Raw genomic sequence first — 45,936 nt, 5'->3', positions numbered from 1 at the left:
GCGCTTGGATGGCTCCTCAAGATCAACCCCACGAACAATTTGTATTCCCTGAGGAGGTATTACCACGTGGTAACGCTCTCTAATAGACCAAATATTTTAGGCGGTACTGGACGCGACCAAGAATCGACTGGATTTGCTTGGTGGTCTGGTAACGCACGTTTAATCAACCTATCTGGCAAACTACTGGGTGCCCACGTTGCCCACGCTGGTTTGATTGTATTCTGGGCTGGAGCGATGACTTTATTTGAAGTCGCTCACTTCATTCCTGAAAAGCCCATGTATGAGCAGGGCTTAATCCTGTTACCTCACCTCGCCACTCAGGGTTGGGGTGTTGGTGCTGGTGGTGAAGTCATCGACACCTTCCCCTACTTTGTTGTCGGTGTACTCCACCTAATTTCCTCAGCCGTCCTTGGCTTTGGCGGTATCTATCATGCAGTCCGTGGTCCAGAAACCTTAGAAGAATACTCTTCTTTCTTTGGTTACGACTGGAAAGATAAGAACAAGATGACCAATATCATCGGGTTCCACCTGATTATTTTGGGATGCGGTGCGCTGCTGTTAGTACTAAAAGCAATGTTCTTTGGTGGTTTGTATGACACCTGGGCACCAGGCGGTGGTGATGTTCGGATTATTACCAATCCAACATTGAACCCTGCGGTTATCTTCGGTTATGTAATCAAGTCTCCCTTCGGTGGCGAAGGCTGGATTGTCAGCGTCAATAACTTAGAAGATGTGGTCGGTGGTCACATCTGGATTGCCTTTATCTGTATTGCTGGCGGTATTTTCCACATTCTCACCAAGCCTTTTGCTTGGTCACGTCGTGCATCCATCTGGTCTGGTGAGGCTTATCTCTCCTACAGCTTGGGTGCTCTCTCCCTGATGGGCTTCATTGCTTCGCTCTTTGTTTGGTTTAACAACACCGTTTATCCCAGCGAATTTTACGGTCCTACGGGTCCGGAAGCTTCTCAAGCTCAGGCTTTGACCTTCTTGATTCGTGACCAACGCTTGGGTGCTAACGTCGGTTCTGCCCAAGGTCCCACAGGATTGGGTAAATACCTGATGCGCTCTCCCACTGGTGAAATCATCTTCGGTGGTGAAACCATGCGCTTCTGGGATTTCCGCGGACCTTGGTTGGAGCCTCTACGTGGCCCCAATGGTCTTGACCTGGAAAAAATCAAGAATGATATTCAGCCTTGGCAAGCCCGTCGCGCTGCTGAATACATGACCCACGCTCCTCTGGGTTCTTTGAACTCCGTGGGTGGTGTGGCTACCGAGATTAACTCCTTCAACTACGTATCTCCTCGCGCTTGGTTAGCGACTTCTCACTTCGTACTAGGATTTTTCTTCCTAGTTGGTCACTTGTGGCACGCTGGTCGCGCACGGGCAGCTGCTGGTGGTTTTGAGAAAGGAATTAACCGTGATACTGAGCCAGTGATGTTTATGGACAACCTTGACTAGGTTGTAAAGTTTATCTCATCACTGACAATTAAATAATTTAAAGGCTCTTGCATAAAAGCAAGGGCTTTTTTTATAGGAAAATTAGTAATCTACTGATTCAACTGAGCCACTTACCAAGGTAATTAATACTATGAGCGATTCCAATTTTATTGATGCTTTGCAATGGACAGCTGAAGCTAAGGAAAAGTTACAAAATATTCCCTTTTTTGTCCGCACTCAAGCTAAAGCCCGAATTGAACAGCTGGCTCGTGAAGCAGAGCAAGAGGTTGTGACAGCTGATTTAGTAGAACAGGCTAGGCTTGAGTTTGGACAATAAAACATTTACTTGGAAGCGAGAAAGCCGAAACCCCAAGACCGCACTGGCTCCCCTTAATCCCCTCCCCGCTTGCAGGGAGGGGAGACAAAGCGTAGCTTTGGCGGGGTGGGGTTCTTCAGGTTTAATAAGTAATCAAGCGGACATGATATTACAAATTAGTATTAGCTTCTTCCCACATTCATCGCTGCTAAAACAGCCTTCTGGCTCACATCCCTGTAAACTGTTTTCAAATACTTCATGACCACATCACTCGAAGTTGAATTTACTGCATTTTCCTCTTCCTTCGCTAGGGGAATTACTCCTAATACATCTAATATCGTCTCGCTACTGGAAGGTGTAATCACTACTAAGGATGACTCTAGTGGCTCATTGTATTGCCAGAAAGAATCAATTTTTACAGAGTATTTGTTATTAGGAATTGACTGTTGAATATCAAGCGTTTCTGGCGTATTGGGTTCAATCTTGGCACTACGTAAATGACGTAAATCGCTGATAATTTGCTCTTTGGTACGTCCGCGCAATTGAAATAGTATAAAAGGGTCTTCACTGAAGCGATCGCCTAACTGATAGTATACTGCACCAACGTGTTTGCAGGGATTTACTTTATCCGGGCAAGAGCATTTACTCTGGATATCAGCAAGGGTAAATGGAAATATCGAAAGACCATTAGCTGTGAACACTTCTTCTATATTTTGTGGCATTTCTCCTGCCAAAAGTTTGGCGGCAAAAATTGCCCTTTGGGACATAGTTTCAATTACATAACCCCACTGTTCATCGCTAAAAGGTTCCAGAGAAAGCGAAACTTTATAAGGTTCAATTTCGCTACCTTGTACCCTAGCCAATACTTTTGCACCTTTAAATTCAATGCTCAAAACATTTCCTTGACGAGCATAGTTTCTCGCACGTTCTAAACGCTTTTTAAAGCGATAGGAATCTAGCAAATCTAGCCATTGTTGTGACCACCATTCGCGGCTTGCTTGTAATGTGTAATTAGTCATAATGAATAGGGAGTGGGGAGTAGGGAATAAGCCTTTTCGATTGGTACTTAATTTGTTCAAAAATCAAATAGGAGTCCTATATACGCCTACAGATTGGAACTCTGGCACTACACAAGGACTTAAAACCTTGAATTAATTACGAATTATTCCATCCCTGCCTTGTGCCGCAACCGCTCAACTAATCCGCGTGAAAAATTCAAGTTTTGATCACGCAGACGCTCTTGGATTTTCAGGGCAGACTGTGCTAATGGTAGCGCTTCTGCGTAGCGTTCCTCCTTCTCCAGAACTCGCGCCAGCCCCACTTGAGCATCAGCCACCAAGTTTTGCCGTCCCACTTCTTGCGCCAACGCTAACTCACGCTTGTACCAGGGGCGAGCTTCTGAAGGGCGATCGCGGTTAAGGGCTAGATTTCCCAAGCAGCCGCAGTAAGATGCTTGTCGTTCTTTATTTCCCAGTTTTTCTTCTATCGCCAATGTTTGCTTGTAGTACGACTCGGCGCGATCGTAGTCTCCCTGGTTTTGGGCAACTCTTCCCAGATCGTTGAGGGCGATCGCTTCACATTCTTCATCCCCCAACTCTCGGTAAATCGCTAATGCCTCCTGATACAGTCGCTCCGCCTCTGCCCAGTCCTGGCGTTGCTGTGCAATCACTCCTTGCAACCGAATTGCAAAAGCCTTGTCCCGACGATTACCGCCCTGCTCCATTGCCTCCGCCATCTGAGCCGCCCAACTTGCTGCCCGCTCCGTCTCCGCGCGATTGTAGTAAATCCAGGCAACATCATAGGCACCCCAACCAGCATCGCTCCACTGACCGAGCGCCTTTCCCGCCTGATATCGCCACTCACCCAAGTGCACCCTCTCATCCCAGTAGCCGCGAAAGAAGAGGAAGTTAGACAAAGCTTTTTCCAAATCGATGAGCATCTGGGCAGCCTCTCGGTCTTTCAATGCACCGGGGATACCTGCTATCTCCCGCAGGGTTGTCGCCACGCCCTCTAGATTCTGCCACTCGGCTTCCACCTTGTCATGGGTTTTGTAGGCATCTTTGTCATCACCCCCGTACTTCTGGGCAAAGTCCACCCAGTAGCGCAGAGCTTTGCGTAGGGCAGTAGAGTCAAACCGAATTCCACTTAGGGGTGCAGTTCCAACGGTATCCGTTCCGCCTACAGCTGCCCGAATATATGTGCGGGTGAGGGGGTGCAGGCCAAACCGTTCTCCATCCAACTCATTCACCAAAGATAGAGTGACTAACCGCTCTAAAGAAACTTGGATCTCGGTTATGGCTAAATCCGTAGCATCTGCCAATGCTGCGGTTTTTGCTGGTGTCAGAAATACAACTAGGGCAGACAACACTGTGCGATCGTTTTCAGAGAGAGTTTTGGCAGCATCGGCAAACAGAAACCCGTAGAGATCGGGGGATTTGGCGGCATTTCGCAACCGCTCTAGGGCAACACTGATAGAGTAGCCTTTGTGTGCCACCTGTCCTAATGTCCAATCTAGCGCTAGGGGATTGCCACCAGACGCTTCATATAAAGCGGTCAATATCTCTGGCTTAGTTGCGTTTAGTTCCTGGGCTAGGCGGGAGTGTGACCTTCCCTTCTCTCTCATTAATTCCAAAGCTTCTGGCTCTAAGAGACGATCTAAGCGGATGGTGGGGGCGCTTTCCCCAGTGCGGCGGCGGCTGGTGATGATGGCTTTGTTGGGGATGGGCAGTTTCCGCAGAAACTCGGAAATCATATCGCGTTCTTCTGCATTCAGGGTTTCCAAGTTGTCCCAAATCAACAGTGTACGCCGTCCCCGCAGGGCATCAAGAAGGGCACGGCGGCGTTTTGTGGCATCAGTCATTTTCACAATATCTGTCTTTCCTAACCCCTTGGCAAATTCCCGGCAGAAGCTATCGAGAGAAGACAGGGCGAGGGTTTCTTGCCGCACTCCTTCAGTTGAGAGCGAGGTAGTCTTAGCAGAAACAAACAGGTAAGCATCAAACAAGTCTTGCTTACGGGCTAGGTGTGCTACCTCCAGCGCTAAGGCCGTTTTGCCCATACCACCAATACCATCGATCACTACATCCCAACCGCGTTCGTCGGGTGAAAGTGCTTCCATACAACGGGCAATTTCTTGTTTGCGTCCCACAAACACATCGATATACCGGGGTAGGTTATCGGGCAGACTTTCGGGGCGTTGTCCCTGTAACTGGCTTAATCGCGTTTCTAGGCTAGTGACTTCTTTTTGTTTTTCTTCTAGTTCGATTACTAAGTCCGGCGAAATTCTAATTCCAAAACTAGCTTTTTCTTCTTCTAATATCTGGAGGGCGCGACGAGCGCGGTTGAGAGTTCGCTGTAATGCTTCTTGATTATCCATAAGATTATATAAAAGATAAATCTAATATTAATACGCTGCACACTATGGAGATCCCCCTAAATCCCCCTTAAAAAGGGGGACTTTAAGAAACTCTCTTGCCCTGCTTTTTAAGGGGGGTTGGGGCGATCGCAAGCTTGTGGAATAACTCTAGTCTTTCACACTATCCCTCAGAACTCGGCGGTTCATGTTTGGAACTTGGAAGTTCGTGTTCGGAACTCGGAGGTTCATGTTCGGAACTCGGCGGTTCGTGTTTGGAACTCGGCGGTTCGTGTTCGGAACTCGGCGGTTTGTGTTCGGAACTCGGCAGTTCATGTTCGGAACTCGGCGGTTCATGTTCGGAACTCGGCGGTTCGTGTTTAGAACTTGGAAGTTCGTGTTCGGAACTCGGAATGAGAAAAATCATCGTCGCTTATATTTCAATACGGTTCACTTAAGGGACTTCCAAATAAAAAAATACTCAACTATTTCTTGTGGGGTGGGCGTCTCGCCCGCCCGTAGTCCAAGGCGGGCAAGATGCCCACCCCACAAGATTGGATAATTTATTTGTTGGAAGTCCCTAAGGGCAAAACTTTTTGTCAAAGTCAATTTTTTTAACGAACCGCAAAGGACGCAAAGGACGCAAAGGAAGAGAAGGAAGAAATGCTTAACTAAACTGTATTGGGCTATATTTGCTTAATCCAATCCTGTTCTTTGATGCCGGGACTCTAATTCAATGACCTGGCGGCGTTTCTCTTCTAATTCAATCTGCAAATCCACTGGCATACGAATTCCAAAGGAAGCAGCTTGTTCTTCCAAAATTGCTAATGCTCGTTTTGCTCTTGCTAATGCAGGTGTTACCACTTGTTGATCGGTCATAATTGGCAAGTCTGAGACTGGGGTTGAGCTTGGTAGTCCTTTCCCTCCCCGCAGCATGGCAATAGGAAAATCTTCCATCGCTGTATCAAAAAATGGAGTCTGTTCTGCCTGACGTTGGGTTCTGGCGCTCTCTGGAACGGTTTTACCCAAATGATTGATCAGATTTGAAAGCATAACTTTGGAATCGCCTGGTTGATTAGCCGCTCCTCGCAATGCCTCAATTAGATGATAAGTATAGAGACTCATATTTCCATCAGGACGTATCCAAGAAACCTGATTGCCTCTGGAAGACGTAAACACTGCCCTTCCTTGGCCCTGCTTCAAGGCATCGACCACGCCCTTGGGCAATGACGTAGCGATAAAATCAGCAGGTAGTTCACCTTTAGAAGTAGCCATACCCTCTGCGTGGCAACTATCAATTACCACCCACAAGCGCTTTGCTTGAATCTGCCGCAAAGCTTGAGTAAATTCTTGGGCAGATAGGGCGGTGTTAGCAATATCTGTGGAATTGAAGTTATGTTGCAGCAAATAATAACACTGACTTGATAAGTCAAAGCACCCATGACCAGAGTAAAAAACTACAATTGTTGCATCTTTATCAGCAGCAGCCTTTTCCTTTAACCACACCAATCCATCCAAAATTGCGCTGCGCGTCGTCTGTTCATTCTGCAATAAGCGAATATGTTCTGAATCATCCAGATAGGCACACAAGTTTGGATCGGTTAGCACTGTTTTCAGGGCTTGCACATCTTTAACTGTGACAGGCAATGAATATCGAGATTCGGCTGTTCTGCCAACCCCAATTAACAACGCATAACCGTGGGCAAAGTGATTCGACATGATGGCACAGGATAAAGAAGAAGGTGTGATATTTTTCAATATCGCATATTTGTCTATGTGATTAATTTTGCGAGGTTTGTAGTGAGCGCTAAAGCGCTGAAATTAAGGACTAAAGTCCTAACTACAAACTTATTCTGCATCATCGTCAATTATTGCACTCCGGTCAAGTATTAGTAAGTTGCGAAGTTGGTCTGTATCCATTTCAGTTAGCCATTCTTCACCAGCGCCCACAACTTGTTCAGCTAATTGTTTCTTACTTTCAATCATGTCATGAATTTTTTCTTCTAATGTGCCAGTGCAAACAAATTTATGTACTTGCACATTCCGGGTTTGACCAATCCGAAATACTCGATCTGTGGCTTGATTTTCCACGGCTGGATTCCACCATCTATCAAAGTGGAATACATGATTGGCTCGTGTTAAATTCAGTCCTACTCCGCCTGCTTTCAGAGAAAGAATCATAATCGGGGGACCTTGAGGATCGTGTTGGAAACGGTCGATCATTTCCTCACGTTGTTTTTTAGTAGTACTACCATATAAAAAGAATATTTCTCGCCCTAGCTGTTTTTCTAAATAGGGTTTAAGTAACTTACCCCACTCAGCAAATTGTGTAAAGATTAAAGCATGGTCATTTTCAGCTAAAACTTCTTCTAACATTTCTTCTAAGCGCAGAAGTTTGGCTGAATTATGTTGCTCTAATGTCGCCTGTTTCAAGTATTGGGCTGGGTGATTGCAGATTTGTTTGAGCTTGATTAGTAAAGCCAAAATCATCCCCCGGCGTTGCAATCCTTCAGCAGATTCAATCTCTACTAAAGATGTTTCTACTACTTGTTGATAAAGTGCAGCTTGTTCACCAGTTAGACCACAAAATACAGTCATTTCTTGCTTATCTGGCAAGTCTTGAATGATGTCGCGATCGCTTTTCAATCGCCGCAGTATAAATGGTTGAACTAATGAACGTAATTGAGTCAAAGAAGCTGTATCCCCATACTTTTCAATTGGCATCGCAAATCGGCGCTGGAAAAATTGCTTATTGCCTAAATACCCTGGATTCAGAAAATCTAAAATAGACCAGAGTTCTTGCAGTCTGTTTTCTACTGGTGTCCCCGTCAATGCAATGCGAAAGGTAGCTGATAATTGCCGCACTGCTTTTGATTGCTTCGCCTCTGGATTTTTCACATTTTGCGCTTCATCTAAAACAATTATCTGCCAAGATACGCTTTGCAATGACTTGATATCTCGATGAAGAAGTGAGTAGCTGGTAACGATTAAATCATGTTTTTTTACTGCTTCTAAAAATGCTTTTCCTTTTGGACGTTTGTCACCGTGATATTGCAAAATTTTCAGAGTTGGTGCAAATTTATTAACTTCCCTTTCCCAGTTACCTAAAACAGAAGTTGGACAAACCAGTAGAGTTGGATTTTCTAGTGCATCTTGTTCTTTCAAGTGCAGCAGAAAAGCAATGAATTGGATAGTATTATGGCAAATAATATTGTTAGCGACAAAATTGTGATGTTCGCTAACTTCAAAATCATAAACCCATCCTTCATAATCTATCTCTTCTATGGATTTAATCCGGCAATAAAACACCTCTTGGTCGAGCAAATTTTGCAAAGACTGCTTGGTTAAGCTTAACTGTTTTATGTCCAGGTGAGTGTATGCTGTCAGAGTTTGAGTTGTCCACTTGGAAGGTTTTAGTAGCTGATACTGCTGTTGAGCTTCTCCACTAATAATGCGGTTCATCCCAGCCATTACTGGCTGTAAACTATCTTTAGAAAATTGCTGTGAGCCATTAATATAAACAGTGTTGTGCATCCCAAAATGCCGCAACGGTAGCCCTGTTGTTGTGACTGTTTGGGCAACAATATCAGCAGCCGGAACACCCTCAATATTACTGTTGCTTATGTATTGACAAATTTCTTCTAGTTTGCCCTGTTTTTCTGGATTGCTAAAACCAATTGTTTGCAAAAATCGGCGTGCAGAATTTCCACCAATTACACCAATATAGTAGGTGCGTAAAGTCTGGGTTCCATTAGTAGCACACTTTTGCTTGGGGGAAATTCGTAACCAAATGCCGAAGCGCCGCAACAGTGCAGAAAGTTGCTGAATTAGTAAAGCTGAAGCTGTAGAAATCTCAATACTCCGCATACTCAAAACAACAGCAGATTCAGCATCGAAATAGTTTTGTAAAAAGATCCGCACACTATCTAAGTCTGCTTGCATGATCAAGGGCGGAATAGATTTTTCTGCCGATAGTTTGCCCCAAACATAACCTTTAGCTTCTAAGAATCGCCGATAGGCTTGGCTGTTAACTCGAAGACAAGAAACTCTGTTAGGGAAGGTACAGATATTAGGGCTGTTAATTTTGAGGTTATAGCGGTTTTGAATGCGTTGGCAAATTTGGAGTAAATCGTCTAGTACTCTGGTGTCTTTTTGGGATATTGTGACTCTTCCCACATCAGGTAGTTCATGCCCTTCGGCAATCTGCCAAGCGAGAAACTTAACTAAGTCAAGGTCTTGTGGTTGCCCGTTCCAAAGCGTTTTACCTGGGACACAAACATAATCACCTACCTGTAAGTTATTTGTCCAACCTTTACTTGTCAACAGCTTGTGACGATGAGTGATGGTGATACTGCTACCGTCTTCTAGCGTGACTTTTCGTAATTTCTCGCGGACTTGCTGCCGATACAATCGTCTGACATTAGCTTGGACAATTTTGCCAGTTTTTTCATCTATGGAATTAACTAATAATTGATCAGTGGGGTTAGCCCAAAATCCTTCGCCGTCAAACTCTGTTTCTCCAGCGTGAGTTGTCCAAATTGTCTCGGCTGTGCGTAACAGTCCATTTACATTTACTAGAGTATTATTTGCTATGCATTTACCTAATCCCATGTCGTCGGCGAGACACGCACCCAAGCCCCAACGTTCCAAGAATGACAGCCAAGCGGCACCTCGTTCTTGATAAGGTCGCAACTGTCCTTGAAAGCCTGTTGGTGTGGGAAAAGGTGCGATCGCTTGATTATTTGTTAGCGCCCCAATCAACTCTTGCAATGCCCCAGAAGCCTCAAAGCTGACCACTGGTAATTTTTCAATTACCTGGGTATCCCCTGTACTGAAACGCAAGGCATCTTCTAAGGAAAGTGCCATTTGGTCTTTGCGAGTGGTAAAAAAAGTTTGGGCTGTCTTGATATCTTGCGATCGCAATTCTACCCACTCACCGTTAATTTCCACTAGCGGACTATTTAAAGCCACAAGTTTATCAAACTCAGCTTTGGAAATAGTTTGTCCACCAATTGCCAATTGCCATTGGAAATTTAGTAGACTTTGCAACCCTAAACGTCCCTGCTTTGTCTTTGGGGTTTCGGCAGTAATTTTCAAACCCAAACGGTTCGCCCATCCTTCACGATTCGCTAAACTGAGAGGCAAAATTACTCCCAAACCACTGTCTTCCAACCTCCAAGCTACAGCTTTAATAAACTCATAAGCTTGGATGGGGGTGAGATTATAAAATTGGGGATATTCGGTTTCAAAACTGGGTGCGATCGCTGGGTATAATCGGGAAGCTAGCCCTAAACCTCGCAAAAATGTTTCTTGTGGTTGGTCAATTGTCCGATTTTGATAAATTAATTGCTCAACTGGATGATTCCAAATAGTTGCCGCATCTACCAAAAACTTCGGATCGTCAGCCGCTTGCAGGAAATATGCCAATGTCCAATCGGTTTCGCCAGACTCTGGAGAACGCAGTTCAAAACAGGTACGAAATAGACTTTTAAGAGTTAATTGGTATTGTAGCGGCATAGTCCAAGCCTTCAGTGCCGCTTCCAGTCGTTCCACTTCAATTGCATCTGCATTGACTGTACCAGATGCAGTAGTTAAAGCTTGCAACCACTGTCGCACTGCAACTGGTAAAGATGCGATTGCTTTAGCTTCCATTGGAGGTTGAGAACCCGCCATTTCTCGCACTTGGGCATCTATCGTATTGTTAAGAAATCCCAAAAGTAATTCTTGAGGTTCGGCTGGAAAGTCAACATAGATTGGGCATTGGGCATTGGGCATTGGGCATGGGGCATGGTTATTTTCCTTGTCCCTTTGTCCCTTTGTCCCCTTGTCCCCCTTGTCCCCCTTGTCCCCCTTGTCCCCCTCATCTCCCCCCACTCCCTCCTGATAAGTACGACAAACCAACGGCATGTTCGCAGAAAATTTTTCTACGCGGGTTCCATCTACAGCACTGTCTAAAAGTACTTGCCATCTAGTGGCAAATGCAGCATCTAATTGCCGCCCAATTATTGGTAAAAACTTGCACCGTGAGAGTAAATCTAAACTCCACCGGACAACCTGCGACCAAAAACGTAAATCCCCTCCCAAAAAGGCATCTTCCCCGTTAGTAGCATTTAGGGGAACAGCCGTGAGAAATTTTACTGCTTCGCTGGGGTTGAGACAAAAACCCTCAACTCGCCACGGTTGCAAATATTGCGGGGCATCTGTATCTAACCCTAAGCTGGCAGAATGCACAGGGAAAATCGCTGCTGTTCCTTCTCCACTGCCTTCTGGGATATAAGTTGGTAGGGCAATTATTTGCGAATGCGTTGGCAAACTAATCTCAGTAGCAATGGCGGCTTTGCGCGTTCGCCCAGTAGTAGGCAACGCAACTTGAGGTTGTTGGATGAAGTTGGTAATTGCCATGTTCTGGGAACGCAACCACTCACTCAACTCAACTGATGTCATTGCCAATGGATGTAGTGGTATATCTCCAGATCCACTCGGATCGAAATTTACTCGTGGCGATCGCCAAGTTTCTCCCCAAATAAATAAACAACCATTTTGATTTTTTAGTAACCAATTCCCGTGTAAAATCGCCATTTGCTAACTACTCAGATTTTCCCAAACAAAATTAAATAATTCAAATTGCCAATATTCTACTTTTTAGATTTTTTACCGAATATCTTTCCGGCAAATATTGCATATAATAAGTATTTCCGCAATCCATCCGCATCAAGATTATTAATTAATGGATTTTCCCCTTGTTCAAGTTTTAAAAAGCGGGATACTAGTTGAACTAGATTATATGCATCCTCAAGAACAGGAGGTTGTAAGAGCATTACTTAATGTTGTAATTGTTGAAGGTAAAACTTATCCCCAAAAGCAACCTCTATCTCCGGCAGAATTTTCAGCTTACTGGTTGAGTCAGGATGCCTTTGTTATCAGGACATCGGTTGAAGATGCTACACACAAGCCAAAAGAAATATTAGCGGCGTTTTATTTAAAACCAAACTTTCCCGGTCGGTGTAGTCATATTTGCAACGCTGGTTTTATTGTACAACCTGGGTTACGCGGTCAGGGGATAGGGCGGTTCATGGGAAAAGCGATGCTCTTGATAGCAGCTAACCTTGGCTATGAGGCAGTAATGTTCAATTTGGTCTTTGAAACTAATATACCTTCAATTACACTTTGGCAGTCGTTAGGATTTGAGATCATTGGGCGGATTCCGCATGCAGCCAAGCTAGGACAACAAGTGGTAGACGCGCTGATCATGTATCGTGCTTTGGGTTGAACGACTTATCTATCTTTGTATGTACCAGAAGTCAGTCATAGTGCATAAATGTTAGGATTGCCACAGAAAGAGAATAGCGAAAGAGAAGGAAAAAAAACTGAATGGCAGAAGTTGATAAGTCAATATCCTTCGATGGTAGGGATATTCGACTGAAAGTAGGCTTACTAGCTCCCCAGGCTGGTGGGTCGGTGTTGATAGAATCAGGGGACACATCCGTTTTAGTCACGGCTACGCGATCGCAAGCCAGAGAAGGCATTGATTTTCTTCCCCTTACAGTAGATTATGAAGAAAGGCTGTATGCCGCAGGTAGGATTCCCGGCGGGATTATGCGCCGGGAAGGTCGTCCCCCAGAAAAAACAATTCTCACCAGCCGTCTAATAGACCGTCCCATGCGTCCCCTGTTTCCCTCATGGCTACGGGATGACCTGCAAATTATTGCGATCACGATGTCGATGGATGAGTTAGTACCACCCGATGTCCTAGCAGTTACAGGTGCTTCGATCGCTACCCTAATTGCCCAGATTCCTTTTAATGGGCCAATGGCAGCAGTGCGGGTTGGTTTAGTGGGAGATGATTTCATAATTAACCCCACTTATGCAGAAATTGAAGCTGGAGACTTGGATTTGGTAGTAGCCGGTTCACCACATGGGGTGATCATGGTGGAGGCGGGAGCCAATCAGTTGCCAGAGCGAGATATTATCGAGGCAATTGACTTTGGTTATGAAGCAGTGCGGGACTTAATCAAAGCGCAGCAAGATTTAGTCGCAGAACTGGGTCTGGTAATAGTGGAAGCAGCACCACCAGAAGTAGACCAGACGCTAGAAAATTATATCCGCGATCGCGCTAGCAGCCAGATCAAGAAAATCCTCTCTCAATTTCATTTCACCAAACCCGAACGCGATGCAGCTTTAGATGTCGTCAAGGATGAAATTGCCACGACGATCAGCCAATTGTCACATGAAGACCCAATTCGAGTTGCCGCAACTGCAAATAGCAAAGCACTTGGTAACACTTTTAAAGATATTACCAAATACTTCATGCGGCGGCAAATCATCGAAGATAACGTTCGCGTTGATGGTCGCAAACTCGATCAAGTGCGTCCTGTTTCTTGTTTAGTTAATGTCTTACCAAAGCGAGTCCACGGGAGCGGTTTATTTAACCGGGAACTAACTCAGGTATTATCCGCTTGTACTCTAGGTACACCTGGGGATGCCCAAAACCTTAACGATGACATGCAGCTAGATCAACACAAGCGTTATCTGCATCATTACAACTTCCCGCCTTTCTCAGTCGGGGAAACCAAGCCACTGCGTACTCCCGGAAGGCGCGAAATTGGTCACGGCGCATTAGCAGAGCGAGCGATAATACCTGTACTACCGTCAAAAGAAGATTTTCCCTACGTGATTCGGATCGTATCGGAAGTACTTTCCTCCAACGGTTCCACCTCAATGGGTTCAGTGTGCGGTTCCACCCTAGCCCTGATGGATGCTGGTGTGCCAATTCTCAAACCCGTCAGTGGCGCAGCAATGGGTCTGATTAAGGAAGGGGACGAAGTGCGAGTCCTGACCGACATTCAGGGCATTGAAGACTTTTTGGGTGACATGGACTTCAAAGTTGCCGGCACGGATGTCGGGATTACCGCCTTGCAAATGGATATGAAAATCCCTGGTCTGTCGCTGGACGTTATTTCCCAAGCTGTCCACCAAGCTAAATCAGCCCGGTTGCACATTTTGGAGAAAATGCTCGCCTGCATTGACCAGCCGCGTACCGAAACCTCACCTTATGCCCCACGTCTGTTAACAATCAAGATTGATTCAGACATGATTGGTCTGGTCATCGGTCCTGGAGGCAAGACTATTAAAGGGATCACAGAGGAAACTGGTGCTAAAATTGACATCGAAGATGATGGCACGGTGACAATTTCGGCTGTGGATGAGAACAAGGCCAAGAGAGCCAGAAACATCATCCAAGGTATGACCCGCAAGCTGAACGAAGGCGATGTCTATGCCGGACGTATCACTCGGATTATACCCATAGGTGCATTTGTGGAATTTTTGCCTGGAAAAGAAGGTATGATCCATATTTCACAACTTGCTGATTACCGCGTTGGCAAAGTTGAGGATGAAGTCGCAGTGGGCGATGAAGTGATTATCAAAGTGCGCGAAATTGATAACAAAGGTCGGATTAATCTCACACGCTTGGGTATTCACCCAGATCAAGCAGCAGCAGCACGGGAAGCTGCGGCGGTGAATCGGTAACTCGATTTGGGATTTTAGATTAGATTAAATCTAAAATCCGCGATGCCTACTGTGAAGGCATCGCCGTATGCTTCTCTAATTAGTTGCGCGACATTTATAACAGACATTAATCAGAATTGAATCAATAAAACTTAGTCCTGATAATCCTTGTTTTGAGCGATTCCTCGCTGACTACGAACTAGAATTTTATTTTATCTAATTATGCCTAAATAGGGACAATACCCTGCGGTCAGCTAAAACTACATGAATTGCCCATACTTGAACTATTTAATAAATATTGAATTACTAAAGTACAGTAAAATAATCATATTTTAGTATAATAATATCTATTAATTCCTGAGAAATAAGCCTTACTATTAAATATTAAATTTGTCATATTTAAGAATCCAATTGAAAACTAAAAAGATTAACATTATGACATCTCTAAAAATTCTGAATGAGCATTAAATATTTATCTTGTACATTGTTGTAAATATCAATCTAAGTGACACCATGAACAATTTTAACTCTACTTATCCGCCAAAACTAGATACTTGTAATTGCCAAGTTATCCTCGATTACTTTAAGAATGCTTGGCAGCTGGAAGATATGCTGATGAAAAGTTTAGTCGGGGAAGATACATTTTATCTCAATCCCGATCCTCTGAGAAATCATCTGATTTTTTATTTGGGACATGCGGCTGTTTTCTACATCAATAAATTAATTAGTGTGGGATTATTAGAAAAACGCCTCAATCCCGACTATGAAATCCTCTTTGAAATTGGAGTTGATCCAGAAATACCAGAGGAATTAAATCAAGCGATCGCTCATCTGGAATGGCCGCAAGTTGCACAAATTTGGGAGTATCGAGAACAAGCATATACCGTAATTTCCGAACTAATTAAAACCATTCCAATTACTCTGCCAATTCATCCCACTCATCCCCTTTGGGCTTTAATGATGGGGATTGAACACCAGCGTATTCACATTGAAACCTCTTCGATGTTAATTCGCCAACTACCAGTTGAGAGAGTGAAACGTCCCCAAAACTGGCAATATGCCCCTTTTAATGGTTACACTGCTCAGAACAATATGATCGAAGTTGCTGGTGGGATAGTAAAACTCGGAAAAGCCTTTGATGATTCGACTTATGGATGGGATATTGATTATGGCGATCGCACTGTTGAAGTTGCACCCTTTTTCGCCAGTAAATATCTGATTACCAATGCCGAATTTATCTATTTTGTCAAGGCTGGTGGTTACGAAAATCAAGAATATTGGGATGAAGAATCTGGGAATTGGAAAACTCAATACAATATTCAATGTCCAAAATTTTGGTTACATGAAAATGGCAGCTACAAATATCGAGCCATGTTTGATGAAATCGACTTACCCCTAGATTGGCCTGTGGAAGTCAATCATTATGAAGCAATGGCTTATTGTCGTTGGCAAGGTAAAAATACTCGTTTAATGAGTGAAGCCGAGTACCATTTAGCAACTTATGGTAACGGTTTGATCGAAAATATAGACAATTTCAATCTCAATTTCAAATTTGGCTCACCTAGCCCCGTCGGAATGTTAGAAAGTGCAAAAAGTCACTCTGGATTGTACGATTTACGGGGTAATGTTTGGGAATGGTTGAGTGATAATTTAAACCCGCTTGCCGGATATGAACCTCATTTTCTTTATAAAGACAATTCTGCAATCTTTTTCGATACTAAGCATCAGATGATGTTAGGGGGATGTTGGATAACTAATGGTACAGAAGCTTTAAAATATTACCGTAATTGGTTTCGTCCCAATTTTTATCAGCACTCTGGTTTTCGGATTGTTCAAGATTTGCAAGCGTAGAAAGGCACAAAAAAACTCAGTGAATCAACCGAAATAGGGTGAACTCCAAAAATCATATGCAGCATAAGTTGCTGCTCTCCTAAAAACCAAGCAGTTAATCGGATTAAGTCATTGAGTTATGTTAAGTAAATAGCATCAGAATAAGATTTGTTGTTAGTTGAAATCGTTGTCTGCAACTGTGTAAAAAATTGCCATAATCACCACTGATGATTAGCCACGATTAAAGCCTCTGCTGCCGAACTGTTCAAGGGCTTCGAGAAAAAGTTTCCCTGGCCATATTCACATTTCATTGCTCTCAGGAGTGCTAATTGTTCTGCCGTTTCCAAGCCTTCTGCTGTGACAGTTACACCTATTTTTTTAGACAGGGTGACAATTGTCTCAACAATATCTAAATTTCCTTCATCAACACTGCTTCCACTAACGAAGGAGCGGTCAATCTTCAACTCATGAATCGGAAAGTGGTGAAGGCGACCTAATGAAGAATAGCCTGTACCAAAGTCATCAATTGCCAACTTAATTCCTAAATTTCTGAGTAGATTTAACGTGGTGGTGACATTCTCGCCGTTTTCCATAATTACGCTTTCTGTGATCTCCAATTTCAAACTCTGTATATCTAAACTAGTCTCCTGTAAGACTTGATTGATGTGCAGCAGTGGCTTTTGTTGACTGAACCAAGAACTACAAAGATTGACGCTAATCGTCAAGGCTTGCTCACCCAACTTCCCTGATTTTGGAGGGAATCGCTCTTGCCACTGCTGTGTCTGGCGGCATGCTTCACGCATTACCCACTCATCAATTAAAATACTCAGCCCAGTTTCTTGAGCAGTTGGCAGGAAATCTTCTGGTAAAATAATACCCCGTTGTGGATGCTGCCACCGCACCAGTGCTTCAAAACCAGTTATCTTCCCGGTAGTGAGTGACACAATTGGTTGATAATGAATCCGAAACTCCTGACGTTCAATAGCTCGTCGCAGAGCGGTCTCCAACTGCAAGTGTGCCATTGCCTGAATATGCATATCAGTATTAAACATCTCGTAGCGCACCTTGTCTTGTGCCTTAGCTCGGTACATTGCAATGTCGGCGTTACGCAGAAGGTCTTCTGGTTGGTTATAATCTGTGATGCTCAAGGCAATACCAATACTGACTGTGGTAAACACTTCTTGCCCATCTAAAATTATGGGAAGTGCCAGTTTTTCTTGTATCTGTTCAGTCATGCGTACTACGTGGTTGACATCTTGAATTCCTCCCAATAGGATTGTGAACTCGTCTCCTCCCACCCTTGCAGCTACATCTATAGAGCGCAGGCATTCCTTTAGCCTTTGAGCAATAGTGAGCAGTACTTGGTCACCAAATATGTGTCCCAAGCTGTCGTTGATGAATTTGAAGCGATCTAAGTCTAGAAACAGCACGGCAAATAAATAATCTGAATGCTGCTTTGAATAATCGATCGCATTTCTGAGGCTATTCATAAATAAAGTGCGGTTTGGCAACCCCGTTAATGCATCGTGAGATGCCAAATGTAGCAGTTGTGATTCTGCTCGCTTACGCTCTATAACTTCAATTAGCAATTCCTGATTTTTTTTCGCTAGTTCTGCTGTTCGTTCTCTCACACGACTTTCTAGCTGATCATGAGCTATTCGTAACGCCTCTTCTGCTTGCTCTAGTTTCTGATTCTTTTGTGAAAGTTTTTGAATGTAAATTGCGATCGTTTGGATGAGGTTATTGAAGGATATTGACAATAAACCGATTTCATCTGATGTAGTGACAGGAACTCGCAAAGTAAAATCTGATGAAGAACTAACAAGTTGAGCAACCTGAGTCACAGCTTCAATCGGCCGGGCGATCGCTCGACTGGTAGAGAAGGCTAAGACAGCAGCGAACAAGACTGAGAGTACCATACTGATAGGAATAATCTGGTTTCGCAGGTCTTCTGCTTTTGTCAAGGCGTACTTTGCTTCTTTCTCTTGCTCTCCAGCACTTTTAATAAAAGTTGTGAGCTCGTAAGCAGAGCTAACAACTGCACCAAATTCGGGGCTACCTGTAAAGTCTGTAATTAGTTTCTTAGTTGCACCACTTGATTGTGGTTGTAACATCTGCGGCTTTATCTGGTTGAGCAAGACTTCAAGCTGTTGGTAGAATTTTTCCGCCGCCTGATAATCTTTGGACAACAAACGATCCAAGTCTTTTGTAGCTGTGGTTTGTGGCGATCGCTGAAGTTCGTTGATCAGCTGCTTAATTTTTTCTGCTCGCTCAGGCAATTCCGACTTGTGTTGCTCAAACTCTTTCGGCTTTTTGAGTAAAGGTACAAACTCTCTGGTAGGTAGAGTCCGAAGCATGGCTACTTGCAAGTCACTCAACAGCTGACCTTGTTGATTAGCACTGTCTTGACTGGTACTCGCTTGTTGCTGGTAGTAATTGCCAAGGGTCAATCCAGCGATCGTTCCTCCTACAGCAATGCTCAGAGCTACAGCATAGCCGCCAATAATTTTGTTTCTCAAACTCAAACGATGCAGGATGTCTGATATCCTGTTTGAACGAGTTTGTAATGGGATAAATCGACAAATGAGATTGGGTTGACTCTTCACAAGATTCTGGCTTTTAGAGTAAAGAATTCTGCTACAGTTATATAAAGTAGCCTTCATTCTTGTACTCTAACCAGTACAGCAGGGCGCAAATAAACCAACCATTTAAAATAAGTCAAAACCTTATTTGGTAAGCTTTCTTAATTTTGAATTCTACGTAACGGTACTACGGCTAGGTGTTCTATCAAACCCTTCGGAAGAGTCTAAAACTTTGTTGCAGCAAAGGTTTTAGATTAGCTGGCATTTTATAGGAGCTACTCTAAATATTACTCCCACTACAGTGATGAAACAGAGCTAATTAACTCTCAACAGTGTTGATAATAGAAGGCAGTAGAAGTTCTGGTGAACTCATCCACCAGCGAATAATTCTTTCTTCTTTAACGCTGCACTGTACGGCACCCCCCACTGCTGTTAGATATGTAATAACCTCTGGCAAAAGCTGACGAATTATTTTGCGTGTTCCTTGGGCAGTAAAAATTTCTACTTCCCCAAATGATTTTTCCATATAGACTGAGTAGAATCCCATATCTCGCAAGGAATTAATTAATCTTGGGTCTGACTGCTCCCGCGATAAAGTAATGTGCAGCTCCTCTTGACGAAATGTTCCAGGTGCTAAAGATGCCAAGTTAAGCTTAAAAGGAATTTCGATTTCTGGATTGAAAGATTTTTCCTTAATTTCTACGTCAACGGGAATATATTCCGCCTCAATGTACCCTTCTATAGCTTCAGAATTCTCCTCTAAGTAGCGGAGAATACTAGCAAAGTTTTCTCGAAGCTGTGAGGCATATTTAGTTTTTATTGTCAAATGCTTTTTTGGAGGACGATGAGCAAGTCCTTCGGGATGACCTGAGAAGTCGGAATTCCAAAAGTTATGAGTCTCGATCAGAAATTTTTCAAAAGGAGTTGAAAGCGTCTGAGCATCTATATGAATGTGAAACTCACCTACTAATGCTGGACGAGTAGATTTACGCACAATTGTGTTTGTGGGGGCTTTGCTGTTATTCGTCATATTCACGCAAGCTTTTTAAATAGTTCAATTAACCATAGCCCTGAGAAAGTTAAGCCACTACCGTAATATTACTGAAACTTTATCTGGGCTTTTTATAAGAAACTTTCTGGATGCGTGACAAATTAAAAATTTTTCGGTTTGTCAAAAGTCAAATCAAGGAAAGCAAGAAGTATTGTGTTGTCAAATTTGGTAGTGGTCTGAGAAAAATATCCTTTGTATCAACTAGCGATCGCGAGAACAACCCCAGTCAAAGCGACTAGGAATTAGATTAATAGTTGCTAGCTGAGTGTATTAAAGTTGACCATTATCAAATGTATCGTTGTCAAAGCTACTTAAGAGTTATAAGTTATAAGTTATGATTTATGAGTTTTATTACTAACTCCTAATTTCTAACTTTTTACCTGTACTGATCGTGAATCTACGCCGCCTGATTCCAATTTTTGATATTTCCGTCTCCAACTGGGCATTAGAAGCGCGGTTGTTGCGGTGGTTAACGTTGATTTGGCTGTTCGCTGGCTTAATCATGCTATTTTCCGCATCCTATCCCGTTGCTGATGTCCGTCAAAATGATGGGTTGTACTACTTTAAGCGTCAACTGCTTTGGGTGTTAGTTTCCTTAATCGGATTCAATATTATTGTGAATTTGCCGTTGCAGAAAATTTTGGGACTATCCCATTGGTTTTTGTTGCTGTTTTTGGCGTTAATTTTTGTCACACTGATCCCAGGATTGGGAAGAAAGGCTTTTGACGCAGCGCGTTGGATTGCGATCGGGCCAATTCCGATTCAACCGTCAGAATTAATTAAACCCTTTTTGGTGCTGCAAAGTGCGCGGCTTTTTGGTCAGTGGGAACGAATCAGTTGGCGGGTTCGCTTGGCTTGGTTGGGTATTTTCGGTCTGGTACTTTTAGGAATTCTTGCCCAGCCTAACTTGAGTACAACAGCACTTTGCGGCATGACTATCTGGCTAATTGCTCTAGCAGCTGGCTTACCTTACAAGTACCTGGGAGGAACAGCAATTGGTGGAGTGCTGTTGGCAATACTGAGTATTAGTATTAAAGAGTATCAGCGTAAGCGGGTGATGTCATTCCTGAATCCGTGGGCAGATGCTACAGGAGATGGCTACCAGTTGGTGCAAAGTCTACTCGCCGTAGGTTCTGGTAAAACTTGGGGTTCTGGATATGGGCTTTCTCAACAAAAGCTGTTTTATTTACCAATTCAGGATACCGATTTTATTTTTGCCGTGTTTGCTGAAGAGTTTGGCTTTGTTGGCAGTATGGTATTGTTAGTACTTTTAGCTACATTTGCCACTCTCGGATTAATTGTGGCGCTGAAGGCTAAAAATATAGTACATCGATTGGTAGCGATCGGCGTGACGATTTTGATGGTAGGACAATCATTGCTCCACATCGGTGTTGCTACAGGTTCTTTACCGACTACTGGCTTACCTTTGCCCATGTTTAGTTATGGTGGTAATTCCATGATTGCCAGTTTAATAGCTGCTGGGTTGCTGATTCGGGTAGCACGCGAGAGTAGTGAAGCTGAGGTAGTACCGTTGCGAAAACCCTTGGTTGAAAATGGGCGCAGACGCCGAGCTTTTCAGAAAAATAAGAATTGAGCTAGTACGCCTTTGCACGATCAAATTGAATAGACTATGGAAGACCTAAAACAAACAATAATCAGTTATTCCAGCAGAAACCTCGAACAGCGCAAAAATTGGTATTCTCCAGCAGCAGAAGCTTACAACAAGGCAAGACCCCGCTATCCGCAGGATTTGATTCGCCAAGTTGTGGAACTTGCTCAACTCTCCACTGACTCAAAAATTCTGGAAGTGGGATGTGGCCCTGGAACTGCAACAGTAGGCATCGCTCAATTGGGTTGCTCTATAATCTCCTTAGAACCCAATCCAGATTTTTTCCAGTTAGCTCAACAGAATTGTCAACCGTATTCTAATGTAGAGATTCAAAATACATCGTTTGAAGAGTGGAAACTTAAGCCACTTGAATTTGATGCTGTTTTAGCGGCGAGTTCTTTTCATTGGATATCACCAGAAGTTGGATATCCAAAAGCAGCAAATGCCCTAAAAGAAAATGGCTACCTGATTTTATTGTGGAATAAGGAACTTCAACCCAGCTACGAAGTGTACCAAAGCTTATCGGAAGTCTATCAAGTACATACTCCATCTCTTGATCGATATGAAGACCAAGAAACTCAAGAATATATCTTGAGACAATTAGGAAATATGTCCATTGATTCGGGGCAATTCAAAGACTTAATATCTGGACAAGTTAGATCAGAAGTAACCTACACTGTTGATGAATATTTAACACTTTTGAACACTTACTCACCATACATAAAATTAGATCCACACAACAAAGAGTCTTTATTTTCAGGATTGAGGCATCGCATAGAAAATGATTTGGGAGGCAGTCTTCAACTTTCATATATCTCTGCTTTTCACATCGCCCAAAAAGTTATCTCTAAGGTAAGGGAGTTTTAAATGGTTCCCGCAAAAACAAAAATGGGCGGGCATCTTGCCCACCCATTTTTGTTACCTTCTGATTAGGGAAAATTTTGGATAAGCGAATTGCTTATGACTGATCTAACCGCCGTTGCCATTCAGCGTCAATTTGTGCAGAACGCTCAACTTCTTGGTCGAGTAAGTCAGTTTCGCTAGAATACACTAAATCTTCGTTGCCAATGACTTTTTCTGTTGCAAATTGTTGAGCATAGTCGATTTTTTGTTGCAAAGGTGCATCAGGACTTGCCAAGAGCCTTGCTCTGGAAATGCGATCGCGGTTGCGATCGCCTATTTTGCGATTACGCCACCGAATCCAGAAATAACGCAATAAGGGTATGCCTAAGAAACCTGCTCCATAAGCCAATAGCAGCCAATAAATTCCTTGCACAAAACCTACAAAAGCCCCCAGATCACCTAATCGGGCGGCAACTGTGCCATCTTTCAACAAACTTCCCAGTACTAAAGCACCAACAAAATTTAGTACACCTAATCCAGCACTCAGCATAATTTGCCCGGAACTTGCGGCACTAAAACGCCAGAGAAATTCCTCCAAGTGATCTGATATTGAATGACGGCGTTTTTTAGTTGCACTCACCTGCAACTCTGGGAAATAATAAACAATTTGCCCTTCTGGACTTACCCCCGGTTGCCCATTAAATCGCGTCAGAACGGGCAGCATATAATCTTCGTACTCTTTTGTATATCCCTCGCCAATCTCATCCAAATATGGAGAAATTTGTTCCGCTACCACTGCGCCACGGTTCATCCGAATCACCGTAGCAATTTCTTGCCAGCGACGTTCTTCTAAGTTGGCGTTAGGATTACCATCGCCAAACAAAAACGAAAAGACAGCTTCAAAGAAATTCAGATTGCTTTCTTCGCGCCTTTCACGTCGCCGTTCCTGGTTTTGGGTGTCATAATTTGGGCTAAGATACCAGAATAAATTTGGAAAATAGAAGAACCCGCCACCGAAATTACTGCCCCGACTGTTGCCGTTACGGTCTGAGTTGGTAGAGGTAATGATAATGTAGATGGTAACAGTTATCAGGATGATAGAAACAGTTAAGAAAATTCCAAAAGAAATGCGAATCAAGTAAAACAGAACACTCCAGACCTTTTTCCACCATTCCTGCAATCGTAATCGGAAGTATTTATTACGCAAAATTGCTCGAAAATTTTCTGGGAAAAGGTAAACTATATCACCTGAATCCGCTACCTGCAAATGTCCCCCAGCATCAGATGCCAGGGCTAACAAGCTTTGATTAGCTTCAGCGACGTTCAATCCTGCCTGAGTTGCCACATCTCCAACGGTGACACGGTAACCCAGCTGTTCCACAGCTTGCATGATGGTGGGACTGGGAGCCATTGCTCTCCTCTCCTGTTGAAACTTATTCCCGTTTTCTTAAGTATAAAGTTTTATTTTGAGCGACTTGGCAGGGGCAACAATAAAGCTTGAAATCATTAAAAATAGAAATCGCATGAATTTGGCAAACCCACACCAAAGTCAATAAACCCAAAAATAACCTTACACGCAATATGTTATAGTTATTTGCTTCAGCTTGGTTAACCAGGAAATTTTCTGCTCAAATATGGTTCAGTACACTCTCGCTCAAAGTCCAGAAATTATCCTTACTGTTTCTGGAAAAGATTCAGCTAAAGCTCGTGACAAAGCAATGGATCAGCTGATGGAACTGATGGATGCAGGTAAGCTACCCACGGAACTGGAAGAAGGATTTGGCCCTCAACAATTAATTGAGGTTAAAGAGTCAACTATTGATCCTGCTAGCGGTGAAGATACGATTACACAAGCTGTCCAGGTTCTGAGTAACCTGGCCACACTCAAGCTAAAAGTTCAGGAGTCACGAGCGGAAGCGTTGCAAATTCGCAAAGCGGTTGATGTTCTGTTCACTGACGAGTCGGTGACAGAAGAGGAAATTACTCGACTTAAGGAAGGTTTTAAAGTTCTGAAAAATTTTGCCCAAGCTAATGTGCGTTACCAGGAAGCGCGATCTAAAGCAGAACAGGCTCGGCAGACTCTGGATCAAGCTCTTAAATCGCCTGACAAGTAACTTTTACAGAATTAGATGCATTGAGACGCATCTGAAAAATGTAATTAAATACTCTAAAAGACAGGCTCTTATGCCTGTCTTTAGATTTACTGGGGCGCTAGGATTCGAACCCAGGAATGGCGAGACCAAAACCCGCTGCCTTACCACTTGGCGACGCCCCAACGACTTTACTCTAGTTAATATAACACTTACTCCTGGGTTAATGTCAAGTAGTTTAATAGTTGATTTGAGATCATCGGTTTTGACAGCCAGACATTGATTGGTGAGAATCCTTGCACTTAGCCTGTTTCATCTGAATCGACGTTTGGCTGTATCGTCGAAGTCACATTAATTTATCCGATAGTGATTATAGAGCGTTAAGGGAGAAAATTGTGCGATCGCAATTCCTTTGCATCTAAAATCTACTTCACTTGATAATCAACGCCTTGGGGGAGACACATATTTATTTTTATTGATGACTTGTTGGTAAATTCTCATCAGCTGCTGATAATTAACGCTAGATTATTTCTTTTCCCGCCAGTCAGTCTCACCTATTTCCTTTTCCTTAATCTCCAGTCTCGTGAAGGAAGACTGCTGCAATCCGACTTGATGATAGTAGTTGCTTAGTAGCCAGCCATATAAATAGTGGAATGGTCTTAGCATAGCGACCGCAAAGGCGGCGCGGTTCTTGAATCCATCGATACAGCCATTCAAGTCCTAAGTCTCGAACTATACGGGGTGCCCGCTTGTGAATTCCTGCATAAACTGGGAAAACTCCACCCAGTCCAATCATTACAGCCTGTATCTTACCCTTATGTTGAGCTATCCAATTTTCTTGCTTAGGACATCCCAGAGATACTAAGACGGTGCTAGCACCACTAGAATTAATCTTTTGAACTAAAGCTTCGTCTTCAGTTTCACTCAGGGGACGAAAGGGTAGAGGTTCCATCGCCGCAATCTTCACCTGCGGAAATTCCTTCTCTAACCTTTTTCGCATCTTAGAAAGAATTTCTGTTTGGGAACCTAGAAAGAAAATACTAAGATTTTCTGTTTGAGTTAGCTGACACAATGCTAGTAAAATATCCATCCCTGCCACACGGTCTTGACAAAGCGCTCCCATTTTTCGCATCATCCATACAAGAGGCATCCCATCAGGAGTAACTATATCTGCATTTCGTAATATGTTGGCAAACTCTGGATTCCAATGAGCTTCAATGAGCATGTGTACATTAGCTACGTATACAGTTTTACTCTCATGCCGAATCGACCACTTAAGTATTGTTTGTACCTGGTCGTCAAACCGTAAAGCAGTAATCGGAAAATCAAGCACTTTTTTAGTAGGTAGAAGCACTCTTGCCACCATCAATAACTCCTGTGTCCAAGAAAAAAACCCATACATTACCTAGACCATTCCGAATATTAAATAATTCAGATCAGATGACTCCTGACTTTTTGTAGGCTTGTGTCATTCTTGGAAGTTAACACATGGAGGTGCAATTGCCTTCTTAGTATACTTTTGGCTTAATCGGTAATACTAAAATTAGAATTATTTGCTGCTGTGTCCTAGCTTACTGTTTTAAGCTAGGCATTTTAGACGTTGCTTGGTAAAATTCATACTTCCTTCATAATTAATTGTTGATTTCTTTCTGCAAGCATTACAATTGGGATAAGTTCCGATGGATATCTATTTTACTGGGTAATATTTACTACAAATATAAATTAAATTGCGAAGTAAAATAGCAGACACTCAGCCTGATGATTTTCATACGTAAGTATGCGCTTAAGAGTTTCAATTGAATTAGTATATGTTAAAGAATGGCTAATAATTTTTTCTGATGAATTTCCAAATTTCTTACAGATTTAATTTAGTCTATGTATTGAAAAATCCCTACAATTTATTTTTTTCTGAAATAAAAGCCCAAAAATAAGGGGAAGATAAGTTTATCTTCCCCTGCTCTATTATTTTTGTGATTGTCTAGTTTGTTACTTTCCTTGAGTCTTTGCAGTAACATTTGCCTTTGCTTTTTGAGTTGCCGCTTCCTTGCAGAACCGCCTCTACCTTTCTCATTCCTGCCTTCTTTGCGGGGAGATTCCCATCTTTTTAGGCGCATAATTTTTCACCTATCTAGTACTTGTTTGGTAGTGGGCAGGAGGAGAATCGAACTCCTATGACCGCAAGGCCGCCACATTTTGAGTGTGGTGCGTCTACCAATTCCGCCACCCGCCCTTATATCCAATCTTAACTAGTATACTCTATTTGAGGGATTTTGTCACAAGTCTGAAAATTAATTTTCAAAGTTTTTCTGGAATAATATTTTTGACCATTCTAAGGCTTAAAGGCGTGGCAGCCTCACTAAACTAGGGTCAATATCCTCTAGTTTTGCACAGCCGCTAAGTGCCATTGCCAGACTTAACTCATCTTGTAGTAGTGAGATGACATGAGATACACCGACTTGTCCTGCTACTGCTAGTCCCCACAAAATGGGTCGTCCGATCAATACCGCTTTTGCTCCTAATGCCAGAGCTTTGAGAATGTCTGTACCCCTACGAATGCCGCCATCTAACACTACTTCTACTTTACCATCCACTGCTGCTACTATTTCAGTTAGGGCATCTAAAGAAGCGATCGCACCATCGAGTTGTCTGCCACCATGATTGGAAACAACTATTGCTTTGGCTCCATATTCTACAGCCCGAACAGCATCATCTCCCCGTAAAATTCCTTTGATGACTAAAGGTAGTGGAGATAAAGACTGTAACCATTCTAAATCGTGCCAAGTTACTGCTGGGTTTAGCTGTTGGGCAAAATAAGTAAATAACCCAGATTCGCCTTTTTCATGGGAAATATCTAGCCCTGAGATGGTGGCGAGATTAGCCAGATGTAAGTCTGGAGGTAAGGCAAACTCGTTACGTCTATCTCTCTCCCTCTGTCCGAGAACAGGTGCATCTACAGTTAGACAAAGTGCTTTGTAGCCTGCTTTATAGGCTTTTTCTACCAAAGCACGAGTTAATCCCCGATCTTTATGGATGTAAAGCTGGAACCATCGTAGAGAATCTGGAAATTTCTCGCATGCAGTCGCTACTTCTTCAATGCTCTTTGTTGCCATTGTACTTAAAACCATGCCCACACCAGCTGATGCCGCAGCTAGAGCCGTAGCAACTTCTCCGTCTGGATGGGCTAGACATTGAAAAGCCATCGGCGCAATTAATAAAGGTAGTTGCAGGGATTGTCCTAAAATGGAGGTAGTTAGATTGCGTAGGTGTAGCCCGTCGTAGACATCGCTGACATCGACTAACATCCGAGGTCGCAGCTTGACTCGCTCAAAGGCAGCACGATTATCTTGCAATGTGATTTCGTCCCAAGCACCACTACTATAGTAATCAAGTGTCGTTTGAGACAGATGGTCTTTTGCTAACTTTTCGTACTCAAAGAGATTTATGGGTTGAAAGCGATCGTTGTTGGATAAGTAGGTAGACATAATTAAATGTAAAAACTTTTGTTCGTAGTGAGCGGTTTATCGGTCTGCATAAGATTTTAAAAGACTAAAGCTACTTACCCTTCGGATGTTCTCTAATCCGATTGAATAAGCTTAAGTAATCATCGATTTATTAGTAAAGATCGAGAACCCAGTATCTCCGATTGAGTTCTTCTAAAGGAACCTATTTAATAATTCTTTCCTAGATAGTTGCAATAATAAAGGAGTAAATTCCTCTGGAGATAATGCCGACAAAGCTTCAATAATTACTCTTAGTTCCGGTTCTAAAGAACCAAAGCGAACTCGCAACACATTGTCTATAACATTACGACGTTCTGCTTGAATTCCTTCTTGAATTCCTTCTTCAATTCCTTCTTGGATTCCTTCTTGTTTAGCTTCTGCTAATTTCTGCTCGTAAATAGGTGATAAGCGCATAATTAAATCTCTATCCTCATCGTCTATATTTTGATTGAATTCTAAGGTAGTCTTTAAACTTAATAATAAATCAATTGCTTTGGAACGTAAGGGATTATTTTGGGGAAGTGCTTCTAGTTCATCTATTGCTTATTGCTGGACTCTTCCCTTACCTAAAATCCTCAACCATAGTGTTTCTTCTATACACGGTAATTGGTGAATTGCCACAATTCCTGTTCTCAAATAATCCCCTAAAAAATGTACTCCTATTCCCCAATTTTCTTCATATAGGTTAGTTCTAAAACCATCCAATATAGATTCAGAAGCTGTAGGTGAGAAAATCCATAAACGTGGTAAATCTGATTCCGCAATCCGGTTTTTATCACCTTTACTCTGACGCTTTACTTCCGCGAAAATATCAAATAACTTATTCATACAACTACGAATTTCCGCAATTGTCGCCGCATTTCTAAATGGTTCAATTAATGCTGGTTTAGCCGCAAATTTTCCTAGCAGTCCTAATTCTATTGTATCGCTTGTGGATTGGAGTGAAGGGACAAAATAAACATCAATCTCTCGGATTTGGGCCGGAACCTTCCGACTTGTTTCCACTTCTCCCAATAGCTGTAACAATTCTTTAAGATAGTCTTTTGCGAACTGGTCGTAGGGAAACCTGGGCATTAGCTGATTTTTTGGCTGGATCAATATTTTACATCAGTGCGGAGAAGCTACGCGGCGCGTCTGGTAGAGAAGCAGCTTTAACTTGTAAACTTTCTTCAGTCGTCATATTTTTTAGTGCTTCCAAGACTTCTGCATTAGTCATAACTAATCATTTTTAGTTTTTGGTCATAGGTAAACCTAGATTAAGCGATCGCATATCTGGGCTTTTGTTTGTAGTATCTAATAAATGATTTAAAATTTTAGCCAGGGTGAAGGTAAAGCGATCGCCTACAGCTTACCTTAAAAACTCCAGGAAGCGCGATCGCATTTCCTAGAGTTCGCTTACTACTTATGGTAAACTCTACGCCTGCTATTCACTAAAAATTATAAAAGTGGTTGTGATTAGTAGTTCTACCAATTGCGCCATCCGCCTTTGGGTGTAACTTCATTAGTAGACTTCAGCCCGTGACTATGTAACAGAGTTTGATATTCTGTGCTGCTTGCCCATCGGTCAATTTCTCGCGCCCGTAGCACTGGTACTGGATGGGTTAATTCGGCTGTGCGGACGGCTTTGACCATTTCGCCTAGTTCAGTCTTGCTAATATCATCGTAAGCGCGGGCTTGGGCAACAAAGGCGTCAAGATTCAGTTGTGGCGCTAAGGTGGGGGAACCACCTGCCAGCTTCATCAACACTGACATGACAACTTTCGGGTCTTGGGTTGCTAGTAATGCGGCGCGATCGCAGGTAAACTCAGCACAGCGTACCCATTCTAAAAGCTGTGCCTGTATCGCTTGAGCAACGAAGGTTCCGACATTGGGCACAATCGCCGCAGCTAATATTAATAAATTTACAGGAGTCAAGTAAACGCTATGGTCACACTTGAGATGCCCCAACTCGTGGGCAATGACTGCCTGTATTTCCTCTGGTGTGAGAATATCAATTAGGGATGTGTGTAGCACAACAAAGGGCTGCTTACCCCGCACAGCAAAAGTATAGGCGTTGGGAGCCGGATGTTGCCGGACGTACAACTGCGGAGGCTCTATATCCAGGATTTTACAAGCGTCTAACAACAGCTTGTATAAATCGGGCAATTGATTTTCACCCACCAGAACGCTGGAGGCAATATTTTCTACATAGAAAACCTGCTCTGCCATTGGCCCGAGCCAATTTCGCACCAACATATCTATGCCTGGTATCTGCTTGAGCGCTGTGGTCGCTTCCAGGTCTAATGGATGACGAAATGAGTCAGCTTTTAAACCAATCAGCGGGGTTTTGATGAAAGACATGGTGCAGCAAGCTATAAAAAAACACAACTATGGAATCTGGCTGATTTTAACAGCCTCCCATAGTTAGTATAACGATTTAAGTATGGGGCAGAGCATCAGGGGAGCAGGGGGAGAAAATTTTACCTTGTCCCCCTTATCCCCCTTGTCCCCCTTGTCCCCCTTGTCCCCCTTGTCTCCCTTGTCAGTCTCAACCGAGCAATTTCAACTTGACAAACTAGTGATGCTGGGAGAGATTTCTGCATCTGCTGATGTTTCGCCCACACGCAGGATTTTAGCTCCCAATTGCTGCAACTTCACATCTAGTCGATCATAGCCGCGATCGAGGTGCTGTAATCCCTGAATTGTGGTTTGTCCTTCTGCCGCCAGTCCTGCTATGACTAGCGCTGCGGATGCTCGTAAGTCTGTGCCTAATACTGGTGCGCCAGACAATTTCGGTACTCCGCGAACGAAAGCAGCGTTGCCTTTGACACGAATATCTGCCCCCAAGCGATTCAACTCTGAGGCATGACGCAAGCGATTTTCAAAGACGGATTCGTTAATCACGCTGTCGCCTTCCGCTAATGTCAGCAAAGCCATGAACGGCGCTTGCATATCTGTGGGAAAACCTGGATGGTATTGAGTTTCAATATCCGTTGCCTTCAGGGTTTGCGCTGGCAGAATACGTAAGTGTTCAGGCTTGTCCTCAATTATTGTCACCCCAATATCCCGCAGTTTGGCAATCACTGGTACAAGATGTTCTGGAGCCACCGGCGAGAGGGTAAGTTCTGAGCGGGTAATTGCTGCTGCTAACAAAAACGTCCCGGCCTCAATGCGATCGGGAATTATACTGTAGTCAACAGAATGCAACTTGGGGACTCCTTCAATAATAATCCTGCTAGTCCCCGCTCCCTTAATCTTGGCTCCCATCGCGTTACAGAAGTTAGCTAAATCAACTACTTCTGGCTCTCTGGCAGCATTTTCGATGATCGTTTCTCCCTCTGCCAGGGTAGCCGCCATCATCAAGTTTTCTGTTGCGCCGACGCTGGCAATGTCTAAGTAAATCTTCGCACCTTTTAATCTCCGGCTGCTGCCAGGGACGTAGGCATTACAAATGCCATGCTCAATCTGCACCTCAGCCCCCATTGCTTGCAGTCCCCGCACATGCAAGTCAACTGGTCTTGCTCCAATAGCACAACCCCCTGGTAAGGGCATCTGTGCTACTCCCAATCTGGCGAGAATGGCTCCAATGGCGAAAAAACTCGCCCTCAACTGGGTAACTAGTTCGTAGGGAGCTTTTGATGTTTTAATTTCACTGGCGTTGATGTCTAAAATATCACCTTGGCGTGTTAAGCGTACACCCAAAGCCAATAACACCTGAGCCATCCGCTCTACGTCCGCTAATAAGGGGACATTGCGGATGCGACAATCACCCGGACACAGCAAGGCTCCAGCCATGATTACCAGTGCGGCATTTTTTGCCCCGCTAATTTTCACATGACCTCGCAAAGGATGCCCACCCCAAATTTGCAAGACTGAGGAGTCTGCTTTTGGAGCAAATTTGGCATCTGGTAAGCTGGTAGAAGGATTAATAAGCCTACCTCCAAAAGTAATACGTATTTTATATGTTTGAAGTTGGTTTTGATTCTACAGTAAAGATTCAATTTGTCCACGTTTTTGGGCAAGATGTTGCATAAAAAAATTGTTTTTTTGATGAATAATTCGGGCTGAAAAGAAGCAATAGTAAGCTTTATGAGCTTTTGAAAAATTTAACAAAAAATCACCAAGAAGTAGTGGTTTTAAGCAAAATTAAATACTCAGTAAAATAACTTAAGTGTTCTCTAAAAATCAATGCTGTAATGGTGAGTTAATATTTTGACTCGACCTATGCCCGGAAAAACTCGTTTCTAGTTTGAGACTTTTAACGAGGCGTGATCTTTTAAATTGACAAAAATAAAAAATTATGCAATAATAGGAAATTGTCAATAAAGATAATTGCGAGCGGAACTGGCGGAATGGCAGACGCGCTAGATTCAGGTTCTAGTGCCGCAAGGCTTCCGGGTTCAAGTCCCGGGTTCCGCATATTTTTAAGTTAGGAGTTAGAAGTGAAGAATTATAAGTTGAAAGAGAACTAAATTAACTCCTAACTTTTTGATGTTGACCAGTTTACAAAATTCCCTAGTCAAGCAAATTCGCAAACTCCACTCCACCAAGGAGCGGCACAAGCAGCAGTTATTTTTGCTGGAAGGGACGCACCTGTTAGAAGAAGCTTGTGCGGTGAATTACCCACTAGAAACAGTATGTTGTACCCCAGATTGGCAAGCAGCCCACCTTTTGCTGTGGGAGGAAGCTTGTAGCCGATGCGATCGCGCCGAAATTGTCAGTCGAGAAATTTTAGATGCGATCGCTACTACAGTCCAACCAGATGGTGTAGTGGCAACGGCAAAACGAAGTGTTGACCAAACTCAAATACCATTTACTGGTTTAGTTCTAGCTTTAGAAACTGTGCAAGATCCGGGAAACCTGGGTACGATGATCCGCACTGCTGCTGCGGCTGGAGCATCGGGTTTGTGGGTAAGTGGAGATAGTGTAGATTTAGACAGTCCCAAAGTTCTCCGTGCTTCAGCAGGACAATGGTTTCGCCTAGCAACAGCCGTAAGCGAAGATTTAAAAGCCACAGTCCAACAAAGTCAGCAGGCAGGAATGCAGGTAGTAGCAACCTTACCCAGTGCGACTTTGACTTATTGGGAAGTGGACTGGCGAAAACCCACTCTGATTTTACTGGGAAATGAAGGTGCTGGATTGTCGGCAGATTTAGCAGCGATCGCAGATCAGCACGTTAGAATTCCTTTGAGTCCTGGGGTAGAATCTTTGAATGTAGCGATCGCAGCCGCTTTAATGTTATACGAAGCTCAACGGCAAATGAGTTAGGAGTTTGGAGAGACGCGATTAATCGCGTCTGTACAGGAGTTAGGAGTTAAAACTCATAAGGAATAAGAAGAATTAAATAACATACAATTTATTCCACGTTCCTAAGTTTTATTTCGTTTTTCTTTTTTCTTCAAGATATTGTTCAATATCAGCAACTGCGTCCTCAAGAGCCGCTAAATCAATATTTGTTAACTCTTGATCGAGTTCGACTTCAGTGGCAGTAATAGTATGCATTTGGGGGATCTTTTCTTCCTCGGTCGAACTTTCTTGTAAGATATCCTCCAACTCTTCGAGGGATTCTTGAAACACTTGATCAGCGACGCGGCGCTGTTGTGGCTGAATTTGCTCCATAATATTGACTTGAAAATCCTGATTTCCTGACTTAATTTTTGATTGCAATTCCTACAGATTTAAATTTTGCACTTATAAGATCATAGTTGTGTGCTGTATCAACTTTAGCAGTGGTTATCAATAAGATCGATACTTGGTGGTAACATTTGTCAAGCTGTCTCCAATTGCTAAAACTTGTATTTTGCAAAGACTAGGAAATATTCCGGAAATATTATCCAGTAAATCTACTGGCAAAAAGTATCAAAGACTCATCCCAATGCCCCCGACTACTGCAATTCAAATCTTGCTTGAAAGAAACGGAGATACTTCGGCTCGTAAATCATTTTCAGTCCGCGTAGGCGATCGCGATTATAATAAACTTCTTCAACTGCTTCAGCAGTCAGATCCATGTGAGCTTGGGTATAAACGCGGCGTGGAATAGTCAGGCGCACTAGTTCTAACTCTGGATAATAATTATCGCCTGTTTCTTTACTGCGCCCTGCGGAAACAATTCCCCGTTCCATTGCCCGAATGCCTTCCTCTAAATACACTTCAGCTGCTAGACGTTGTGCTGGAAATTGGTCTTGGGGGATTTGCGGTAAAAAGCGTTTGGCATCTAAATAAATCGCATGACCACCAATAGGCACAACAATTGGAATACCCCAATCTAAAAGCTTTTGTCCGAGATACTCAACTTGCCCGACACGGGCACGAATATGATCATCTTGAACTGACTCTTCTATACCCCGTGCCATAGCTTCCATATCGCGCCCAGCCATACCACCGTAAGTATGTAGACCTTCATAGATTACTATCAGGTTACGTGCTTCCTCGTAAAGGTTATAGTCATTGAGAGCCAGCCAACCGCCGATGTTAACTAGTGCATCCTTCTTGCCACTCATGGTGCAACCGTCGGTATAGGAGCAAAATTCATGTAAGATTGTTGCGATCGCCTTTTTACGATAATCCTCCTCTCTCTGCTGGATAAAGTAGGCGTTTTCCACGGCACGGGTGGCATCAAGAATAATCCGAATACCGTAAGTTTGGGCTAACTGATGCACCGCCCGCAGGTTAGCCATTGAAATCGGCTGTCCACCAGCCATATTCACGGTTGCGGCGACACTGATATAGGGAATACGTTCTGCCCCAACTCGCTCGATTAGGTATGTAAGCTTTTGCAAGTCTACATTACCCTTGAATGGATGTACTGACTGGGCATCGTGGGCTTCATCAATAATCACATCTACAAAGGTGCCACCAGCCAACTCCTGATGCAGCCTGGTTGTGGTGAAATACATATTGCCAGGTATATAGTCACCTGGTTTAATCAGTATTTGAGAAAGGATGTTTTCCGCACCACGCCCTTGGTGAGTGGGCACAATATGGGTATAGCCGTAATACTTTTGGATAGCTGCTTCTAAATTGTAGAAATTTTTGCTGCCAGCGTAAGCTTCATCACCCAGCATCATCCCCGCCCACTGATAATCACTCATGGCTGAAGTGCCGCTATCAGTCAGCAAATCAATGTAGACATCTTCAGAACGTAAGAGAAAAGTATTGTAACCGGCTTGGGCGATCGCCTGTTCGCGTTCAGCACGAGTAGTGATTTTTAATGGCTCAACCACCTTGATTTTATATGGCTCTGCCCAAGAGCGACGGCGGCGTAAAGATGTGTGTTTGGCGTCAGTCATAGATTGATTGCTCCTTCATCCAGGTTAGCCGAATATTTGCATACTATTTTGGTTGCTAATACTTGCTGTTGCCAAGACCGTCATCAGTAGTTTTAGGGCTGTTTAGGGGCACACCACTGAGCTATTTGTTCAATTCGTGCTTGCTGCATCAATTCCAAAACTTGCGATTGATTACAACCATAGGTAGATGCTAATAATTCCTCGCCTTGTTGTTTTACCTCGTCGGCAGAGATACCAAAGGTGATGATTTCTTCGTCTTGGTTAGCTGTAATTCTCTCAACTGGAATGATACAGATATATTGCGGTTCATTATGTCTTATTTGTTGCACCATTACTTACCTACCAATCTCACTGTTAATTGTGTCTATTTTCAAGTCTAGATAAATTACAAGTGAAAGTGAAACAGAGTCAGTATTTAAGTAGTTTGTGATTTGAAAAACACGAATTTTTATACTTGGTTAAGATAACGTTAAGAATTCTCTCAAAATCGCCAAATTTCGGAGTGCAAACACTTAACGTATGGGAAAATAAAGTTAAGCATAAGTAAATATCTTTTTGTAAATTTTTGTTTTTTAGATCAGTAATGCGTTGAAACAGATGCATTCGCGTAGGCATCGCAGCATGAATTAATTTAAATCTCTGTTGGTTAATCTCTGGGAGTCAGCAAATCAAGCCTGATACGCCCAAAGATGAACTTTTGTTTACTCAATCCAGGTTGAATGGATTGAGTCAGTACAAGTTTCATAAAAATTGGAGGTTATAAAATGGCAATTCGGAATAACTTAGTCGCCAATTTTTGGCAAAAAGTACAAAAAGATTCAGTTAGTTGGGGATCGTTAGCCCTTTGGATTAGTGCATTAGTTGTTTTATTAGTAATGCTTACAATGTTTTCTAACGCTTAATCTTAGCAGGGTTATTCTAGTTCCTGGGTAGCAGCCTGGGAACTAAAAGAGGGTAGAGTTTTATCCCTAAAAAACTCAAATTATGAACTGCAAAATTCTGGTAACAGTTCTATAGCTATTATCAATTGCATGGAATACAGACCACTCGTAGGGGCACAGCAATGCTCATACGTATCAAGTTAACGTGAAAGCCAGTCTATAAGCAGCTTTTAAGATAGTCTCGTTAAGAGTCTCCGAGTCTTAATGCTCGTCCTTGAGACTTCGCCTCAAGACTTGCGGCAGAGCCGCAACGAGCAGTATTTCCAGCCAGAGGCTGGAAACGAGGTTTTAAAAGGGTTTTGGCTTAAGTTGACACCAATGAGCTTTTTCTGTGCCCCTACCATGTGTTGCATCCAAATGAAAAATGATCTGCGTCAGATTCTCCTAGATGCCAAAAATGTGCTATTGGGTATCTAATGGTATTTTCGCCTTTTGAAACACCTGCTCGACAGTAAATTCCAGTCCCTCAAATAAAGAATCTTTGAGTAATTCTTCTCCCATATAAGTTTGTGGTGCTGCATCTGGATAAAAAACAGTAATACTTCTAGCTTTACTATCTAATACCCACACCCGCAGCACCTTAGCATCTAAATAGTCTTTGGCTTTAGCTGCCATTTGTCCAAATGTTTGTCCGGGCGAAATAATTTCAATCACCAAATCGGGAGGAACAGAACATGCTCCTTCTTCATCCCAATCAGGGGGTAAACGTTCATCAGAAATATATAAAATATCCGGTATTGGCATCCAATCTCGCCCTCGACGAGTTAATGCAACAGCTAATTCTGGGCAAACTTCTCCTTTCCCCTCACAGCATTGCTCAATCAAATTGAGAAGGGCGTGGGTAAGTTTAGAGTGAAATTTTTTTGCTTGTATTTTAGGAATTGCTTGACCATCAATAAGCTCATAAGTTATATCTCCCTCACCAGGTGGAAGATTTAGGAACTCTTGCAAGGTTAATTGATTCTTGGCTTGGAGTATCATGACTCAATAATTCGTAATTCGTAATTCGTAATTGAAGGACACAGCAACTAATTTTTATTCTGACGCCTGAATTCTGACTCCTGAATTCTTCTTCAAATTGTTCACATTCCCCGCAAAACTTGCCGAATAATATCAGCTGGCACCTCATCGGTAACTGTCACTACACCAATCTCCGTTGGTAAAACAAACCGCACTTTCCCGGCTTTGACTTTCTTATCTAACTGCAACGTCTGAATAATTTCTTCAATATCCACCCCAGATGGTAACTGAGTCGGTAAACCCGTTTTTTGAATTAAAGCGTTTTGACGTTCTGTATCTTCCTTTTGCCATAGTCCCAAATCCACAGCAATTTGACCGGCTGCTACCATGCCAATGGCCACCGCTTCACCGTGATTTACTAAACGATAACCAGTCAAACTTTCCACTGCATGACCGATAGTATGTCCATAGTTGAGAATCGCCCGTAATCCGCCTTCTTTTTCATCTTTGCTAACAACATCAGCTTTAGCTTGACAAGAGCGCGTTAATATGGTATGTATCAATTCAGGTTTTACATAACGGAGTTGGTCGAGGCGTTTACTTGCTTCCAACTGGGCAAACAATTCGGCATCCCAAATCACACCGTACTTAATAACTTCTGCCATTCCTGCCCGAAACTCGCGCATAGGTAGAGTTTTTAACACATCTGGGTCAATCAAAACCAAGCGCGGCTGATGGAATGCCCCAATCAAGTTTTTGCCGTGGGGATGATTCACGCCAGTTTTGCCACCAATTGCCGAATCCACCATCGCCAAGAGAGTTGTAGGCACTTGGACAACATTAATGCCGCGCAGCCAAGTTGCGGCGGCAAAGCCAGTTATATCGCCAATGACACCTCCGCCCAAAGCCACCATAGTAGAAGAACGTTCTAGGCGGTTTTCCAAGGCGATATCGTAAAGTTTTTGGATGGAGTTGAGGGTTTTGTAGCGTTCCCCAGGTGGTAACGTGCAGCTAGCAACTTCAAATCCAGCCGATGTTAGGGATGCGATCGCTCTTTCCCCAAAATGTTTTAAGATCGTCGGATTAGAAACCAGCAGTACCTTCTTGCCTAAGTTGAGACTGGCCATCTGTTGACCCAGTTGATCTAAACTCGAAGGTGCGTTAGCATCGCTCAACGTTGGCGAAGCCTCTCGTAGAGAAGTTATCGCAATCTCATAAGACTGCTCTGGTAAATTTACATTAATTACAGAAGTCATTGCCCAACCCCAAAGAAGCGCCCGTGGGCTGTATTGTATCGCAATCTGGGAGTGGGGAGTAGGGGATGAGGGAGACAAGGGAGACAAGGGAGACAAGGGGGATGAAGAAAGTGTTTTTCCAATGCCCAATGCCCAATGCCCAATGCCCAATACCCAATGCCCAATACCCAACAACTAATGATTCAATAGATTTAGAAAGTATTGTGGAGAAACATAAATGTTTGCAATTTTAGCTTACATCGGCTTTTTAGCTTTGTTCTTTGGCTTATCTGTCGCTCTGCTGTTCGGTTTGCGGACTGCCAAAATAATTTAATCAAGACTCTGTGGGGTGGGCAGCGTTCGACTGAGCGCTCACGCCGAAGTCTTGCCTGCCCTCAGTTTACTAAGGACGGGTGAGACACCCATCCCACAAAAGATATTTATCCTACAACAGCTGGACTTGCTATCTTCTCCTGTCTTTGAGAAGGTGGACGCATTCCTAAACCAAGTAAATTCAGCATTTCTCGGTCAGTATCGTAATCTGGACAGGGAGTCGTCACCGTCAACATCTTGTTGTCGTCGCTGGAAAAGATAGAATTGGCTCCTGCCATAAAGCAGAAAGCTTGTTCTACTTGAGAAAGTCTAGCTCTACCTGCACTAAGACGCACATCGGAAGCTGGCATTAAAATTCTGGCTGTGGCAATCATCCGCACAATATCCCAAATGGGGACATCAGGCTGATTTTCTAAGGGTGTACCCGCTACTTGCGAGAGAATGTTAATTGGCACAGACTCAGGATGCGGATGTAAGTTTGCTAAAGTTTGTAACATCCCAACACGGTCATCGACAGTTTCGCCCAAACCCAGGATACCGCCGGAACAGACAGTCACATTTGTCTGACGGACATTCTCAATTGTGTTCAAGCGATCGCTATATGTCCTGGTGGTAATAATTGTGCTGTAATATTCCTGTGAGGTATCTAAGTTATGGTTGTAGGCGTAAAGTCCCGCTTCTGCTAATTTTCTGGCCTGATTTGCCGTCAACATCCCCAGAGTGCAGCACACTTCTAAACCCATTGCGGTTACATCCTTGACCATTTCCAGGACTTCCTCAAATTGTGAGTTATCCCGCACTTCCCGCCAAGCAGCACCCATGCAGATGCGACTAACACCAGTTTCTTTAGCTTTCTGGGCGATGCTAATTACCGTTTCCTTTTCTAGGAGTGCTTGCGCCTTTACCTCTGTTTTATAGCGGGAAGATTGGGCACAGTAGCTACAATCTTCTGGACAACCTCCCGTTTTAATAGATATGAGCTTACAAACTTGTATTTTTGTTGAATCATGATATTGGCGATGCACGCTAGCAGCTTGATAAATCAGCTCTAGCAATGGCGTATTGTATATCGCCTGAATCTCTATTTCCTGCCAATCGTAGCGTATTCCCACCACATCACTATCCTTCTTGTAGACTGGGTTAATCAAGAACTGTCTTTTGGTTGAATCTCCTGCGGTACAGCGTTTGGGCAAAGCGATTTTATCGAAGTTATGCCGCACACTGTGCTTTATCACCCATTGGCTCTCAATCCTTGCGCTCTAGATATTAGACATCAGCTTATCAAGATTTTGGTTGAATGGCAGATTAAGAGCAAAAATACTCACTTCACTGCTGCTAAACCGCAGGTATGAGAGAATTTACAAAATTAGCGAGAATGTTTTGGGAAGAAATGCCGTATATTAAGTAATTTATGATATCAGAACTGCCACTAATTACAAGCGATCGCCTATTATTACGAGTCTCGATCCATAAAGATGTACCCCAAATTCTCAAATACTTTACTGATAATAAAACTTATCTGACTCCATTCTATCCTGTTTGGGCTGATGGTTTTTTCACTGAAGAATATTGGCAGTATCAGATAGAGAATAGTTTTCTGGAATTTCTCAATGGGGAATCATTAAAACTATTTATTTTTGCCAAAAAAAATCCTACTGTAATTATTGGAACAGTCAATTATAGTAATTTTGTCCGAGGAGCCGCTCATTTTTGCTATGTGGGATATAGCCTTGCTGAAAAAAAACAAGGTAAAGGATATATGACAGAAGGGCTAAAAGCCGCGAATAAATATCTATTTCAAGAGTTAAATTTTCACCGGATTATGGCTAATTATATGCCTCACAATCGGCGCAGTGGCAATGTACTCAAAAGACTCGGTTTTGTCATTGAAGGATATGCTAGAGACTATTTGTTAATTAATGGGCAATGGGAAGATCATATTATGACAAGTCTGATCAATCCTAATTGGCAAGCACCTAAATTTTAAAAATGGCTAGAATATTTATTTTCTTTCAAACTATCCCTACTTCGGAATTTTCTTTTTTATAAATTGCTATTTGTGAATGGTGTCCACACTACAGACGTAGGTTGGGTGGAGCGGAGCGCAACCCAACATATATCAGGATATTGGGTTACGCAAAGCCTCCACCCAACCTACAATTTTTTTTGCATCATAGCAAATTCATAATAAATACACAACAACTCCACAAAGAAATGCAATAGTAATATTTATTCACTATCTGGCTCAGTTATCAAGGTTTACTTCAGCCGATGTGTGCAATTTTATTAAATGCTTGAGGAGTTTTTCCAAATGTCCATTAATTCTATAAAGCGCTTATCTGTCCTTTCTAGCATCTTCGCTTTTGCTACCATCTCACACGGACTTGTCTTGGCTGCACCACTTCCAAATTCCGCCACTACACCAGCCTTAAAAATTCAGACTAGTCCTGTAGCACATCAGTCAATCAAACTCACAAAGCAACAGCGCCTACAAATCCAACTGGCTCGCCAGCAAAGAGATAAGGATATTGAAACTCTATTAAACCCGTCCCAAGATACTAAATTTAAGGCGGCACTGCAATCTCGTCAGAGAATCAGAACAGTGTTAACATCTTTGAATCTGAGTCCAACTCAACATAAACAAGTTGAATCAATTTTGCAAACTTATAGCCTGCAAGTGAAAAAAATTCTCTCTTCACAGGCATCACAAACAACAAACTCAGTAGGAATTACTTCACCAACATCACAACCAATTACAAAATAAAAAGCTCAGTTTTATTTAATTAAGGTTAAGTTTCCGAAGACTGGCGGATTTGATCTAAACTGCGGTTGAGCCAGTCTTCATACCAATCATAAAAACTCAACGGCTGCTCCTCATCGCTATCTTGATGAAAATCATCAGGATTAATCTCATGGAAAGCATGACAAAAACTTAAAGTTGTAGGATATATCCCATTATCATTAGTACGGTCATCTATCCAGATTTTTCCTGACTGCTGCCCAGTAATGACTAACATTGCATAAATTCCACAACCATAATTTGTAATGGTGAGAGTACCCTGAATAAACTTATCGTCAAAATAGGCATCATTGTTGGTAATAAAATCAGTATTATTCTTGACAATCAAATCTAAATCATTCCATGCTTCTGTTAAAGGAAATGGTTTAGAGAGAATTTCGTAGTTCTCTTGGTATAGTTTTTCTGGAATGACATCTTCATACTCAATTCCCAACAGACCAGATAAGCCGTATCCTGGGCCAGTACCACCATTACCAATTTCTAAGATAAAGTCTCGATATTCACTTGGTAGCGTGATATTGTGTCTGGATTCAAACACTTGAATATCTTTGTTACTTAAGCAAGGTTTAAATTGATATTCGTGTGATTCTGAACCAAAAACCTGAAATGTAGCGTCTAAAAGAGCTAATTGACTCAACTTTTTCTTTAATTGCAAGACTTTATTCATTATGCGCTCTAGATTTTAATGGTGGCGCTACCATATTTTAGATATGGGTCGCTTTTTGCGTCTATGCTGATGCTAAAGCCAGAGGTAGTATTAAGAGAAGAATGAATTAAGCTTTGCTCGTAATGACTCTGGCTGAAACTCCAAACTACAAGAATTCTAGCAATCCTTTTCTCGCCCTCAACTACGAAAGCGCCTTAGAATCTCTAGGCGGTGACTACTACGATGAGGTTGCAGGGGCGGAATTTGCCCAACACATCCTGCGTTGGCGTAACGATGAACTATTACCCCGTTTCGGTCTAGACCCCCAAGTAGTCAAAGACGAAGATTTTATCACAGCTTTTGGTAAATTTCAGGGGCGTAAACCCTTGTTAGCACTGCGTTACCACGGCTATCAATTTGGTGAATATAACGGACACTTGGGTGATGGTAGAGGCTTTCTCTACGGGCAAGTACGCGCCAATGATGGCGAATTGTACGATTTTGGCACAAAAGGTTCTGGGAGGACGCCCTACTCCCGTGGTGGCGATGGTATGCTGACGCTCAAAGGTGGGGTACGGGAAGTTCTGGCTGCGGAAGCACTGCACTACTTGGGTGTACGTACTTCGCGCTGTCTAAGCATGATTGAAACAGGTGTACCCCTCTGGCGGGGCGATGAACCTTCGCCTACCCGTTCGTCTGTGATGGTGAGAATGAGCAGTTCTCATATACGGTTTGGCACTTTTGAGCGACTGCACTATTTTCAGCGTCCAGATTTAACTAAGAAGCTCTTAGACCACGTAATTGAGCAGTATTATCGAGACTTAAGTACTGAAGAAGATAAATATGCCCTGTTTTACGCCGAATTAGTTAAACGGGTTGCAGAATTAGCAGCGCAGTGGATGGCGGCTGGCTTTTGTCATGGAGTTCTGAATACTGACAATATGTCGATTACCGGAGAGAGTTTTGATTATGGCCCTTACGCATTTATCCCGACTTATGAGCCATACTTTATAGCGGCATATTTTGACTATTCTGGACGCTACTGTTACGGTAATCAACCAATTATTTGCCAGTTAAATTTAGAAATGCTCCAGGAAGCTTTGAAGGCGATTATAGATAAAGGCGAAATGGAGGTTGCATTAGCTAGGTTTGATGAATATTATCAAGCTGAATACAGTTCTTTGATGTTGAAAAAGTTGGGTTTTAGGGAGTTGGCACATCCACAAGCTGAAGAACTCTTGAATCTAACGATTGAATTTTTGAAAGTGAGCCAAGTTGGTTATCACCAATTCTTTTATGAGATGGTTCGCACTTTTTCATCTAAATGGCGAGATGAACCAGGTTTTGTAATGAATGGTTCCGATATTGTACCAGTACCGGGTGCGTCAGCAATTTTTGATGATTGGTGCATACTATACCATAAAATTTTGAATGATTTTGATAGCAATCGCATTGATGTAATCGCCCAAACTCTAGCTGTTCATAATCCCAAAACGGCATTATTAAGACCTCTGATTGAATCTATTTGGGAAGCAATTGCTCAGGAAGATAATTGGCAACCTTTTTATGAGTTAATCAAGGCAATTCAGTCTAGGAGATAGTTAGCATGGGGCAAGGCTTGTACCGAAAATCTTTTTTTTTCCTTGCCCCTCTGCTTTCTTGCCAATATTTAGATGCGTTTGCCCTGGATTTCCATAATAAAATAAAATTGTTAAGTCCCTGGCTTACCTCACCCTCAATCCCTCTCCTTATAAAGGAGAGGGAAGCTAGAGACAGGATGAAGTTTTGCATTTTATTTAATCCACGTTCCTAAGTAATTCCTAAGAGGGTATTTTAAGAGTAGTTGGTTGTGATTTTAAGCACTTTTAGGCACTTGTTGATTCCCCCTAACCCCCTTTTTTAGGAGAGCAACTGCGGTCTTGTCCCAAGATGACTAAACTGTAGTTGTCAAATTAGCTTTGATAATCAGGTCATTAAAATCCTTGTCGCCACCATTTGGCAAATCCTCAAAACCAAAGGTGTTACTTGCTAACAGGCGAATGTGATCTGACTTATCAGAATTAGCACCCAAGAATGGGAAATAAACCGCCGGATCATTATTAGGATTGTTATCTAAAAGCGCATCAGGTTTACCATTAACAATAATGAATGGAGCAAAGATAGCACCAGGTTGGAAAGTATCAGTTTCAGTAGCAGTACCTTGATTTTTCACACTCAAATCAATACCAGCAACCTGACCACGCACAGCAGCCTGAATATAACCAGCCTGTCCCGTGAGAATATCAGCCTTGCCATCGCCATTGGTATCAATTCCACCATTTAGATCAGTCACCTGATAAAATCCGACGTAATCGTTGTAAGACGCCTCTCTGTAAACATTAAATTCCGCTTTGACTGATTGTTGGACATCTCGCAAATCAATCAATTCACCTTGAAATTGACCTTGGAGATTTGTACCCAAAGCTAAAGCTTGATTTGTCAGGTTAATGTTCACTACCAAATCATTAAAATCTGTGGCACTCTTACCAGAAGCATCCTTCCAACCGAGAGAGAAACTATTATTACCCAAGTCGGTAATTTTTTGGGTTGAGACACTAGAAAACAGTAATTTTCCGATAGAATTAGGATCATTGCGTACAGCATTAAGTGTACCGTCTTGGACTAATAAGAATCTAAAATCCTGACCAGAATTCAATTGCAGCAGCCTGCTGAGATTATTAGTATCAAAGCCATTGGGAGTATTAGCGATCGCAGATAAAACTACCTCTGACCGTTGTAAAGCAGCTTGGGCATAACCTTCAGCACCAGGGGCAATACCGTTAATCGTACCTTGAGCATCATCAACAGTAAATAAACCCAGTTCATTCACCAGTTGAGAATTGTGTCCAGTGAGTTTGACTTCCAATGTTGTCTTGACATCCTGACCTGTGATGTTGAAGACATCATCATTGGGGTTACTGAGACGGCTGGGTATTTCATTACCATTATTAACATTAATAGTCAATCCCTTCTCAAAGGTGAGATCACTATTATCTGTAGTGCGGACGCGGATTTGGTAACTAGCCTTAGTTTTAAAGTCTGGAGAATTGTTGATTTTGAGAGTATTGCCATCAATGGTGAAGGCATTATTATCAGTATCGTCAATTCCCGAAACTAAGCTGTATGCGAAATTATCGTTTTGATCTGGGTCGGTGCTGCTGAATGTGCCGATGGCGGTGTTGGATGGTGCTTCATCGTTGACGGTGTTGGCATTCAACTCCAAATCTGTGGGTGCATCATTAACGGCAGTGAGATTAATGTTGCGGGTAACAGGGTTGCTATTTAAGGTGCCATCATTGACGACAAAGCTGATGGTGCGGGTGGGACTGGGGTTGTCGCTGCTGTTTTGATAGGTAATAGAACGCAGGGCAGTTTGATAGTCGGCGACGGTGGCACTGCCAGTTAAGGTTAAGACACCGTTGGTATAACTGCCAGTAATGCCGTTTTGGTTGGTGAAGGCGAGGGTGTCTTCTGTGGCGACGAAACCGTTGGTAAATTTGACGGTGGCGCTGCTGAGGTTTTGTGAGTCTACATCGCTGACGGTGATGCCAGAGTCGATGGCTGTCGGGGAGTCGTTTTCGGTGTAGGTAAGGGCGG

General features: G+C 42.9%; 35 protein-coding genes, 3 tRNA genes and 2 pseudogenes. 16 read left to right on the top strand and 24 right to left on the bottom strand.

All coding sequences use genetic code 11. The features are described 5' to 3' along the window. From HWQ38_RS40570 to HWQ38_RS24030, 3 genes and pseudogenes are all read left to right on the top strand, one after another. Positions 1-83: pseudogene (locus HWQ38_RS40570) on the top strand (photosystem II protein D2); the annotation flags it as partial. After that, entirely contained in the window at positions 67-1,458 is a 1,392-nt protein-coding gene (gene psbC, locus HWQ38_RS24035) for a photosystem II reaction center protein CP43 (protein WP_292798601.1), read from the top strand. The pseudogene HWQ38_RS40570 and the gene psbC, both read left to right, overlap by 17 nt. 130 nt (positions 1,459-1,588) lie before the next feature. Continuing rightward, entirely contained in the window at positions 1,589-1,774 is a 186-nt protein-coding gene (locus tag HWQ38_RS24030) for a PCP reductase family protein (RefSeq protein WP_292798595.1), read from the top strand. 161 nt (positions 1,775-1,935) lie between these two features. Here the strand turns inward: HWQ38_RS24030 and HWQ38_RS24025 are convergent, their stop codons facing one another. From HWQ38_RS24025 to HWQ38_RS24005, 5 genes are all read right to left on the bottom strand, one after another. Continuing rightward, entirely contained in the window at positions 1,936-2,772 is an 837-nt protein-coding gene (locus tag HWQ38_RS24025; protein WP_292798593.1) for an SWIM zinc finger family protein, read from the bottom strand. A 143-nt stretch (positions 2,773-2,915) separates the two neighbouring features. Beyond that, positions 2,916-5,129, bottom strand: coding sequence for a tetratricopeptide repeat protein (locus HWQ38_RS24020; RefSeq protein ID WP_292798591.1), 2,214 nt, complete (start codon positions 5,127-5,129; stop codon positions 2,916-2,918). Positions 5,130-5,289: 160 nt separating this feature from the next. Next, positions 5,290-5,532 (bottom strand): hypothetical protein, encoded by a 243-nt coding sequence (locus HWQ38_RS24015; protein ID WP_292798589.1) that lies wholly within the window; start codon positions 5,530-5,532, stop codon positions 5,290-5,292. Positions 5,533-5,801: 269 nt separating this feature from the next. Beyond that, on the bottom strand, positions 5,802-6,824 hold the full coding sequence (locus tag HWQ38_RS24010) for a caspase family protein (protein WP_292798587.1): 1,023 nt from the start codon (positions 6,822-6,824) through the stop codon (positions 5,802-5,804). A 129-nt stretch (positions 6,825-6,953) separates the two neighbouring features. Continuing rightward, positions 6,954-11,684, bottom strand: coding sequence for an SNF2-related protein (locus HWQ38_RS24005; protein ID WP_292798585.1), 4,731 nt, complete (start codon positions 11,682-11,684; stop codon positions 6,954-6,956). A gap of 148 nt (positions 11,685-11,832) precedes the next feature. Here HWQ38_RS24005 and HWQ38_RS24000 point away from each other — a divergent pair, with 148 nt between their 5' ends. The 3 genes from HWQ38_RS24000 to ovoA all read left to right on the top strand — a co-directional run bounded on the left by HWQ38_RS24000 (position 11,833) and on the right by ovoA (position 16,463). Beyond that, positions 11,833-12,375, top strand: coding sequence for an N-acetyltransferase (locus tag HWQ38_RS24000; RefSeq protein WP_292798583.1), 543 nt, complete (start codon positions 11,833-11,835; stop codon positions 12,373-12,375). A 101-nt stretch (positions 12,376-12,476) separates the two neighbouring features. Beyond that, entirely contained in the window at positions 12,477-14,633 is a 2,157-nt protein-coding gene (locus HWQ38_RS23995) for a polyribonucleotide nucleotidyltransferase (RefSeq protein WP_292798581.1), read from the top strand. Positions 14,634-15,125: 492 nt separating this feature from the next. After that, on the top strand, positions 15,126-16,463 hold the full coding sequence (ovoA, locus tag HWQ38_RS23990; RefSeq protein ID WP_292798579.1) for a 5-histidylcysteine sulfoxide synthase: 1,338 nt from the start codon (positions 15,126-15,128) through the stop codon (positions 16,461-16,463). A 197-nt stretch (positions 16,464-16,660) separates the two neighbouring features. Here the strand turns inward: ovoA and HWQ38_RS23985 are convergent, their stop codons facing one another. Next, positions 16,661-19,048, bottom strand: a complete 2,388-nt coding sequence (locus HWQ38_RS23985) for an EAL domain-containing protein (protein ID WP_292798577.1) — start codon at positions 19,046-19,048, stop codon at positions 16,661-16,663. A gap of 295 nt (positions 19,049-19,343) precedes the next feature. Beyond that, entirely contained in the window at positions 19,344-20,054 is a 711-nt protein-coding gene (locus HWQ38_RS23980) for a hypothetical protein (RefSeq protein WP_292798575.1), read from the bottom strand. Between the two features lie 412 nt (positions 20,055-20,466). Here HWQ38_RS23980 and HWQ38_RS23975 point away from each other — a divergent pair, with 412 nt between their 5' ends. Together HWQ38_RS23975 and HWQ38_RS23970 are read left to right on the top strand one after the other, a co-directional pair. After that, the gene (locus tag HWQ38_RS23975; protein ID WP_292798573.1) at positions 20,467-21,669 is read left to right on the top strand and encodes an FtsW/RodA/SpoVE family cell cycle protein; all 1,203 of its coding nucleotides are present in this window, start codon (positions 20,467-20,469) and stop codon (positions 21,667-21,669) included. 36 nt (positions 21,670-21,705) lie between these two features. After that, positions 21,706-22,551 (top strand): class I SAM-dependent methyltransferase, encoded by an 846-nt coding sequence (locus HWQ38_RS23970; RefSeq protein WP_292798571.1) that lies wholly within the window; start codon positions 21,706-21,708, stop codon positions 22,549-22,551. Positions 22,552-22,642: 91 nt separating this feature from the next. Here the strand turns inward: HWQ38_RS23970 and HWQ38_RS23965 are convergent, their stop codons facing one another. Then, a complete protein-coding gene (locus HWQ38_RS23965) occupies positions 22,643-23,938 on the bottom strand; it encodes a hypothetical protein (RefSeq protein ID WP_292798569.1) in 1,296 nt (431 codons plus the stop codon). Positions 23,939-24,161: 223 nt separating this feature from the next. On the opposite strand from HWQ38_RS23965, the gene HWQ38_RS23960 reads away from it, so the two are divergent. Then, positions 24,162-24,641 carry a hypothetical protein gene (locus tag HWQ38_RS23960; protein ID WP_292798567.1) on the top strand — a complete coding sequence of 160 codons (480 nt, stop codon included), beginning with the start codon at positions 24,162-24,164 and terminating at the stop codon, positions 24,639-24,641. Between the two features lie 89 nt (positions 24,642-24,730). Here the strand turns inward: HWQ38_RS23960 and HWQ38_RS23955 are convergent. From HWQ38_RS23955 to murA, 8 genes and pseudogenes are all read right to left on the bottom strand, one after another. Continuing rightward, positions 24,731-24,802, bottom strand: a tRNA-Gln gene (locus tag HWQ38_RS23955). A 383-nt stretch (positions 24,803-25,185) separates the two neighbouring features. Beyond that, positions 25,186-25,983, bottom strand: coding sequence for a WecB/TagA/CpsF family glycosyltransferase (locus HWQ38_RS23950; protein ID WP_292798565.1), 798 nt, complete (start codon positions 25,981-25,983; stop codon positions 25,186-25,188). Positions 25,984-26,515: 532 nt separating this feature from the next. Further along, positions 26,516-26,731, bottom strand: a complete 216-nt coding sequence (locus HWQ38_RS23945; protein WP_292798564.1) for a hypothetical protein — start codon at positions 26,729-26,731, stop codon at positions 26,516-26,518. Between the two features lie 32 nt (positions 26,732-26,763). Beyond that, positions 26,764-26,847: transfer RNA gene (locus HWQ38_RS23940), tRNA-Leu, on the bottom strand. A 106-nt stretch (positions 26,848-26,953) separates the two neighbouring features. Continuing rightward, positions 26,954-28,099, bottom strand: coding sequence for an alpha-hydroxy acid oxidase (locus HWQ38_RS23935; RefSeq protein WP_292798562.1), 1,146 nt, complete (start codon positions 28,097-28,099; stop codon positions 26,954-26,956). 171 nt (positions 28,100-28,270) lie between these two features. Next, positions 28,271-29,191 (bottom strand): annotated as a pseudogene (locus tag HWQ38_RS23930) (hypothetical protein). A gap of 390 nt (positions 29,192-29,581) precedes the next feature. After that, on the bottom strand, positions 29,582-30,457 hold the full coding sequence (locus tag HWQ38_RS23925) for a M48 family metallopeptidase (RefSeq protein ID WP_292798560.1): 876 nt from the start codon (positions 30,455-30,457) through the stop codon (positions 29,582-29,584). A gap of 201 nt (positions 30,458-30,658) precedes the next feature. Next, positions 30,659-32,026, bottom strand: a complete 1,368-nt coding sequence (gene murA, locus HWQ38_RS23920; protein WP_292798599.1) for a UDP-N-acetylglucosamine 1-carboxyvinyltransferase — start codon at positions 32,024-32,026, stop codon at positions 30,659-30,661. A 408-nt stretch (positions 32,027-32,434) separates the two neighbouring features. On the opposite strand from murA, the gene HWQ38_RS23915 reads away from it, so the two are divergent. Both HWQ38_RS23915 and HWQ38_RS23910 read left to right on the top strand, forming a co-directional pair. Further along, a tRNA-Leu gene (locus tag HWQ38_RS23915) sits at positions 32,435-32,515 on the top strand. 72 nt (positions 32,516-32,587) lie between these two features. After that, positions 32,588-33,364, top strand: coding sequence for an RNA methyltransferase (locus HWQ38_RS23910; RefSeq protein WP_292798558.1), 777 nt, complete (start codon positions 32,588-32,590; stop codon positions 33,362-33,364). A gap of 108 nt (positions 33,365-33,472) precedes the next feature. Here the strand turns inward: HWQ38_RS23910 and HWQ38_RS23905 are convergent, their stop codons facing one another. The 5 genes from HWQ38_RS23905 to aroB all read right to left on the bottom strand — a co-directional run bounded on the left by HWQ38_RS23905 (position 33,473) and on the right by aroB (position 38,542). Next, a complete protein-coding gene (locus HWQ38_RS23905) occupies positions 33,473-33,715 on the bottom strand; it encodes a hypothetical protein (RefSeq protein ID WP_292798556.1) in 243 nt (80 codons plus the stop codon). A gap of 266 nt (positions 33,716-33,981) precedes the next feature. Then, on the bottom strand, positions 33,982-35,385 hold the full coding sequence (locus tag HWQ38_RS23900; protein ID WP_292798554.1) for a tyrosine phenol-lyase: 1,404 nt from the start codon (positions 35,383-35,385) through the stop codon (positions 33,982-33,984). Positions 35,386-35,477: 92 nt separating this feature from the next. After that, positions 35,478-35,717, bottom strand: a complete 240-nt coding sequence (locus HWQ38_RS23895) for a hypothetical protein (RefSeq protein WP_292798552.1) — start codon at positions 35,715-35,717, stop codon at positions 35,478-35,480. Between the two features lie 1,011 nt (positions 35,718-36,728). After that, the gene (locus HWQ38_RS23890) at positions 36,729-37,307 is read right to left on the bottom strand and encodes a Uma2 family endonuclease (protein ID WP_292798550.1); all 579 of its coding nucleotides are present in this window, start codon (positions 37,305-37,307) and stop codon (positions 36,729-36,731) included. A 101-nt stretch (positions 37,308-37,408) separates the two neighbouring features. Continuing rightward, a complete protein-coding gene (gene aroB / locus HWQ38_RS23885) occupies positions 37,409-38,542 on the bottom strand; it encodes a 3-dehydroquinate synthase (RefSeq protein ID WP_292798548.1) in 1,134 nt (377 codons plus the stop codon). Positions 38,543-38,643: 101 nt separating this feature from the next. On the opposite strand from aroB, the gene HWQ38_RS23880 reads away from it, so the two are divergent. Both HWQ38_RS23880 and HWQ38_RS23875 read left to right on the top strand, forming a co-directional pair. After that, a complete protein-coding gene (locus HWQ38_RS23880; protein WP_292798546.1) occupies positions 38,644-38,775 on the top strand; it encodes a hypothetical protein in 132 nt (43 codons plus the stop codon). Beyond that, positions 38,760-38,855, top strand: a complete 96-nt coding sequence (locus HWQ38_RS23875; protein ID WP_292798544.1) for a cytochrome b6-f complex subunit PetL — start codon at positions 38,760-38,762, stop codon at positions 38,853-38,855. The genes HWQ38_RS23880 and HWQ38_RS23875 overlap by 16 nt, the downstream gene beginning before the upstream one ends. Before the next feature lie 106 nt (positions 38,856-38,961). Here HWQ38_RS23875 and bioB read toward each other — a convergent pair whose 3' ends face one another. Continuing rightward, the gene (gene bioB, locus HWQ38_RS23870) at positions 38,962-39,969 is read right to left on the bottom strand and encodes a biotin synthase BioB (protein WP_292798597.1); all 1,008 of its coding nucleotides are present in this window, start codon (positions 39,967-39,969) and stop codon (positions 38,962-38,964) included. A gap of 296 nt (positions 39,970-40,265) precedes the next feature. Between bioB and rimJ the strand changes: the two genes are divergently transcribed. Together rimJ and HWQ38_RS23860 are read left to right on the top strand one after the other, a co-directional pair. Next, positions 40,266-40,841: a ribosomal protein S5-alanine N-acetyltransferase gene (rimJ, locus tag HWQ38_RS23865; RefSeq protein ID WP_292798542.1), complete on the top strand. Its 576-nt coding sequence runs from the start codon at positions 40,266-40,268 to the stop codon at positions 40,839-40,841. Positions 40,842-41,165: 324 nt separating this feature from the next. Further along, entirely contained in the window at positions 41,166-41,618 is a 453-nt protein-coding gene (locus tag HWQ38_RS23860; protein ID WP_292798540.1) for a hypothetical protein, read from the top strand. Positions 41,619-41,643: 25 nt separating this feature from the next. Here the strand turns inward: HWQ38_RS23860 and HWQ38_RS23855 are convergent, their stop codons facing one another. Further along, positions 41,644-42,321 (bottom strand): SMI1/KNR4 family protein, encoded by a 678-nt coding sequence (locus HWQ38_RS23855; RefSeq protein ID WP_292798539.1) that lies wholly within the window; start codon positions 42,319-42,321, stop codon positions 41,644-41,646. A gap of 122 nt (positions 42,322-42,443) precedes the next feature. On the opposite strand from HWQ38_RS23855, the gene HWQ38_RS23850 reads away from it, so the two are divergent. After that, positions 42,444-43,901, top strand: coding sequence for a YdiU family protein (locus tag HWQ38_RS23850; protein ID WP_292798537.1), 1,458 nt, complete (start codon positions 42,444-42,446; stop codon positions 43,899-43,901). A gap of 332 nt (positions 43,902-44,233) precedes the next feature. Here the strand turns inward: HWQ38_RS23850 and HWQ38_RS23845 are convergent. Continuing rightward, positions 44,234-45,936, bottom strand: a 1,703-nt coding sequence (locus HWQ38_RS23845) for a DUF4114 domain-containing protein (protein WP_292798535.1), incomplete at its 5' end; no start/stop codon positions are given.

The sequence above is a fragment of the Nostoc sp. NMS7 genome (genome assembly GCF_017115085.1).
Classification (GTDB): Bacteria; Cyanobacteriota; Cyanobacteriia; order Cyanobacteriales; family Nostocaceae; genus Nostoc.
This window is presented reverse-complemented; position numbering and strand designations above follow the sequence as displayed.

Coding starts and splice junctions, on each gene's coding strand:
- HWQ38_RS23995 (WP_292798581.1), top strand. CDS start 12,477: ATGGCAGAAGTTGATAAGTCAATATCCTTCGATGGTAGGGATATTCGA.
- HWQ38_RS23965 (WP_292798569.1), bottom strand. CDS start 23,938: ATGGCTCCCAGTCCCACCATCATGCAAGCTGTGGAACAGCTGGGTTAC.
- HWQ38_RS24005 (WP_292798585.1), bottom strand. CDS start 11,684: ATGGCGATTTTACACGGGAATTGGTTACTAAAAAATCAAAATGGTTGT.
- HWQ38_RS23900 (WP_292798554.1), bottom strand. CDS start 35,385: ATGACTGACGCCAAACACACATCTTTACGCCGCCGTCGCTCTTGGGCA.
- HWQ38_RS24020 (WP_292798591.1), bottom strand. CDS start 5,129: ATGGATAATCAAGAAGCATTACAGCGAACTCTCAACCGCGCTCGTCGC.
- HWQ38_RS24010 (WP_292798587.1), bottom strand. CDS start 6,824: ATGTCGAATCACTTTGCCCACGGTTATGCGTTGTTAATTGGGGTTGGC.
- rimJ (WP_292798542.1), top strand. CDS start 40,266: ATGATATCAGAACTGCCACTAATTACAAGCGATCGCCTATTATTACGA.
- HWQ38_RS23960 (WP_292798567.1), top strand. CDS start 24,162: ATGGTTCAGTACACTCTCGCTCAAAGTCCAGAAATTATCCTTACTGTT.
- HWQ38_RS23890 (WP_292798550.1), bottom strand. CDS start 37,307: ATGATACTCCAAGCCAAGAATCAATTAACCTTGCAAGAGTTCCTAAAT.
- HWQ38_RS24025 (WP_292798593.1), bottom strand. CDS start 2,772: ATGACTAATTACACATTACAAGCAAGCCGCGAATGGTGGTCACAACAA.
- HWQ38_RS23925 (WP_292798560.1), bottom strand. CDS start 30,457: ATGTCTTTCATCAAAACCCCGCTGATTGGTTTAAAAGCTGACTCATTT.
- HWQ38_RS24015 (WP_292798589.1), bottom strand. CDS start 5,532: ATGATTTTTCTCATTCCGAGTTCCGAACACGAACTTCCAAGTTCTAAA.
- HWQ38_RS23905 (WP_292798556.1), bottom strand. CDS start 33,715: ATGGAGCAAATTCAGCCACAACAGCGCCGCGTCGCTGATCAAGTGTTT.
- HWQ38_RS23935 (WP_292798562.1), bottom strand. CDS start 28,099: ATGTCTACCTACTTATCCAACAACGATCGCTTTCAACCCATAAATCTC.
- HWQ38_RS23945 (WP_292798564.1), bottom strand. CDS start 26,731: ATGCGCCTAAAAAGATGGGAATCTCCCCGCAAAGAAGGCAGGAATGAG.
- HWQ38_RS23970 (WP_292798571.1), top strand. CDS start 21,706: ATGGAAGACCTAAAACAAACAATAATCAGTTATTCCAGCAGAAACCTC.
- HWQ38_RS23980 (WP_292798575.1), bottom strand. CDS start 20,054: ATGACGAATAACAGCAAAGCCCCCACAAACACAATTGTGCGTAAATCT.
- HWQ38_RS23880 (WP_292798546.1), top strand. CDS start 38,644: ATGAAGAAAGTGTTTTTCCAATGCCCAATGCCCAATGCCCAATGCCCA.
- HWQ38_RS23895 (WP_292798552.1), bottom strand. CDS start 35,717: ATGGTGCAACAAATAAGACATAATGAACCGCAATATATCTGTATCATT.
- HWQ38_RS23850 (WP_292798537.1), top strand. CDS start 42,444: ATGACTCTGGCTGAAACTCCAAACTACAAGAATTCTAGCAATCCTTTT.
- aroB (WP_292798548.1), bottom strand. CDS start 38,542: ATGACTTCTGTAATTAATGTAAATTTACCAGAGCAGTCTTATGAGATT.
- HWQ38_RS24030 (WP_292798595.1), top strand. CDS start 1,589: ATGAGCGATTCCAATTTTATTGATGCTTTGCAATGGACAGCTGAAGCT.
- ovoA (WP_292798579.1), top strand. CDS start 15,126: ATGAACAATTTTAACTCTACTTATCCGCCAAAACTAGATACTTGTAAT.
- HWQ38_RS23855 (WP_292798539.1), bottom strand. CDS start 42,321: ATGAATAAAGTCTTGCAATTAAAGAAAAAGTTGAGTCAATTAGCTCTT.
- HWQ38_RS23910 (WP_292798558.1), top strand. CDS start 32,588: ATGTTGACCAGTTTACAAAATTCCCTAGTCAAGCAAATTCGCAAACTC.
- HWQ38_RS23860 (WP_292798540.1), top strand. CDS start 41,166: ATGTCCATTAATTCTATAAAGCGCTTATCTGTCCTTTCTAGCATCTTC.
- HWQ38_RS23875 (WP_292798544.1), top strand. CDS start 38,760: ATGTTTGCAATTTTAGCTTACATCGGCTTTTTAGCTTTGTTCTTTGGC.
- HWQ38_RS23950 (WP_292798565.1), bottom strand. CDS start 25,983: ATGGTGGCAAGAGTGCTTCTACCTACTAAAAAAGTGCTTGATTTTCCG.
- HWQ38_RS24000 (WP_292798583.1), top strand. CDS start 11,833: ATGGATTTTCCCCTTGTTCAAGTTTTAAAAAGCGGGATACTAGTTGAA.